The following is a 57671-nucleotide window of genomic DNA, read 5'->3' on the forward strand; positions in this document are numbered from 1 at the left end:
TTTTAATGGACATTTTCCACAATATCCTGTTATGCCAGGTGTTCTCATCATGGAAGCTTTGGCACAAACAGCAGGTGTACTAGAGTTGTCAAAACCTGAAAATAAAGGGAAATTAGTCTTTTATGCAGGGATGGACAAGGTGAAGTTTAAAAAACAAGTCGTTCCAGGAGATCAACTGGTGATGACAGCTACTTTTGTCAAACGTCGTGGAACAATTGCTGTTGTTGAAGCGAAAGCAGAGGTAGACGGTAAGCTTGCAGCTTCAGGAACACTTACTTTTGCAATTGGAAATTAAGAAAGGCCTATCTATGTTTCGTAAGATCTTAATCGCCAATCGTGGTGAGATTGCAGTACGCATTATTCGTGCGGCTCGTGAACTTGGCATCGAGACGGTTGCGGTGTATTCTACTGCTGATAAAGAAGCCTTGCATACCTTACTAGCGGATGAGGCAGTCTGTATTGGACCAGCTAAATCAACAGAATCTTATTTGAATATGAGTGCTGTCTTGTCTGCAGCTGTTTTAACAGGTGCAGAAGCTATTCACCCTGGTTTTGGATTTTTAAGTGAAAACTCAAAATTTGCAACCATGTGTGAGGAAGTTGGTATTAAATTTATCGGCCCTTCTGCTAAAGTCATGGATATGATGGGGGATAAGATTAATGCTCGTAAACAGATGATCAAAGCAGGAGTACCTGTTATTCCTGGATCAGATGGTGAAGTTTATACAGCTGAAGAAGCCCTCGAAATTGCAGAGCGCATTGGTTACCCTGTGATGTTGAAAGCATCTGCAGGAGGCGGTGGTAAAGGAATTCGGAAGGTTGAAAAACCAGAAGATTTGGTTGCTGCTTTTGAATCTGCTTCCTCAGAAGCTCAAGCTGCTTTTGGTAATGGTGCCATGTATATGGAGCGGGTGATTTATCCGGCACGCCACATTGAAGTACAGATTTTAGCGGATCAGCATGGACATGTCATTCACTTAGGTGAACGCGATTGTTCTCTCCAACGGAACAATCAAAAAGTTCTAGAAGAATCCCCTTCAATTGCTATCGGAAAAACTCTTCGTAATCGTATTGGTTCTGCAGCTGTTCGTGCAGCTGAGTCAGTTGGTTACGAGAATGCTGGAACGATTGAATTCTTGTATGATGAAGGCAAGGGTGAGTTCTACTTTATGGAAATGAATACTCGAGTGCAAGTAGAGCATCCTGTCACAGAATTTGTAACAGGAGTTGATATCGTTAAGGAACAGATTAAAATCGCAGCTGGCCAAGAATTATCCGTTACTCAAGAGGATATTGTCATTAAAGGCCATGCGATTGAATGCCGGATTAATGCGGAAAATCCTTCCTTTAACTTTGCACCAAGCCCAGGTAAGATTACTAATCTCTATCTTCCAAGTGGTGGGGTTGGCCTGCGTGTGGATTCTGCTGTGTATCCTGGTTATACGATTCCACCATACTATGATAGTATGATTGCTAAGATCATTGTCCATGGGGAAAATCGCTTTGATGCACTGATGAAAATGCAGCGAGCTCTTTATGAGTTGGAAATCGATGGTGTCACAACCAATAGTAGTTTCCAGTTGGATTTGATCTCAGATTCGCATGTGATCGCTGGTGATTATGACACTGCATTTTTGATGGAACAATTCCTTCCAAATTATAATAAGGAATGATGAAAAGCCTGGACTTGTGAGGGAAGTATGAACATCATCCTCACAGTTTCAGGCTTTTATAGTAATGCTACAGATGCTGTAGCATATTATAAGGAGTTAGTAATGGCATTATTTTCTAAAAAAGATAAATATATTCGGATCAATCCGAATAGGTCAGCCTGGAAAGAACCTCAGCCAAAACCTGAAGTTCCTGATGAGCTATTTTCACAATGTCCAGGTTGTAAACATACCATTTACCAAAAGGATTTAGGTAGTGAACGGGTATGCCCAAACTGTGGCTATACCTTCCGTATTTCTGCTAAAGAACGCTTGGCGCTTACAGTGGATCCAGCTAGCTTTGAAGAAATGTTTACTGGAATCGAAACGACAGATCCCTTGAATTTTCCCAATTATAAGAAGAAACTAGCAGCAGTACGAGAAATGACAGGACTGGATGAAGCTGTACTGACAGGAACTGCATTGATTAAAGGGCAAAAAGTTGCGCTTGGGATCATGGATTCTAACTTTATCATGGCCTCAATGGGTTCTGTAGTAGGTGAAAAAATTACACGATTGTTTGAATTTGCGACAAATGAAAAATTGCCAGTCGTTCTCTTTACTGCTTCTGGTGGTGCTCGGATGCAAGAAGGAATCGTGAGTTTGATGCAAATGGCAAAAATTTCTGCGGCTGTTCAACGTCATTCTAAAGAAAAATTATTCTATTTGACGGTATTGACAGATCCGACAACCGGTGGGGTAACGGCTTCATTTGCTATGGAAGGTGATATTATCATGGCAGAGAGTCAGGCCTTGGTTGGTTTTGCCGGTCGGCGCGTGATCGAATCAACTGTGCGTGAAAAATTGCCAGATGATTTCCAAAAAGCAGAATTTCTGCAAGAACATGGATTTGTAGACTTGATCGTGGAGAGAAGCCAAATCCGAGCAACGGTTGGACAATTATTGGCCCTTCATGGAGGTAAACATGAGTAAAATAACACAGATTATTAAAGAGGCACGTGACCAAGGAAGATTGACTGCGCTTGATTTTGCTCAAGGAATTTTTGATGATTTTATCGAATTACATGGAGATCGAAACTTCCGTGATGATGGTGCTGTGATTGGTGGGATTGGACGCTTAGGCGATCAAACGGTTACAGTCGTTGGAATCCAAAAAGGAAAAAATCTTCAAGATAATCTAAAACGTAATTTTGGGCAACCACATCCAGAAGGCTATCGAAAAGCTTTGCGCCTCATGAAGCAAGCAGAGAAATTTGGTCGTCCAGTTGTGACCTTTATCAATACAGCGGGTGCTTATCCTGGTGTTGGTGCTGAAGAACGAGGACAAGGTGAAGCCATTGCCCGTAACCTCATGGAAATGAGTGATTTAAAAGTTCCAATTATTGCGATGATCATCGGAGAAGGTGGCTCTGGTGGTGCCTTGGCTCTTGCTGTAGCAGATAAGGTCTGGATGCTTGAGAACTCCATCTATGCAGTCTTGAGTCCAGAAGGTTTTGCCTCTATTCTTTGGAAAGATGGAAGTCGTGCCATGGAAGCAGCAGAGTTGATGAAGATTACTTCTCACGAATTGTTAAATATGGAAATTGTCGATAAGGTAATTCCCGAGCATGGATTTTCAAATGGAGAACTACTGGCTCAAGTGAAGAAGGAATTACAGGAAGAGTTAAAGGTTTTACAAGCCTTACCTCTCGAAGAGCTTCTGGAGCAACGCTACCAACGTTTTCGTAAATATTAAAAAACTGAGCTTGCAATTTGCAAGACTCAGTTTTTTTAAACTTTATTTTGGTGCGATGACTTCTGCGCCACCCATGTATGGGCGAAGGACTTCTGGAATGGTCACAGAACCGTCTTCGTTTTGGTAGTTTTCAAGAATAGCAGCGACGGTACGTCCGACTGCCAATCCAGAACCGTTCAAAGTGTGAAGGAGTTTTACCTTGCCATCTGCTTCATCACGGTAGCGGATTTGCGCACGGCGAGCTTGGAAATCTTCTGTATTAGAACAGCTTGAGATTTCACGGTAGGTGTTTTGCGCTGGGATCCATACTTCCAAGTCATAAGTCTTGGCAGCTGAGAAGCCCATGTCTCCAGTTGAGAGAGCTACCACTCGGTATGGAAGGTTCAATTTTTGAAGGATATTTTCAGCATTGACAACCATTTTTTCCAATTCATCATATGATTCTTCTGGTTTGGAAAATTTCACCATTTCAACCTTATGGAATTGGTGCAAACGGATCAATCCACGAGTATCACGACCGGCTGAACCAGCTTCTGAACGGAAAGATGGACTCATAGCAGTGAAGTAGATTGGAAGATCTTTCCCATCAAGAATTTCATCGCGGTAGTAGTTTGTCAAAGGAACTTCGGCTGTTGGAATGAGGACATAATTGGTATCGCTAAGTTCAAAAGTATCTTCCTTGAATTTTGGATACTGACCAGTACCAAACATAGAATCATGGTTGACCATGTAAGGAGGGATGACTTCAGTGTAGCCTTCCTTACCATGTTCGTCCAACATGAAGTTGTAGATGGCACGTTCTAAGCGAGCTCCAAGTCCTTTGTAGAAGAGGAAACGAGCACCAGTAACTTTAGCCCCGCGTTCCCAGTCAAGGATATCAAGGTCTTCGCCTAAATCCCAGTGAGCTTTTGGTTCAAAGCCAAATTCGCGAGGTGTTCCCCAACGGCGAACCTCAACGTTGTCATCCTCATCTGCTCCAACAGGAACACTGTCAGCGGGGATGTTTGGAAGGGTAGTGGTGAATTCAGTCAATTTCGCATCGATTTCAGCTAATTCTGTATCTAATGCTTTGACTTCAGCAGAGAGGGTTTGCATGGCAGCAATCTTATCATCTGCATTTTCCTTGTTACGCTTTGCTTGAGCGATTTCAGCAGATACGGTGTTGCGCTCTGCTTTGAGATTTTCTACTTTGACTAAGATGTCTCGACGTTTGGCATCGATTTCTTTCATTTCATTCAAAATAGCCGCATCTACTCCACGTGTTGCCAATTTTTTAGCAACTGTATCAAATTCTGTACGAATCCGTTTAATATCTAACATAGCTTCTCCTTTAACAAAAAACACACCTGTTACAGTGTTGGAGTGGCAGAGCCACGGTTCCATCCAACTTCACAGGTGTGCACTTGATTCAATATTGTATTTTAACTAAACGGTAGAATTTCAATTAAGATTTCTATCTGCTCGCAGCAACCGCAGACTTTCTGAAAGAGCATCTTAACTTACTTATCCGTTTGCGTCTATTATACAAGAAAAGATCCTATTTTGCAAATAGATTTTTAATTTTAGCCGTGATGGTTTGGATCAATGTAGGAAGTTTGACAATTTTATCATTTCCTAGATGTTCCCGAGCAATCTTTAAAATTTTTCCAGAGTCTTTTGAAGCAAAGAGAAATTTTGATTCTCTGGTATAGATTTCAAAATGGCGGCTAATTTTACGTCCGGATACATTGGCTCCGATTTGGTCGATTTCTTGCCAGGGAATTTGGATGTAGTCTTCAACATTAGCATCCGCATAAAATTCAAAAGCGGCATTCCCAACTAGGATTTTTCCAACCTTTCCCCCCACTCCAAGGTAAGAAACCCCTGTAGTATGGAATTCAACTGTTTTATTCAAAGATTGAGCCATGAGATCCTCCTGTATTGTTATTCATTCTATTATATCATAATAAAAAGAAGGCCGAAACCTTCTTTTCTTGCTCTTTGATTACATCAAGCCCGCAACGTGTGCTAATACACCGATTACAAAGAGGGCGATAATGATAGTGATAGGAGACACTTTTTTCTTCAACAACCACATGCAGGCAAAAGTAAGAAGCAATCCCATCAATCCAGGAATCAATGAATCTAAGTTTTGTTGGAAAGTCGTAACTTTTTCAGGTGTTTGAGATAGGCCTGAACCAACTTGATTAAATGCTGATTGAATACCGTTGTTAACGGATTCTTGGACGTCTTTTAAGTTTCCTGCTTTAGAGAGATCGACTAGTTTATCCCAATGGATAAAGGCTTTGTCGTCTAATTTGACAGAAGAAACATTGAAGACGAATTTAATGGATACCCAACGTTCTACCAAGACAGCAAGGATGAACATCCCGAGGATAGAAGCTCCTTTAGTGATGTCTTGCAAGATCCCACCAGACATATCTTTGGTAATTTCAGAACCTGCTTTGTAGCCAAGTTCTTGCGTGTACCACAAGAAGGCCATACGAATCGCATTCCATGCGATAAAGAAGATGAGTGGACCAAGGATATTACCAGACGCAGCCAGTGATGCACCAAGGGCACCAAGGATAGGACGTACTGTAAACCAGAAGACTGGATCTCCGATACCCGCCAAAGGACCCATCATACCAATTTTAACCCCTTGGATAGCTGCATCATCGATCGCAGCACCGTTTGCTCTTTCTTCTTCAAGAGCAAGTGTTACCCCGATGATAGGAGCAGCAACGTATGGGTGAGTGTTAAAGAATTCCATGTGACGTTCAAGAGCAGCCGCTTGGTCTTCTTTCTTCGTGTAGAGTTTTTTGATAGCTGGGATCAATGAGTAAGCCCAACCCAAGTTTTGCATCCGTTCATAGTTCCAAGAACCTTGCAAGAAGGTTGAACGCCACCAAACTTTTTGACGATCTGATTTAGATAATTGTAATTTTTCAGTCATGATAGTGTCACACCTTTCTTAATAGTCTTCGAGAATGTCGCCGATTGGATCGTTAGAAGTAGCGGCTCCGCCACCTCCATTGCCACCTTTCTTAGAAAGAGTAAGGTAGATCAAGGCAAGGGCAACACCAATCGCTCCAAGAGCGATCAAAGTTAATTGGCTAACAGCTGCAAGTGCAAAACCGATGGCAAAGAATGGCCATACTTCACGGCTAGCCATCATGTTGATAACCATGGCATAACCAACGGCTACAACCATACCACCACCGATTTGCATTCCATCAGCGAGCCATTTAGGCATTGCTTCAAGAGCAGTTTTGACAGTTTCAGCAGGAATCATCAACAAAAGGGCTGCAGGAATAGCGATACGAAGACCTTGAAGAAGAAGAGCCACAAAATGAGCGCGTTCTACACCTTTGATATCACCTTTTTTAGCAGCAGCATCGGCAGTGTGGACCAAACCAACGGAAAGGGTACGGACGATCATTGTCAAGAAAAGACCAGCAACTGCAAGTGGAATAGCGACACCTTGAGCGACAGCGATTCCTTTTGCACTGAAGTCTCCCCCAAGTACCATGATGATGGCAGCAGCGACAGATGCAAGGGCAGCATCGGGTGCAACTGCGGCACCAATGTTTGCCCAGCCAAGTGCAATAAATTGAAGTGAACCACCAAGCATAATGCCAGCAGTCAAATTACCTGTTACCAAACCGATTAAGGTACAAGCAACAAGGGGTTGGTGGAATTGGAATTGGTCAAGGATACCTTCAAGACCTGCTAAGAAGGCAACAACGACCACTAATACCATAGAAATAATAGACATGTTTAAAATCCTTTCGTAAGTAATCGATTATTGAACGTTAGCTTTGTTAATTAAGTCAAACAAATCTTTCTTAGAGTCATTTGGCACTTTACGGACGTCAAATTCTACTCCAAGATCACGCATTTTTTCAAATGTAGCTACGTCATCTTTATCCATTGACAACACATTGTTAACCATGGTTTTACCAGTTGAGTGGGCCATTGAACCAACGTTCAGGGTTTTAATCGGAACACCACCTTCGATGGCGCGAAGAGCATCTTGAGGTGTTTCAAATAAGATCAAAGCATGGGGATTTCCAAAACGTGGATCTTTTGCAACGTCGATCAATTTTTGAATTGGGACAACGTTTGCTTTCACACCATTTGGTGCCGCTTGTTTGATCAATTCCTTACGGAGTTCATCTTTGGCAACAGAATCTGAAGCAACAATGATCCGATCGGCTTTTGAATCAGGTGTCCAAGCAGTTGCAACTTGTCCATGAAGAAGACGTGTATCTAAGCGGGCAAGGTTAATCTTGAGTTTTCCATCTCCGATAACTGTTCCTTCTGGAATAGCAGCTTGGGCTACAGGAGCAGCAGCGGCTGTACTAGCTTCTTCAACAGGATTCAATTCTTCTGGAAGAGCTTTGACACCGTCTTTTGCTTCCTTGATGATGTTTGCAGCGACTTGATCAACGCCGGCATTTGCATCCATCAAACGCTCTGTATAAGCTTGAATCAACATCGGAAGGTTCAATCCTGTGATGATCGCAAATTTACGATCTGGATTTTCTCCCATGACGCGACTTGCTTGGTTAAATGGAGAACCACTCCAAAGGTCAGCCAAAACCAAGACTTCATCTTCTGCATCAAATGCGGCAACAGCTGCATTAAATTTAGCATAGAGATCATCCGGGCCTTCACTTGGCATGAACGTAACCACTTGAACTTTCTCTTGATCCCCAAAGATCATCGAGCCGGATTGGTGGATTCCAGCTGCAAATTCACCGTGGCTAGCAATAATGATACCAATACTCATTATTGACATTCCTCCTTATAAAATTTGTTTGACTTTCAGTTTAAGAAAACTTTAAGCTACTTTATTATAAATCGTTTTCACACTTAAGTCAATTTTTCTATCAAAATCTCGATATAAAAATATTAACTTGTTATATTGAGTTATCGTTAGATAAAAATTGAATGCTATTGAATGGTTCTCGTTTATTAGTTGATGATGGCAGAAGAAATATATGATAGATGGGTTTCATAGGATTTGAATTTCAATAAAAAGATTCCAACAATCGATCTATATCTCCAAAAATAAAAAATAAATATATAATAAATTGTAAAATAGAGTGATTGAGAGCACTCAAAAAAGACTAGCCCAGTTGGGCTAGTCCTGTAGGTTCAGTTGTTTAGTTTGTAAAGTCAAGTACCATACGTCCTTGAATGGTTCCAGCTTCCATTTCATCAAAGACTTTGACAGCATCTTCTACTGGACGTTTTTGAACGACAGGGACTACCAAGCCTTCTGCACCAAATTGGAAAGCTTCTTCCAAGTCTTTACGAGTTCCTACAAGAGAACCAATGACTTGGATACCATCTAATACAGTTTTCACAATGCTGAGGTCCATCATTTCAGAAGGAAGACCAACTGCGACAACGCGGCCACCTGCACGAACAGAATCTACTGCTTGGTTGAAAGCTACTTTAGAAACAGCTGTTACGACAGCAGAGTGAGCTCCACCATTTGTTTTTTCTTTGATCAATCCTGGGACATCTTCAACTTCGCGACCGTTGATGACAAAGTCTGCACCAATTTCTTTCGCCAATTCTAGTTTATCATTGTTGATATCGACAGCGATGACATGTGCGTTGAAGACTTTCTTAGCATATTGAACACCCAAGTTTCCTAGTCCACCAGCTCCATAGATAACGATCCATTGTCCTGGTTCAGCTTTGGCTTCTTTGATGGCTTTGTAAGTTGTAACACCTGCACACGTAATAGAAGAAGCTTGGGCAGGATCTAATCCTTCAGGTACTTTCACTGCATAATCTGCAGTAACGATACATTGTTCAGCCATTCCTCCATCAACAGAGTAACCAGCATTTTTAACAGTCCGACAAAGAGTCTCGCGACCAGTTGTACAGTATTCACAAGTTCCACATCCTTCGAAGAACCAAGCAACACTGACACGGTCACCAACTTTAAGGCTCTTAACATCTGGAGCAACTTCTTTAACAATACCGATTCCTTCGTGTCCAAGAACACGGCCTGGAACTTTACCGAAGTCTCCATGTGCGACGTGCAAGTCAGTGTGGCAGACACCACAGTATTCGATTTGAACAAGAGCTTCCCCTGTTTCAAGTGGTCGCATTTCTTTGTTCGCAACAATTTCAACACCGGTACCTTCTGGATTTACAACAACAGCTTTCATTTTGTTCCTCCTTAAGTGAACGAGAAGCGGTTTAGAATTTTTGAAAGCGCTTCTTTAATAACTATGTTAATAATATCACAAACTTATCTATTGAACAATAAAAAAATGGGAAAAAAGGGAGGTATTGATTAACCGATTAAGGATTTAGGGGACAAAAAGACATGAGGGCGTAACTCATGTCTGTTAATATTATAAGAATAATTGTATTAATTGGCGCGCGACACCATCTTCATTATTCGTGAAATCAGTGATGGAGTCTGCATAGGGGAGAAGGACGGAGCTGGCATTTTTCATAGCGTATCCATGACCGGCTAGAGCTAGCATGTCGGTATCGTTGTGCTCGTCTCCAAAGGCAATCAAATCCTTCTGATCCATATTGAGTTTATCCAGAAGGTAGGTCAGAGCAGAAGCTTTGGTCACATTTTTTGGATTGCATTCCAGAATATTTAAGGGACCACCCCAAGTATTGATAGACAGATTGTAGTCATAATGCCGATTCATTTCATCTGCCAGAGCATATTTGTCTTCCGCTTTCGTTTGAAAGAGAATACAGTTTGGGTCGCTCGTTACCCGTTCGGGGTTGAATTGATTTTCTGGTTGGAAAGATTCAATACCGAATAGTTTAGGGTCTGCAACGTGCTCATTTGGATCGGTAATAAAGAATTTATTGCGGTATTCGCCAGCGATAAAGTCTGCCTGGATGGTATCCCGGTTGGCGACCATATCTAGCAGGTATTTTTTATCTAAAGTCAAGCATTGTTCATCCACCCATTTTTTCTCTGGGAGATGCGTTAGGGAGCCATTAAAATTGATCATCGGGGTATCTAGCTCCAATTGTTTGTAATAGGTATGTGCCATGCGGTAGGGACGACCTGTCGTAATAATGATTTTATGGCCAAGGGAACTAATCTTTTTAATCGTATCAATGGTAAAGTCGCTCAATTTGCTTTCGGAATTCAAGAGAGTTCCGTCTAGATCTAGAGCGATCATTTTTTTGTGCATATTTTGGTTCCTTTCGAGGAGAATGAGACCATTATATCAGAAAAATCGGAAAACCGCTTAAAAATAGAGAAGAGAAGCGGGATTTCTTGAAAGGCGAAAGATCTTTTGGTAGAATAGATATAACGTTCGCAAATTGATTGGGAGCGAGAATGATAAAAAAGGAGTTTATTCTGAAATGGATAAGTTTTTCAAACTTTCAGAACATGGAACCACTGTTCGGACAGAGGTTCTTGCTGGTTTGACAACCTTTTTTGCGATGAGTTATATCCTCTTCGTAAACCCTCAAATGTTGTCACAAACAGGTATGCCAGCTCAAGGGGTCTTCCTTGCAACGATTATTGGATCCGTTGTCGGGACCTTGATGATGGCTTTTTATGCCAATTTACCTTATGCACAAGCACCAGGAATGGGCTTAAACGCTTTCTTTACCTTTACCGTTGTATTTGGTATGGGCTACTCATGGCAGGAAGCTTTGGGAATGGTCTTCATTTGTGGTGTGATTTCATTAATTATCACATTGACAAATGTTCGGAAGATGATCATCGAATCGATTCCGACCGCTCTTCGCTCTGCTATTTCAGCGGGGATCGGGATTTTCTTGGCCTATGTTGGAATTAAGAATGCAGGATTTTTGAAATTCACGATTGACCCTCATACCTATACAGTGGTCGGAGAAGGAGCAGATAAGGGGAATGCAACGATCTCAGCCAATGCATCTGCTGTTCCAGGCTTGGTTGATTTTAACAATCCAGCTGTCCTCTTGGCTCTTGTTGGTCTTGCGATTACCATCTTCTTTGTTGTCAAAGGGATTAAGGGAGGCATTATCCTTTCTATCTTAGTGACGACTGTGCTTGGAATTCTCATCCATGTGGTTGATATCACTAAAATTGACTTTGCAAGTAACCATCTAGGAGCTGCCTTTAATGATTTGGGCACGATCTTTGGTCAAGCTTTGGGTTCGAAAGGATTGGGTTCGTTGATTTCAAATACCTCTCGTTTACCTGAGACCTTAATGGCCATCTTAGCCTTCTCCTTGACTGATATTTTTGATACAATTGGAACTTTAATCGGTACGGGTGAAAAAGTTGGGATTGTTGCGACAAATGGGGAAAACCATCAATCAGCGAAATTAGATAAGGCCCTCTATTCAGACCTAGTAGCGACTTCAGTCGGAGCCATTGCAGGAACTTCAAATGTAACGACTTATGTCGAATCTGCAGCCGGTATTGGAGCTGGTGGACGAACTGGTCTGACAGCCTTGGTTGTAGCGATCTGTTTTGCTATTTCAAGTCTCTTTAGCCCTTTGTTAGCGATTGTACCGACCGCTGCAACAGCACCAATTTTGATTGTTGTTGGGATCATGATGTTGAGTGGCTTGAAAAATATCCATTGGGAAGATATGTCAGAAGCAGTTCCTGCTTTCTTCACCTCTATCTTTATGGGCTTCAGCTACTCGATTACACAAGGGATCGCTGCTGGATTTATCACCTATAGCTTGGTGAAAGTGGTTAAAGGAGAAGCTAAAGAAGTGCACAGCATGATTTGGATTTTAGATGTTCTCTTTATTTTAAACTACGTTAGCATGGCCTTGAATTAGTTTTCAGGGAAATATTCAAAAAGGAATGGGGTGACTCCCATTCTTTTTTGGAAGGATAAACAAAGTGTTCAAACAGGAGTTTATGGGAGAAACTTGCTTTTTTCCCCTAGGATTCCCCATCACAAGAGGTCTTTACTCGAACATTTTTTAAAAGAAAGAGCAGAATTTAAAAAAGTTTGATATAATAGAGGAATGATTAGTCACAATGAAATGGAGCTGATCGCTCTAGGAAAACAGCTAGGAAAACTCTTAGAAAAGCAAGACGTAATCATCTTATCAGGTGATCTAGGGGCAGGGAAAACGACCTTTACAAAGGGAATTGCAAAGGGGTTAGGGATTGATCAGATGATTAAAAGCCCGACCTATACCATTGTTCGTGAATACGAAGGCCGCTTGCCTTTATACCATTTGGATGTTTACCGGATTGGGAATGATCCAGATTCTATTGATTTAGATGATTTTCTATTTGGAGATGGTGCTACCATTATTGAATGGGGAGAGCTGATTGAGCCGAGTCTCTCGGATGCTTATCTAAAAATTTTTATCCGAAAATTGGAAGAGGGGCGAGAGTTAGCTTTTGAAGCTCATGGAGCGCGTGCAGAGACTTTACTAACATCCTTTGAGCAGGTGGGAAAAACGGATGACTAAGGAAAAGGAAGTGACATTAGAAATTCGGCAAGCTGAAAGTGCAGACGCGGCTCTTGTCGTTGATTTCTTAAATCGAGTCGGGAAAGAGTCAGATTACATGACGCTAGATGAAGCGGGGATTGGCATGTCTCCAGCAGATATGGAGCATTTTCTAACGGTGCAAGAGATGGCGGATAACCGGATTTGCCTCTTGCTATTTCTAGATCAGGAACTGGCGGCTTTGTTAAATATCACTGCAGCTTCTCAACGGTCCATTCAGCATATTGGTGATGTCTTTATTGTGGTTCAAAAAGCTTATTGGAATCAAGGACTTGGACAGATCTTACTGGAAGAAGGGCTTGAGTGGGCACACTCGACTGGTCTTCTTCGCAAACTAGTCTTGAATGTCCAAGTACGTAATGAACGGGCGATTCACCTGTATAAAAAATTAGGTTTTGAAATCGAAGGTTGCCAAGCTCGTGGAGCTTGTTCAGCTGAAGGAGAATTCTTAGATGTTTACCTTATGGGGAAACTGATAGATTAGAGAGAGATTCTATATGGTTAAAAAGATTATTTTGATGTTTTTGAGTTTATTGACGGTAACAGTGATTGGGGTTGGAGCGTATGGTCTTACCATCCTTAACCAAACGACTGGAACTCTCAGTAAGACTTATAAGGGCTTTGGAAATGAGACCAATGTCATTGCAGAAAACAAGCCAATGACTATCCTTTTGATGGGGGTTGATACAGGTAGTGGTTCTCGGGAAGATCCTTGGGCCGGAAATAGTGATACCATGATTTTGGTGACTGTCAATCCTCAAACAAAAGAAACAACCATGACAAGCTTGGAAAGAGATATCCTAACCAATATTACTTCAGATGGCGAAACAGTCCAAGCAAAATTGAATTCAGCTTATGCTCAAGGCGGTGCCAAATTAGCCATTAAGACTATTCAAGATCTTTTGAATATCCATATTGACCGCTATGTCATGATCAATATGAAGGGGTTAGTTCAATTAGTGAATAAGGTTGGTGGCATCACGGTTAACAATCCATTTGACTTCGATATCTCGATCGAGGAAAATGAGCCAGAATATACGGCTAAGATCGCACCAGGACGTCAGGAGATTAATGGGGACCAAGCACTCGTTTATTCACGGATGCGCTACCAAGACCCAGAAGGAGACTACGGACGTCAAAAACGCCAGCGTGAAGTGATCAAAAAGATTGTTGAGAAAGTTTTAAGCCTCAATAGTTTGAGTCATTACAAAGGAATCATTGAGTCTGTTAGTGACAATATGCAAACCAACATTTCACTTGATAGCAACAGTCTTCTTCAATTGTTAGGATATAAAGATGCCCTTTCAACGATTCATCAGTACCAGCTGAAAGGAGAAGATGCCACCTTAGCAGATGGCGGAAGTTACCAAATTGTGACTTCAAAACATATCTTAAAAATTCAAAATATTATCCGCAAAGCTTTGGGTATGAAAGAAATAAAAACATTGAAAACCAATGCTTATCTGCTGGATGGGGATGATAGTTTGAAGGAGAACTCTTCTCAAGTTGATAGCCAAGTTCCAGCATCTGAGGAAGCTCCAGTATACCAAGATTTTTATCAACAACCGGTTGTCCCATCGAGCCAGGATACGGGAGTGGTGACACCTCAAAGTTCTGTTGCACCAGTGACACCAGTTGCTCCTGCAGCTACAGAGTCGAGCAGTGTGACACCTGCGGTACCTTCAGAATAAGAAAAAAACGATTGAGTCTTCTCAATCGTTTTTACCTGGTTGCCAGATGTCTTGAATTTCTTTTAGAGAGGCTGTTGCTTGTTGACGAAACAGTTTGGTCTTGTATTGGAAATCCGTTACCAATTCTTGAAGATTGGTCTTTTGGTCTTGGATAATATCCAGATTGCGTTGGATTTTTGCTAGGTTATCTTGAATTCCCTTGACCAATTGGCTGGATTCAGTCACCTCTGTTTTGATTTCTTTGCGGTTTTTTACCAGGTGGTAGCTAATGCTAGCTCCTGTTGCAAACCAAAAGAGATTTTTTAGTTTCATATGGCCTCCTTTTTAACTGTTTTTGATGGTTTCTGCGAGAACTGCTAGTTGTTCAAAATTAGGCTCGTGTTCAGTAAATGAAATGGCAAGCTCATCTTGATCGGAATAGCGAGGGATAATGTGGACATGTGTGTGAAAAACGGTTTGTCCAGAAACTTCTTCCATGTTGCTGATGATATTCATTCCCTTAGCTTGGGTAGCTGTTTCTACTTTTTTTGCAACTTTAGAGACACGTGCAAATAGTTGAGCTGTGGCGGTTTCGTCCATCTCTAAGAGGTTGCGAGCGTGTTTTTTTGGAACCACTAACGTATGACCTGGTGTAACCTGAGAGATGTCCAAAAATGCGAGGACTTCCTCGTCCTCATAGACTTTGGAGGAAGGAATGTCGCCAGCTATAATCTTACAAAAAATACAATCATCAACCATAAATACACCTCATTTAGACTAAATTTTGTTATAATATAAGAACATTATACCAGAAATTGGAGAAAATATGTTAGAAATCAACAAGTTGACAGGGGGCTATGTCAACATCCCTGTCCTGAAAGAGGTGAGTTTTTCAGTTCCGGATGGCCAACTGATTGGTTTGATTGGACTAAATGGAGCTGGGAAGTCAACCACGATTAATGAAATTATTGGTCTCCTGCATCCTTATGCTGGGGAAGTACGGATTGACGGCCTGAGCCTTCCAGAAGCTCCAACTGACTATCGTAAAAAAATCGGCTATATTCCAGAAACCCCTAGTCTATATGAAGAATTAACCTTGAGAGAGCATATCGAGACCGTAGCTATGGCCTATGATTTAGACATGGATCAGGTCATGGGGCGCGTCCAGCCCTTGTTGGAACGATTTCGTTTGGCTGAAAAATTAGATTGGTTCCCGACCCAGTTTTCAAAAGGGATGAAGCAAAAGGTCATGATTATTTGCGCCTATGCAGTGGATCCAAGTCTTTATATTGTCGATGAACCCTTTTTGGGATTGGATCCTGTTGCGATTGCAGATTTGATTCAGTTATTGGCAGATGAGAAAGCAAAAGGAAAATCGATTTTGATGAGTACCCACGTTCTGGATTCGGCTGAAAAGATGTGTGATGGTTTTGTAATCCTCCATAAGGGTCAGATCCGAGCACAAGGGACCTTAGATGAGTTGCGTTCAACTTTTGGAGATGAGAAAGCAAGTCTAAATGATATCTACATGACCTTGACAGAAGAGGAAACAGCATGAAAGAGTTGATGAAAAAACGGCAACAAACGTTTCGAACTCAATGTGTAAAATATAGCCGCTATGTTCTCAATGATCATTTCGTCCTCTTTATGCTGATTTTCATAGGATTTCTGGCGGTTCAATACAGCCAATTCTTGCAAGATCTACCCAAAGATACAAGCCTGATCCGCTGGAGTCTCTTGATTGGTTTGCTCCTCTTGGTTCCGATAGGCTCTATTGCGACCTACTTAGAGAAGCCCGATGCCTTATTCCTTTTAGTAAAGGAAGAGGAAGTGAAACGTTATATCAAAGGGCAGGCCAAGAAGTCTTTTGTGTTTTGGTTTTTGATTCAAAGTTTTGTCCTTCTATTATTTGTTCCTCTTCTTCTTGCAACGGGGCTGGATAAACTTGCTATTGTAGCTTATATCCTTGTCTTAGGGGTGGCTAAAGGGGCTGTTTTTAGCTGGAAGGAAGCGCGTTTCTACCAGGATGGAAATTTGAATTGGACCTTAGCCATTGCTCGTGAGAATGCAAGGAAACAATTGATCCTTCGTTTCTTTGCCTTGTTTACAACGGTGAAGGGCATTACCAACAGTGTCAAAAGAAGAGCTTACTTGGATGGTTTCTTAGGGCTTCTTCCCAAAACACATGGGAATACTTGGATTTACTTATATATGCGCTCTTTCTTACGGAATGGAGATCTTTTCTCTATGACTCTACGACTCTTAGCTCTTTCCATTCTCGCTATCATCTTTATTCCCCAGCCTCTCGTAGTGATTGCCCTTGTAGCCTTGCTCAATTACTTGGTTATTTTTCAATTACTGGGACTTTACAGTGCTTTTGATTACCAAGCGTTGACTCTCCTTTTCCCAATGAAAAAGGGCAGTAAAAAGGCAGGGTTGAACAAAACGATTCAGCTGGTCATGAGCATGATAACGGTGATAGAAGGGGGGATCGGCCTAGTCTTTATTTCAGATAAAGTCCTGTTGTTGGGCTTATTGGCTTATACAGTTGCTTTAACCCTGCTTTATCTTCCATTTAAGATGACGCGCTTGGTTGACGAAAATCGTTAAAATTAGTAAAATAGATTGGAAACTTTTTACGGAGGAAAAGATGGACTCGAATGAAAAAGAGCTGAGCCTCACCCCGATTCCTGGGAAGAGTGGGAAGGCCTACATGGGGACCTACCCAGATGGTGGGCGCGTTTTTGTAAAAATGAATACGACCCCAATCCTTGCGGGTCTAGCAAAAGAACAGATTGCTCCTCAATTGTTATGGAGTCGCCGCTTGCCGGATGGAAATGTGATGAGTGCCCAAGAATGGTTGAATGGGGAAATTCTAACTCCAAATGGAATGTCGAAAAAGCAAGTGGTCAATATTTTAACGAGATTGCACCGATCTAGACCTTTGATGACCCAATTAAAGAAACTTGGGTATCCTGTGGAATCTCCGTTAGAGTTGCTCAATTCTTGGAGCAACCGTTTGCCAATTGCCCTACGTCAGAACCACTATATCCAATCAGTCGTAAAGAATTTACGTAAGACAGTGCCTGCCTTTCGAGAGGATTATGCGACGATCGTCCATGGAGATGTTCGTCATAGCAACTGGATTGAGACAGAGAGTGGCTTGATTTATCTAGTCGATTGGGACTCTGTTCGTTTGACAGACCGAATGTTGGATGTGGCGCATATATTGAGTCACTATATCCCAGATTCTAATTGGCGCGATTGGTTAGGCTATTATGGTTACAAATACAATCAAAAAGTATTTGATAAACTCTATTGGTTTGGTCAATACTCTTTCTTGTGCCAAATTGCTAAATACTATGAAAATAATGATTTAGAAAATGTCAATCGCGAGATCTATGCTCTGCGCAATTTCCGGTTGAAATATGGAAAGGAAATATGAGAGTTAGAAATCGCAAAGGAGCGACTGAATTATTAGAAGCGAATCCGCAATATGTGGTCCTAAATCCAGAAGATGCCAAGGGAAAGTGGCAGGAGATTTTCGGGAATGATCATCCTATTCATGTCGAAGTGGGTAGCGGAAAAGGGGCCTTTATTACTGGGATGGCCAAGGCCAATCCAGAGATCAACTACATCGGAATTGATATTCAAAAATCGGTCTTGAGTTATGCCTTAGATAAGGTCTTAGAGGCTGATGTTCCTAACATTAAATTACTTTGGGTAGACGGGGATAGCTTGACCAACTATTTTGAAGATGGAGAAATTGATCAACTCTATCTGAATTTTTCAGATCCCTGGCCTAAGAAACGTCATGAGAAGCGTCGTTTGACTTACAAGACCTTCCTAGATACCTTCAAGCAAATTCTTCCAGAACATGGTGAGATTCACTTTAAGACAGATAATCGTGGATTGTTTGAATATAGCTTGGTGAGTTTTTCGCAATACGGTATGATCTTGAAAGGGGTTTGGTTAGACCTTCATGCCAGTGATTTTGAGGGCAATGTCATGACGGAATATGAGAAGAAGTTCTCAAGTAAAGGCCAGGTCATTTACCGTGTAGAAGCACAGTTTTAGCATATTCCTTGCAATCATTGTGGAATCGTGTTATAATAACTTAAATGAATAGAAAAGGAGAGGCGGGGAAATATCTTCGCCTCTTATCTATGAGGAGGTGGCAACCATCGCAACAATTGTTGACTTAGTAACAGAAGTGATTCAGCCAGCTATAAAGGAACCATTTGAATTGGTCGATGTTGAATATGGCAAAATGGGTGGTGACTACGTCTTAAGCATTTTCGTAGACAAACCAGAAGGAATCACACTGAATGATACAGCGGATTTGACAGAAATCATTAGCCCGCTATTGGATCAAATCAAACCAGACCCATTTCCAGAACAGTACTTCTTAGAGGTTACTAGTCCTGGCCTGGAGAGACCATTGAAAACCAAGGAAGCACTCGAGGGAGCTGTTGGCAAGTACGTCAATATCAGCTTGTACAAGGCTGTTGAAAAGCAAAAGGTCTTTGAGGGGAATTTGGTAGGTTTTGAAGAGGATGTTTTGACCATTGAGTATATGGATAAAACACGGAAGAAAACAGTGGATATTCCTTATAACCTTGTGTCCAAAGCAAGGTTGGCTGTAAAATTGTAACAGAATGAAAGAAAGGATGCCTTTATAGAAGAGGCAAGAAAAACATGAGTAAAGAAATGCTAGAAGCCTTCCGCATTTTGGAAGAAGACAAAGGGATCAAAAAAGAAGATATCATTGAAGCAGTCACAGAATCATTGCGTTCAGCTTATCGCCGTCGTTATGGACAATCAGAAAGTGCAGCGATTGAATTCAATGAAAAAACTGGAGATTTCCGTGTTTATACGGTTCGTGAAGTGGTGGATGAAGTCTTTGATAGCCGTTTAGAAATCAGCTTGAAGGATGCCTTGGCCATTAGCTCTGCTTATGAGTTGGGGGACAAGATCAAGTTTGAAGAAGCACCAGCTGAATTTGGTCGCGTAGCAGCTCAATCTGCCAAACAAACGATCATGGAAAAAATGCGTAAGCAAACGCGCACCATCACCTATAACACTTATAAAGAACATGAAAATGAAATCATGAGTGGAACGGTGGAGCGCTTTGACAATCGTTTTATCTATGTCAATCTTGGCTCAATCGAAGCACAATTGTCTAAGCAAGACCAGATTCCAGGAGAAGTGTTCCAATCTCATGATCGAATTGAAGTATTTGTCTACAAGGTAGAAGATAATCCACGTGGTGTCAATGTCTTTGTTAGCCGGAGCCACCCTGAAATGATCAAACGTTTGATGGAACAAGAAATTCCTGAAGTATATGATGGAACTGTTGAGATTATGAGTGTAGCTCGTGAAGCTGGAGATCGTACAAAAGTTGCGGTTCGTAGCCATAATCCAAACGTAGATGCGATTGGGACTATCGTTGGTCGTGGTGGATCGAACATTAAAAAGATTACCAGCAAATTCCACCCAGCTCGATACGATCAAAAATTAGAACGTATGGTTCCGACGGAAGAAAACATCGATGTCATCGAATGGGTTCCAGATCCAGCTGAATTCATCTATAATGCGATCGCTCCTGCAGAAGTGGACCAAGTTATTTTTGATGATGAAGATAGCAAACATGCTCTCGTTGTGGTTCCAGATAATAAACTATCTCTTGCCATCGGTCGTCGTGGTCAAAACGTTCGTTTGGCGGCTCATTTGACTGGTTACCGCATCGATATCAAATCTGCTAGTGAGTTTGAAGAAATGGAAGCAGCTCAAGAAACTTTTGAAGACCAAGTAGAAAGTGGCGAAGAGCAAGTCGATTAAGAGAGGGAGGGAAAATGGTAAAAACAAGAAAAATCCCTTTAAGAAAATCTGTCGTTTCAAATGAAATTATTGATAAGCGCGATTTGCTCCGCATTGTCAAAAATAAAGAAGGACAAGTCTTTATCGATCCAACTGGCAAAGCCAATGGTCGAGGTGCTTACATCAAGTTAGACAATGAAGAAGCGGCACTTGCTAAGAAAAAGAAAGTTTTTAATCGTAGCTTTAATATGGAAGTGGAAGAAGCTTTCTATGATGAATTGATCGCTTATGTAGATCATAAGGTGAAGAGAAGAGAGTTAGGCCTTGAATAAGCAAAAGATAAGTAATCTGTTAGGCTTGGCGCAAAGAGCAGGAAAACTCATTTCTGGAGAAGAACTCGTGATCAAAGCCATCCAGGAAGAAAAAGCAAAATTAGTTTTTCTGGCAAATGATGCAGCTAGTAACCTGACAAAAAAGGTGACAGATAAGGGTCACTATTATGAGGTTCAAGTATCTACCGTGTTTTCAACACTAGAATTAAGCACTGCAATTGGACGTGCTCGTAAGGTCGTCGCTGTTGTAGATGCTGGATTTTCAAAGAAAATGAGGTCTCTTATGGAATAGAAGAGGAGGACAGCAATTGTCTAAGAAAAGATTATACGAAATTGCCAAAGAATTGGGCAAGGAAAGTAAGGAAGTCGTCACTCGTGCGAAAGAATTAGGTTTTGACGTCAAGAGTCATGCATCTAGTGTCGATACTGATGTTGCTGAAAAGTTGATCAAGAGCTTTTCAGCGAAAAAAGAAACAGTCGAAAAGAAAGTAGCAGAAGTGGTTGCCAAGACAACGGCTGTCGCAGAGAAAAAAGAAGCAGCGCCCGTAAAAAAAGAAGGGACAACTGAGACAAAATCAGTAACACCAGCTGCTAAACCAAAGAGTCGTAACTTTAAAGCGGAACGAGAAGCGCGCGCAAAAGAGCAGGCAGAACGTAGAAAACAACAAGACAATCGTCCAAAACGTGATCGCAAGGACAATCAGCGTCATGGTGACAACCGAAATCAACGACCACAAGATCGAAATGAACACCGAAATCAAGGTTTTGATCGTCGCAATAACAAACCAGATCAAAGACGTAGTGCTCAAACCCAAGTGGCACCAAAAATTGATTTCAAAGCGCGTGCAGCAGCATTGAAAGCAGAACAAAATGCTGAGTATGCGCGTGGAAGTGAAGATCGCTACAAACAACAAGCCACAAAAGCAGAACAAGAACGTCAACAGCGCCGGAAACGGGTAGAAGTACCTGAAGTGAAAACACCTGTACAGGAGCCGACTGTTGAAAGCCATACGAAGCCAGCTGTTGTAGCTACTCCAGCTCAAGTAGATACACGCCGTAAGAAACAAGCGCGACCAGATAAGAAACGCGATGATTTTGATCGTGAGGAAGATGGTCCAAGAAAACAACAAAGGAATCGAAGTAGTCAAAATCAAGTGAGAAATCAAAAAAATAGTAACTGGAATAACAATAAGAAGAATAAAAAGGGAAAGAACAACCGCACAGAAGCTCCAAAACCAGTAACAGAGCGTAAATTCCATGAATTACCAAGTGAATTTGAGTATACGGATGGAATGACGGTTGCAGAAATCGCAAAACGGATCAAGAGAGAGCCAGCTGAAATCGTCAAGAAGCTCTTCATGATGGGAGTTATGGCAACTCAAAATCAATCGCTGGATGGGGATACCATTGAACTTTTGATGGTCGATTATGGAATTGAAGCCAAGAAAAAGGTAGAAGTGGATAATGCCGATATTGAACGTTTCTTCGTGGAAGATGGTTATCTCAACGAAGATGAGTTAGTGGAACGTCCACCAGTTGTAACTATCATGGGACACGTTGACCATGGTAAAACAACCCTTTTGGATACCCTTCGTAATTCTCGTGTGGCGACAGGTGAAGCAGGTGGGATCACCCAGCACATCGGTGCCTACCAAATCGTTGAAAATGGCAAGAAGATTACCTTCTTGGATACACCTGGACACGCGGCCTTCACCTCTATGCGGGCACGTGGTGCATCTGTTACCGATATTACCATCTTGGTCGTAGCGGCAGATGACGGGGTTATGCCTCAGACTATTGAAGCCATCAACCACTCAAAAGCAGCCAATGTTCCAATCATTGTGGCTATTAACAAGATTGATAAACCAGGCGCTAATCCAGAGCGTGTGATCGGCGAATTAGCTGAACACGGTGTGATGTCAACTGCTTGGGGTGGGGATTCTGAATTTGTAGAAATCTCAGCCAAGTTCAACCAAAACATTGATGAGTTGTTGGAAACTGTCCTTCTTGTGGCTGAAATCCAAGAACTCAAGGCAGACCCAACCGTTCGTGCGATCGGTACCGTTATCGAAGCGCGCTTGGATAAAGGAAAAGGTGCGGTGGCAACCCTCCTTGTTCAACAAGGTACCTTGAATGTTCAAGACCCAATCGTTGTCGGAAATACCTTTGGACGTGTCCGTGCCATGACCAATGACCTTGGACGTCGTGTGAAGGTGGCAGGGCCATCTACTCCAGTTTCTATCACTGGTTTGAACGAAGCTCCAATGGCGGGTGACCACTTCGCAGTTTATGAAGATGAAAAATCTGCGCGTGCAGCTGGTGAAGAACGTGCCAAACGTGCTCTTATGAAACAACGTCAAGCAACGAACCGCGTCAGCCTTGAAAATCTCTTTGATACCTTGAAGGCTGGAGAAGTGAAATCTGTTAATGTCATTATCAAGGCCGACGTCCAAGGTTCGGTTGAAGCCCTTGCTGCTTCCCTTCAAAAGATTGAAGTGGAAGGTGTGAAAGTGACCATCGTTCACTCAGCGGTTGGTGCCATCAACGAATCAGACGTTACCCTTGCGGAAGCATCTAATGCCTTTATCGTTGGATTTAACGTCCGCCCTACGCCACAAGCTCGTCAACAAGCTGAAGCTGATGAGGTGGAAATCCGTCTTCACTCAATCATCTACAAAGTGATTGAAGAAATGGAAGATGCGATGAAGGGAATGTTGGATCCTGAATTTGAAGAGAAGGTTATCGGGGAAGCGGTTATTCGTGAAACCTTTAAAGTCTCTAAAGTGGGTACCATCGGTGGATTTATGGTCCTCAGTGGTAAGGTCACTCGTGATTCCAAGGTTCGTGTCATTCGTGACGGTGTCGTGATCTATGACGGTGCTCTTGCAAGCTTGAAACACTTCAAAGATGATGTCAAAGAAGTGACAAATGGTCGTGAAGGTGGATTGATGATTGAAGGCTACAATGATATCAAGACAGATGATACCATCGAAGCCTACATCATGGAAGAAATTAAAAAATAAGAGGCTGACTAGGAAAAAAGAGGACTTTTCTCTGATTTCCTAGTTTTTAAACACAAAGCAGAAAGGAGTTCCTATGGCAAGTCATTTTCGGACAGATCGAGTAGGGATGGAAATCAAGCGCGAAGTCAACGAAATTTTGCAAAAGAAAGTTCGTGATCCGCGTGTTCAAGGCGTGACCATCACGGATGTTCAAATGCTAGGCGATTTGTCTATGGCAAAGGTCTATTATTCGATTATGAGTGACCTGGCTTCTGACAATCAAAAAGCTCAAACAGGGCTTGAAAAAGCAACAGGAACCATCAAACGTGAATTAGGGCGGAATCTAAAATTGTATAAGATTCCGGATCTCACTTTTGTGAAAGATGAATCCATCGAGTATGGAAATAAAATTGATGCCATGTTGCGCAATTTGAATAAAGACTAGAGGGGTTGGGACAAAAGTCCTAGCCTCTTAATTGTTTTTGGATTGTCGAGCAAGACGCAGTGGTTGAGTGGGCTCTACTACGCTGATTTCATCAGCTTTTACAGTCCTACTCAACTGTGCAGAGGTGGGACGACGAAATCGAATTCTAACGAATGACCGATTTCTGTCCTACTCTCTCTTTTTTTGTCTCTCCATACAGAAAAATAGAGCCAAAAGGAAAAACGGTTTCAAAAAATTGTAGAAATTTACAGAAATCTCTTGTGTGATTGGAAATTATCCTTTACAATAGGAGAGGAGTTTTATTTCTGATCTCAAATTTGGAGGAATGAACATGTCGATTAACTGGCAGGAAATTGTATTTAACTTTTTGGGAGGCCTGGGTCTCTTTCTCTATAGTATTAAAACCATGGGAGAAGGCTTGCAACAGGCTGCAGGTGACCGTCTCCGCTACTATATTGATAAATATACGAGTAATCCCTTTTTAGGGGTTCTAGTAGGGATTGGGATGACTGCCTTGATTCAGTCAAGTTCAGGTGTTACAGTGATTACGGTCGGTCTGGTGAGTGCAGGACTTCTAACTCTCCGCCAAGCAGTTGGTATTGTTATGGGAGCCAATATTGGAACGACTATTACCTCCTTTATCATTGGTTTTAAATTAGGAGACTACGCTCTTCCCATGCTCTTTATCGGAGCGGTTTGTCTCTTCTTTACCAAAAATCGTTTGGTTAATAATGTCGGACGAATCGTTTTTGGTGTCGGTGGTATCTTCTTTGCCCTCAACTTGATGAGTGGGGCTATGGAACCTCTTAAAGATTTGCAAATCTTTCGTGATTATATGGTGCAGTTAAGTAAAAGTCCTATCTTAGGTGTCTTTGTCGGATCAGGATTAACACTTTTGATTCAGGCCTCTTCTGCAACCATTGGTATCTTGCAAAATCTCTATGCTAGTCATTTGATTGACCTGAAAGGGGCCCTCCCAGTTCTCTTTGGTGATAATATCGGAACGACCATTACAGCTATCATTGCTTCCTTGGGAGCGAATATTGCGGCCAAACGTGTGGCGGGTGCCCATGTAGCCTTTAATGTTATCGGAACCATTATCTGTCTTGTCTTCCTTGTTCCGTTTACATCTTTGATTCAATGGTTTGAAACGACTCTTCATTTGTCTCCAGAAATGACCATAGCCTTTGCTCACGGAACCTTTAATATAACCAATACCATCATCCAGTTCCCATTCATTGGAGCTTTGGCATACTTTGTAACCAAACTGATTCCTGGTGAGGATGAGGTGGTCAAATATGAACCGCTCTATTTGGATGAAAACTTGATCAGTCAAGCGCCTTCGATTGCTCTAGGAAATGCGAAAAAAGAGTTGCTTCATTTAGGTGGATATGCAGACAAAGCTTTTAATCTCTCTTATGATTATATTGTTCATCAAAATGAAAAAACAGCTGAAAAGGGACACAAGACAGAAGAAGCCATCAATACCATTGATGATGATTTGACTCGCTACTTGATTCGTTTGTCGAGTGAAGCCTTGAGTCCGAGAGAAAGTGAAGTTCTCACCAATATCTTAGATTCTTCACGGGATTTGGAGCGGATTGGAGATCACGCGGAAGCCTTGATTAATCTAACCGATTATTTAATTCGTAAGAAAGTGGTCTTTTCAGAAGCGGCCTTGGTTGAATTGGAAGATATTTACAACCAAACCCATCAATTTGTAGAGGATGCCTTAAAAGCTGTTGAGAACAACGATGTGAGTCTTGCAAATCAACTGGTAGCACGTCACGAGGCAATTGAAAAATTGGAGAAAAGACTTCGGAAAACCCATATTCGTCGTTTGAACCAAGGTGAATGTACGCCACAAGCCGGAGTGAACTTTATTGATATCATTTCTCACTATACACGTGTTGCAGACCATGCCATGAATCTAGCTGAAAAAGTACAAATCGAGCAAATTTAATGAATCTCAAACAGAGTAAGTAGGAAGCTTGCTCTGTTTTTATATGATTCTATCTAAAAATAGGTCTAGACCATTTACAAATGGAAGTGAAAGCGTTATAATATGTATGAATATAAATGGAACACAGTTCCTACAATGGAAAGGACGATTTTATGTCTACATATATTAAAGCAGATCAATTTTATTACCCACATGGGGTTCGCCGTGGAGGCTATTTGGAGCTGGTAAATGGTAAATTTGGGAAACATGTGGAAAGCTTACCAGAAGGTGCGGATGTGCTAGATTATTCAGGGTACAGTATTGCGCCTGGTCTGGTGGATACCCATATTCATGGTTTTGGTGGGGTAGATGTTATGGATAACAATATCGAAGGTACTCTCCATACCATGAGTGAAGGTCTCTTGAGTACAGGGGTCACAAGCTTTTTGCCTACGACCTTGACTTCCTCTTACGAACAACTTTTGGCAGTAACTGAAAATATCGGTGCACGATACAAAGAAGCAACAGGAGCCAAGATTCGCGGTATTTATTTTGAAGGACCTTATTTCACAGAAAAATACAAGGGAGCACAAAATCCAGCTTATATGAAGGATCCAAGTATGGAAGAATTCCGGGCCTGGCAAAAAGCGGCTAATGGTCTGTTAAATAAGATTGCCCTTGCTCCTGAGCGTGAAGGGGTAGAAGACTTTGTTCGGACCATTACAGGAGAAGGAGTGACAGTCGCCCTGGGACACTCCAATGCTACTTTTGAAGAAGCTAAAAAAGCGGTTGATGCAGGTGCGAGTGTCTGGGTGCATGCCTATAATGGTATGCGTGGTTTGACGCACCGTGAACTCGGTATGGTTGGAGCTATGTATGAGTTGCCTCATACTACAGCAGAGTTGATCTGTGATGGCCATCACGTTGATCCGCTAGCTTGTGATATCCTGATGAAACAAAAAGGGAAAGAAAATGTTGCCTTGATTACGGACTGTATGACAGCTGGGGGATTAGAAGACGGGGACTACATGCTAGGGGAATTCCCAGTTGTGGTCGCTGAAGGGACGGCTCGCTTGAAATCAACTGGTAATCTAGCTGGCTCAATTTTGAAATTGAAAGATGGATTAAAAAATGTTGTAGAGTGGGGGATTGCTAACCCTCACGAAGCAGTGATGATGGCTAGTCTCAATCCGGCAAAATCAGTCCATATTGATGATGTTTGTGGTCAAATTCGAGAAGGTTATGATGCGGACTTCATTGTGCTTGATCAAAATTTGGATCTGGTGGCGACCTATCTCGATGGTGTCAAACGTTACCAGGCGACTAACTAGATTCAAGAATCGAAGATAGAATACTTCCTCTCTAGGTCATACCTAGAGAGGTTTTTGTGAAGTATTCATGGGGGTTAAACAGTCTGTAGGGGCTTTTTATTTGTCAATGGTAGTGTAATTTTGTGAATGCTGTCTTTTCATGCTATAATGGGAATTGAAATGTGAGGTAGCTTATGAAAGCAATTGATATACGTTTTTTATTGATGGGGATTTTTTTCTTGCTCTATGGGATTGTAAGAAAAAATATCTTTATTGTGATCGTTGGTGGGGCATTTTTACTCTATAGTTTTTATAGCAAGAAGATGGAGCCAACCAAGAAGAATATTTTTAAGCCAGAGCTCAAGCTTCGAGGGCCTAAGAAACCGAAATCGAAGAAAGGAAAGAAAAAATGAATCATTATCGTTTGAATAATGGGGTGAAGATTCCTGTATTGGGATTTGGGACGTGGAAAGCAGCGGATGGAGAAGAAGCCTATCAAGCTGTGTTAGCTGCTTTAAAAGCAGGTTATCGCCATATCGATACAGCAGCGATCTATCAAAATGAAGAGAGTGTGGGGCGTGCTATTAAAGACAGTGGTCTTGCGCGCGAAGACCTGTTTATTACCACCAAACTTTGGAATACTCATCACACTTATGAAGATGCTCAAGCTGCTTTGAAAGAGTCTCTTGATAAATTGGGCTTGGACTATATAGATCTTTATTTGATTCATTGGCCAAACCCAAAGCCTCTTCGAGACAATGATGCTTGGAAAAAACGGAATGCTGAGGTTTGGCGAGCAATGGAAGATATGCTAGCTGCTGGCAAAGTTCGGGCTATTGGCGTTAGCAATTTTCTGCCTCATCATTTGGAAGCCCTCCTTGAAACAGCTCGGGTCATCCCAGCTGTGAACCAAATTCGTCTAGCACCTGGGGTTTATCAAAGTGAAGCCATTGCTGCAAGTCGCAAGCATGGCATTTTACTAGAGGCTTGGGGACCTTTTGGCCAAGGAGAATTGTTCCAAAATGAACAAGTAAAAGAAGTGGCTACTAAATATGGGAAAACCGTCGCTCAACTAGCCCTAGCTTGGAGTTTACAAGAAGGTTTCCTTCCACTGCCAAAATCTGTTACGCCTGAGCGGATTGAGAGCAATCTGGATTGCTTTGATTTTGAATTGACGGCAGATGATGTGGAACTCCTGCGCTATCTTCCGGTTGAAGCGGGTGCACCAGATCCAGACACCAAAGAATTTTAAAAAATGATATCTAATAATAAAAACCGAGGACAGTTTTGTTCTCTGTTTTTTTATCTTTTCAGTCGTGAAAAAGTTTTCAAATAAAAAAAACAGACGTACTATAATACTTAGTTACTATTGCTCGGAATATAACGAATAAAAATAAATTAATAGTTAGTAATGTATGTAAATATTACAATTGTGTTACAATTCATTTTTGAATGAATTTTCAGATAATTTTGCGTTATAATAGTTACTATTAAAATAAAAGGGGAGTTTCTATGAATAGACAAGAGCGTTTTTCATTAAGGAAATACAAATTTGGTGTAGCCTCAGTTTTATTAGGGGCTGTTTTGGTATTTGGATCTGCACAAGCGAGTGCAGAAGAACAAACAGCGGGTCAAACGAGCGCTGGGACACAGCTTGTAGCAAACAGTCAACAGGCACCGACTGAGGTAGAACATTCACAAGGTGCAGAGGTTCCTAAAGAGGCAACGGTTGCTCTACAAACAAAACCGGAAGAAGCATCAAAACCAGTAGAAAAAGCTACAGAAGTGGCTACTCCGACAAGTTCGGAAACAACTGAGCGCCATGATGTAACTGAAAAACCTCAAAGCACCGAAAGTGATGAAATTATTACTGTTCCACAAACCTGGAGGCAAGGATATAAAGGTGAAGGAATGGTTGTGGCCGTGATCGACTCGGGCTTGGATGTGAACCACGAGGTTCTTCGTATTACAGATCCTTCAAAAGCCAAGTTTAAAAATCAAGAAGAAATAGAAGCTGCTAAGAAAGCGGCAGGAATTGATTATGGTAAATGGTATAACGACAAAGTCGTATATGCCTATGATTACTTTGACGGTACTGACAATATCAAAGAGGCTGAAAGAGATTCTCACGGGATGCACGTTACAGGGATCGCAACCGGGAATCCTGATAAAGAAGCAGGAAACGGTGAAAAGATCTATGGTGTGGCACCAGAAGCGCAAGTTATGTTTATGCGTGTCTTTTCGGATCGTCAAAAAACAACTGGTTCTGCTCTTTATGTGAAAGCGATTGATGATGCTGTAGCCCTTGGTGCAGATGCCATCAATATGAGTCTTGGATCCTCTACTGGTTCTATGGTCAATGCAGGTTCGGATATCATTGATGCGATTAAACGAGCTCGTGCTAAAGGTGTATCTGTCTTGATCTCTGCGGGGAATAGTAATACTTTTGGGAATGGATATTCAAGACCGTCTGCAGAAAATCCTGATTACGGTTTGGTAGGAAATCCTTCAACAGTAGAGGACTCTATCTCTGTTGCTTCTATCAATAACAAAATTATTACGACAGAAGTTTTTGAAGTCAAAGGGTTGGAAGGTAATGCGGATGTAGATAACGGTAAGTTTGACTACAGTAAGTCTGCAACAGATACTGATTTTGAAAAAGGTAAAGAATATGAATATGTAGCTGTTGGACTTGGGAAAGAAGAAGATTTCAAAGATCTAGATCTTACTGGTAAATTAGCACTGATCCAACGTGGAGAAATCCCATTTACAGAAAAAATTGCGAATGCCCTCCATCATGGTGCAGTAGGTGCCCTGGTTTACAATAATGTAGAAGGTTCTAATCTTGGTATGTCGATTGATGGAGATGCTAAGAAAATTCCATCTGTCTTCATTTCAAAACGCTATGGGGAAGCTCTTAAAGCTGGATCTTACAAAGTTGTCTTTAACAATACCATGGCCAATCGTCCATCTCCCGAGGCAGATCAATTGTCTGATTTCTCAAGCTGGGGAGTAACAACAGATGGTCAGTTGAAACCAGATGTCACAGCACCTGGTGGGAACATCTTCTCTTCTTTGAATGACAATACCTACGGAGATATGAGTGGTACTAGTATGGCCTCTCCTCACGTGGCGGGTGTTGCAGCCTTGGTAAAAGAATACCTTGTGAAGAACCATCCAGAATTGACTCCAGAACAAGTTTCTGCAACTGTCAAGGCCTTGATTATGTCTACGGCTAAACCACATATTAACAAAGAAACCGGTGTCTATACGTCTCCACGCCAACAAGGAGCAGGGGTTGTCGACACAGCAGCTGCCGTTTCAACAGACTTGTATGTTACTGGTGAAAACAACTACCCAAGTGTTACTCTTGGAAATGTCGGAGATAGCTTTACCTTTGATGTCACTGTCCACAATATTTCAGATACCGATCGTACCTTGAAAATGTTGGTTAATACTGACACAGATGAAGTGAAAGATGGTAAATTTACCCTCCGTCCACGTAAATTAACAGAAACTGCTTGGCCTGAAGTAACTGTGAAAGCGCATAGTTCTGAAACGGTTACGGTTAAAGTTGATACAAGTAAATTCACAGAAGAATTGAGCAAAGAAATGCCAAATGGCTATTTCCTTGAAGGATTTGTTCGTTTTGTCGATCCAGCAGATGACGGGGATGTGGTCAGCTTGCCATTTATGGGATTCAAGGGAGAATTCCAAAACCTTCCAGCTGTCGAAAAACCAGTCTATGATTTGGTACGCGAAGGAAAAGATGGTTTCTACTACCATATTCCAAAAGATTTGAACATTTCCTATAATGCTAATGTTTCAGCTCTATTAACACTTCAAAATGACCTCCTTCTTACACAAGGGAAACGAGATGGTCGTCGTATTACAGTCCTTGGTATTGAAGAAAATGCAGAAGGAACTCATGCTCTTCAAGTGGATGAAAACGGAAATGTTCGCATTGCCATTTCACCAAATGAAGATGGGAATAAAGACCTCGTTGAATACAAGACGGTCGCTCTTCGAAACATTGAAAACCTTCATGCAACTGTCTACGCAGCAAGCGATACGGAACATAAAAATCCACTGTGGGAAGGAACTCCATCTGATCATCGTAAGAACTTCTTTGATGGCAATGAAAAGAACCCACGTAGCTACACGCTAGATAATACTGCTTGGAATGGTACGGATGCAAATGGAAATGCAGTGGCAGATGGTGTATATGATTATGTCATTCGTTACACACCAATGGTTCCGGGAGCTGAAGAGCAATCAACGACCTTCAAGGTTCAAGTTGATACCCAAAAACCAGTGATCACATCTGGATATATTCGTTTCAAAGATGGTGCTCAACAGTTTGTAGCACGTAAAGCCAAAGATGTTGGTGAAGGTGGTATTTTAACTGAAAAACTCGTTTACGTGACTCCATTTGATGATAAGGGGACAATGATCCAAACGAGTGAAGATAAGACTGGTACACGTGCGCTTGAAAATTACCAAGTGATCAAGGCCAATGCAGATGGCAGCTTCGATCTTCCTGAAAACATCGATAAGAAAAATATCTACTACTATGTAGAAGACTTTGCGGGGAACGTAGACTATATTTCACTAGCTGATTTGGTACGAGATCAAAATAGTGGTCGTATTCAAATTGCAGTGCGTGATGCTAAGACAAACAAAGATATAGATACCATGTATGTGTATCGTATCAAGGACAGCAATGGTCAATATGTAACGGTTGATAAAACAAAAGATATTAACTTCTTGAACTTTGGTCATTATACTGCAGAAATCTTTACGTATGATCGTACAGAAGTGAAATTTGTCAGCAGCTTGACGCAAGAATTTGATTTGACAGAAGATAATAGTTTCCAAACAATCGCTTTCCTTGCTAATACTTTGGAATACGCACCAGTTAGCATTAGCTTTGATCAACCGGTTTCAAAAGCGGCTACGATCGTATTAAAAGGTGCTGAAGGTGAAAACTTTGTATTGCCAGCTGAAAAATATGGTAAAAACGGCTTTGGTAAAACTGTAGCAACTGGTCAATATACCTTGGTCGCAACCCTTCCTACTGGCTATGAATTGGCTGAGGAAGCTCCTGTAATCACAGTTGTTGCTGGACGTAATAATAACTATCGTATCGGAGTGATTTCAAAAGTGGATCTCTTGACTGCTTTGAACAATCAGGCAGATATAACGAAGACAGCTCACTACTTCAATGCGAGTGCTGATAAGAAGGAAGCTTATGATCAAGCCTTGCAAGCTGCTCAAGCAGCCTTGATGAATAAGGTCAGTCAAGAGCAAGTCAACCAAGCAGTAGCTAGTCTTGAAGCTGCCAGCCAAGCTTTGGATGGGAAAGATTCAAACGTTGCAGCCTTGAAAGAAGCGATGCAGGCATACGATGCTACAACTAAAACGGGTCGTTATGCTAATGCCAAAGAAAAAGTACGTCGTGACTACGATCGTGCTTTCCAAACAGTAGCCTTGCTTGCGGTTGATCCAACTGTGAAACAAGAACAAATCAATCAAGCACTTGCTGAACTTAGCCGTGCAGAAGGAAAATTGAATGGGAAAGCAACTGATTTTTCAAGCCTGAAAAAATATATCAAGGATGAATTGAAATTCCAAGAAAAGGATGCTAAATTTATCTATGCTGGAAATAAAGAAAAAGAAGCTTATCTCGCAGTTTTCAAGAATGCTCAAGCCATTCTTACAAATCCAGGAGCAAGCCAACAAGATGTGAAAGATGCTTTGACAGCCTTGAAGAATGCCAAGAAAAAACTTCATGGTAAAAAACCAAAAGCTGCAAGACGTCCATAAGAAAAACAAAATTGTTTGTTAGCCTAAAATCCGTATGAAACGATTGTTTCATGCGGATTTTAATTTACAAGTCACTAAAATTCTGCTATAATACTAGTCAAGAAAGAAGAGCTTACGGCGTTTTTCTAGCGAGCTTGGGATAGTGAGAGCCAAGTAGAGCAAAGTAAGCAAGTGGCGCTTTCTCTCAGTAAAAAGCTGAGTAAAGTAAAATAAAATGAAGTAATAAATTAGGGTGGAACCGCGTTTCTGACGCCCCTAGGTCAAAGGACTTAGGAGCGAAGACACGGTTCTTTTTGTATCCTGAGTCACAAGAAACTTTATGAATAAGGAGTAAACCATGTCCAAAAAATTGACTCTCCACTGCGTCAGTGACAGAGACCTCCTTACAGTCGGACTGCCCCATGCTCAGCACTAGGGTGCCTGAGCTAAACGCAGTACTAACTCGTCTTGCCTCGTACGATCGACGAGGCAGACTCGTGTCACAAGAAATTATAGAAAAAGGAGTAAAACATGTCTAAAAAATTGACTTTCCAGGAAATCATCCTTACTTTGCAACAATACTGGAATGACCAGGGTTGTATGCTCATGCAGGCTTACGATAATGAAAAAGGTGCGGGAACAATGAGTCCATACACCTTCCTTCGTGCCATTGGTCCTGAGCCATGGAATGCAGCTTATGTAGAGCCATCACGTCGTCCAGCAGATGGACGTTACGGGGAAAACCCAAACCGCCTTTACCAGCACCACCAATTCCAAGTGGTGATGAAACCATCACCATCAAACATCCAAGAACTCTACCTTGAGTCATTGGAAAAATTGGGTATCAATCCTTTGGAACACGATATTCGTTTCGTTGAAGATAACTGGGAAAACCCATCAACTGGTTCAGCTGGTCTAGGTTGGGAAGTTTGGTTGGACGGTATGGAAATCACTCAGTTCACCTACTTCCAACAAGTTGGTGGATTGGCAACTGGTCCGGTAACTTCTGAGGTCACTTACGGATTGGAACGTTTGGCTTCTTACATCCAAGAAGTAGACTCAGTTTATGATATCGAGTGGGCTCCAGGCGTTAAATACGGAGAAATCTTCCTTCAACCAGAATATGAACACTCAAAATATAGCTTTGAAGTTTCTGACCAAGATATGCTTCTTGAAAACTTCGAAAAATTTGAAAAAGAAGCAGGGCGTGCTTTGGAATTGGGCCTTGTTCACCCTGCCTATGACTACGTTTTGAAATGTTCACACACCTTCAATTTGCTTGACGCTCGTGGTGCTGTATCAGTTACAGAACGTGCCGGCTACATTGCCCGTATCCGTAACTTGGCCCGTGTCGTAGCCAAAACTTTCGTAGCAGAACGTAAAAAACTTGGTTACCCACTTCTCGACGAAGCCACACGCGCAAAACTCCTAGCAGAAGAGGAAGAGTAAAGAGAGCGTATTAGATGGGATTGGATGATAGAGCAATCCTACAGAACCAGTCGCCGCAGTGATAAAGGTATCGTTAGAGAAACTAACGATACCAGGCAAAATTGGAGACCTTAGGCTCCAATTTTAGCAATGAAACGACGAAGTCGGTTGCTTGCGTGCCAATCACATAAGGCAAACTGGAAAGAAAGATATTTTTCGGAGAAAAAACATGACAAAAAACTTATTAGTAGAACTTGGACTTGAAGAGTTGCCAGCCTACGTTGTCACACCAAGTGAAAAACAACTCGGTGAGAAAATGGCAGCCTTCTTGGATGACAACCGTCTTTCATACGAAAGCATTCAAACTTTTTCAACACCACGCCGTTTGGCCGTCCGTGTGATTGGTTTAGCGGATCAACAATCGGATTTGACCGAAGATTTTAAAGGACCTTCTAAGAAAATCGCCTTGGATGCAGATGGAAACTTCTCAAAAGCGGCTCAAGGATTCGTCCGTGGAAAAGGCTTGACTGTTGATGATATCGAATTCCGTGAAGTCAAAGGGGAAGAGTACGTTTATGTTACGAAACACGAAGCTGGAAAACCTGCCAAAGAAGTCTTGGCTAGCGTTCCAGAATTGCTTGCTTCATTGACCTTCCCTGTCAGCATGCACTGGGCTAACAACACATTTGAATACATTCGCCCAGTTCACACCTTGACAGTTCTTTTGGGCAACGAAGCGCTCGACCTTGATTTCTTGGATATCCAGTCAGGGCGTGTGAGCCGTGGACACCGTTTTCTTGGACACGAAGTGGAAATTACCAATGCGGATTCTTATGAAGAAGACCTTCGTACCGTTTACGTAATTGCGGATAGCAAAGAACGTGAAAATATGATTCGTGAGCAAATCAAAGCCATCGAAGCAGAACAAGGTGTTCAAGTTCAAATCGAAGAAGGGCTTTTGAATGAAGTCTTGAACTTGGTCGAATACCCAACTGCCTTTATGGGAAGTTTTGACACTAAATATTTGGACGTTCCAGAAGAAGTCTTGGTGACCTCAATGGAAACGCACCAACGTTACTTTGTCGTGCGTGACCTTGATGGTCAGCTGAAACCAAACTTCATCTCAGTTCGTAATGGGAATGCTGAGCACTTGGAAAATGTTATTCGAGGAAATGAAAAAGTATTAGTTGCACGTCTTGAAGATGGTGAATTCTTCTGGCGTGAAGACCAAAAACTTAAGATTGAAGATCTCGTTGCTAAATTGGCGAACGTAACCTTCCATGAAAAAATTGGTTCTCTTTCAGAACACATGGCGCGTGCTGGTGTTATTGCAGCGTCACTAGCTGAGCAAGCTGGTTTGACTGCTGAAGAAACGGCAGCCGTTTCTCGTGCAGCTGAAATCTACAAATTTGACCTCTTGACGGGTATGGTTGGAGAGTTCGATGAATTGCAAGGAATCATGGGTGAAAAATACGCCCTTCTCGCTGGTGAGGATGCTGCGGTTGCGACAGCTATCCGTGAGCACTACCTTCCTGATTCAGCAGACGGAGCCCTTCCAGAGACTAAGGTTGGTGCTATCCTTGCCCTTGCAGATAAATTGGATACCCTCCTTTCCTTCTTCTCAGTAGGCTTGATTCCATCAGGTTCCAATGACCCTTATGCGCTTCGTCGTGCAACACAAGGGATTGTTCGTATCTTGGATGCCTTTGGTTGGCATATCCCTATGGATGAGTTGATTGACAGCCTTTACGGACTTTCATTTGATAGCCTTTCCTATGACAATCAAGCAGAAGTGCTCAACTTCATCAAAGCGCGTGTGGACAAGATGATGGGACGCACACCAAAAGACATCAAAGATGCTGTTCTTGCTGGTTCAAACTTTGTCGTGGCTGATATGCTGGAAGCAGCTGAAGCTCTCTCAGAAGCTTCGAAGACCGATGGTTACAAGGCAGCTGTTGAATCCCTCTCACGTGCTTTCAACTTGGCAGAAAAAGCAGATGCTTCAGTAGCAGTCGATGCCAGTCTCTTTGAAAACGATCAAGAAAAAGCCCTTGCTAAAGCAATTGAAGATCTTGAATTGACTGGTTCAGCTAGCGACAAATTGGCTCAACTCTTTGCTCTTAGCCCAGTCATCGATGCTTTCTTTGACAATACCATGGTGATGGCAGAAGATGAGGCTGTTAAAAACAACCGTTTGGCCCTTCTTGCAGGTCTGGTTGCGAAAGCTAACGCTGTTGCAGCTTTCAACCAATTGAACACAAAATAAGTACCTGATGACAGGTAGAAAGTAGGTCTGATGATGACACCTGAAAAAATCGCTCGGATCAATGAGCTTGCAAAAAAGAAAAAACAGAAGGTTTGACTCCAGAAGAAGCAGTGGAACAAGCAAAACTTCGTGAAGAATACATTGAAGGTTATCGTCGTTCGGTTCGTCACCACATCGAAGGTATTAAAATTGTGGATGAAGAAGGAAATGATGTGACGCCTGAGAAACTACGCCAAGTACAACGAGAAAAAGGTTTGCATGGCCGTAGTCTCGATGACCCTAATTCATAATCAAAAGAGTGCTGGAAGAGACTCCAGCACTCTTTTGTATCTTCAAAATTCAGAATATTCTGGACTAGATTGACCAATTTTTAAAAACATGGTATAGTAGATTGTGTGAAAATTTGAAGTATACTTTTCTGAAAATGTACAGAAAAAGAATTGGAGTAATCATATGTCAAAAAAACATCATCCTAGTCAAGAAACCGAAAATGGGATGGTTCGTGGTCTGCAAAATCGACATGTTCAGTTGATCGCTATTGCAGGAACCATCGGGACAGGACTCTTTCTTGGAGCCGGTCGTTCCCTTTCTTTGACAGGTCCCTCTATTATTTTAGTCTATATGCTGACTGGCGCCTTCATGTACCTGATGATGCGGGCGATCGGAGAAATGCTCTATATGGACCCTGATCAACACACCTTTATCAACTTTATCACCAAGTATCTAGGAAAAGGTTGGGGTTATTTTTCAGGATGGTCCTATTGGGTCTCCTTGGTATTTTTGGGAATGGCAGAGATCACGGCTGTTTCCAACTATGTCCAGCTTTGGTTTCCAAATTGGCCAGCCTGGCAGATTCAAATTGTCTTTTTAGCGCTTTTAAGTTGTGTAAACTTGATCGCTGTGAAAGTTTTTGGAGAGGTTGAATTCTGGTTTGGAATGATCAAGATTGTCACTATTTTAGCCTTGATCGTAACAGGGATCTTTATGGTGACGACTAACTTTGAAACACCAGCTGGACACGCTAGCTTAACCAATATTACCAATGGTTTTCAAATGTTTCCAAATGGTTGGGTCAAGTTTGTCATGGCCTTCCAAATGGTCTTCTTTGCTTATCAAGCGATCGAGTTTGTTGGAATCACTACTTCTGAAACAGCTAATCCCCGCCAGGTATTGCCAAAAGCCATTAAAGAAATTCCAATCCGAATTGTGATTTTTTATGTAGGGGCTTTGTTGGCAATTATGGCAATTTTCCCTTGGCAACAGCTTCCCGTCAATAAGTCTCCGTTTGTAACGGTCTTTCAGATGGTAGGAATCAAGTGGGCAGCAGGGTTGATTAATTTTGTTGTACTGACAGCTGCTGCATCCTCCTTGAATTCCACACTCTATTCAACAGGGCGTCACTTGTACCAGATTGCAAAAGAAACACCAAACAGCAAAGTGATGAATCGTTTGAAACTGAATAGCTTATCTCGTATGGGGATTCCAAGTCGCGCGATTATTGTTTCTGCTATTGTGGTTGCTGTGTCAGCCTTTATCAATATCTTGCCAGGTGTCTCAGATGCCTTTGCCTTGATTACGGCATCTTCTTCTGGTGTCTACATTGCTATTTACATTTTGACCATGCTTGCCCATCTTAAGTACCGTAAATCGAAAGAATTTATGCCAGATGGTTTTGTCATGCCAGCCTATAAAGTGTTGAATCCATTGACCATTGTTTTCTTCCTCTTTGTATTCATTTGTCTCTTCTTGCAAGAATCAACATACATTGGAGCGATTGGAGCAACCATCTGGATCATTCTTTTTGGGATTTACAGCAATTGGAAACATAATCAATAAACCGCAAGAGAGTGGGACAGAAATCGGTAATTCGTTAGAATTCGATTTCGTTGTCCCACCTCCGCACAGTTGAGTAGGGCTGTAAAAGCTGATGAAATCAGCGTAGTAGAGCCCACTCAACCACTGCGTCTTGCTCGACAATCCAAAAATAATTGAGAGGCTAGGACTTTTGTCCCAGCCTCTTTATTATTTCAGAGCTAATTTGCTTTCTTTTAAGGAATTTCTTGGAGTGAATAAAAGAAAAACAGAGGTGGAAGAAATTATTTTTCTTCCATCTCTGTTTTTTGTCCTTGAATGGCTTTTTTGAGCCACCAAAGTGAGCCGACTAGGATCAGGGCAGCAAGCCAAAAAATCCAAGCCTCAATAGTGGTTAGAAAAAAGTAGAGAGCGATAGCATCGACCAATAAAAGTGGGATGAGAATCTGTTTTCTTATTTTCATAAGAATATTGTATCATAAATCCTAGAGGAAACAAGTGAAATCAAGCCTTTCTAGGTATTTTGTAGGATCTGAAAAGGTCAGATAGGGTTAGTTAGTGAATTTTCTTTCAGGAGTGCATCTTGGTCCCATTTGTGGTAAAATAGTAAAGATATGAGTAAAGAATTTCATCATGTAACGGTTTTGCTTCATGAAACGATCGATATGCTGGATGTTAAGCCAGATGGGATCTATGTTGACGCCACATTGGGTGGGGCAGGCCACAGCGAATATTTGTTAACAAAATTAAATGAATCAGGCCATCTCTATGCCTTTGACCAAGATCAGCATGCGATTGAAAATGCTAAGATTCGTTTGGCACCTTTCATTGAGAAAGGTATGGTGACCTTTATCAAGGATAACTTTCGTCATTTAAAGGAACGTCTAAATGACATAGGTGTGACTGAAATCAATGGGATTTGTTATGACTTAGGTGTGTCTAGTCCTCAGTTAGATGAACGGGAACGTGGATTTTCTTACAAGAAAGATGCGCCTTTAGATATGCGTATGAATCAAGAAGCTTCCTTAACGGCTTATGAGGTCGTTAATACCTATGATTACCATGATCTAGTCCGCATCTTTTTCAAATATGGAGAGGATAAATTTTCCAAGCAAATTGCGCGGAAAATTGAGCAAGCGCGAGCAATTAAACCGATTGAAACGACGACTGAATTAGCAGAGATTATTAAATCTGCTAAACCAGCTAAGGAGCTCAAGAAAAAGGGCCATCCGGCTAAACAGATTTTCCAAGCCATTCGTATCGAAGTCAATGATGAACTGGGAGCAGCAGATGAATCGATTCAGCAAGCCATGGATTTGTTGGCCCTCGATGGTCGTATTTCTGTGATTACCTTTCATTCGTTGGAGGATCGATTGACCAAACAATTGTTTAAAGAAGCTTCGACGGTTGAGGTTCCAAAGGGACTTCCCTTTATTCCGGATGATTTGAAACCAAAGATGGAGTTGATCAACCGGAAGCCTATTTTGCCAAGCGAAGAGGAGCTTGAGGAAAATAATCGATCCCATTCAGCAAAATTACGGGTTGCTCGAAAAATACACAAGTAAGAGGAATTGATATGGCAGCAAGAGATGAGAGAACAAGAACACAGGTATTGCAAGACCGCTTTCGCCGTTTCTCTAGAGTAGAAAAGGCTTTTTACGGATCGATTGTCCTAACAGCTGTGATTTTAGCCATTAGTATCGTCTTTATGCAGACACGGATTTTACAAGTACAGAGTGAGTTGACAGATTTAAATACCGAACTGGAGGCTAAAAAGACAGAATTGGCGGATGTTCGTCAAGAGGTCAATGAATTAACACGTTATGATCGTTTGTCGCAGTTGGCTAGTTCCCAGGGAATGAAGTTGCAAAAAGAAAATCGAAAAACAGTGAGTGCAAGTAGTGATGAATAAAATCAAAAAAGTTTTGATTGGGTATTCGATAAAAAAACGTCGCTTACCAGATCAGAATCGAAAACAAGTTGGGAAAAATCTCAGTGTATTGGCGATTTTCCTCTTTTTTCTCTTCCTAATAAACTTTGCCCTAATTATTGGAACCGATAAAAAATTTGGTGTGACTTTGTCGGAACAAGCAAAGAAGGTCCATCAGCAGACAGTCATTGTGCCGGCAAAACGAGGTACCATCTATGACCGAAATGGGGCGGTGATTGCTGAAGATGCCACAACCTACAATGTTTATGCTATCATCGATAAGAAGTATAAATCAGCTACAGGGAAGGTTCTCTATGTAGAAGAGAGTCAATTTAAGAAAGTAGCAGAAATCTTTAAGCAGTACCTAGGTATGGATGAGGATTACGTCATTAAGCAATTGTCGCAAAAGAAATTGAAACAAGTTTCTTTTGGATCGAACGGAAACGGCATTACTTATAGTAATATGACGGCTATCCGTGAGGCCATGGAAGCGGCGAAGATTGAAGGGATTGCCTTTACAACTAGTCCAAATCGAAGCTATAAAAATGGAGTTTTTGCCTCTCAATTTATAGGTCAGGCCTCTCTTCAAGAAGATAAAGAGGGGAATAAAACCTTGAAGGGGCAATCAGGGATGGAGAAATCCCTCGATCGTATTCTCGCTGGTCAAAATGGAGTCATCACCTATGACAAAGACCGAAACGGGAATATCGTTCCTGGTTCAGATAAGGTTTCTGTCAAAACAGAAGATGGAAAAGATGTTTATACGACCATTTCAGCAGAATTGCAGACCTATCTTGAGACACGTATGGATGTTTTCCAAGAAAAAGTAAAAGGAAAGTATGTTAGTGCGACTCTTGTGAGTGCAAAAACAGGGGAAATCCTTGCGACGACACAACGCCCATCCTATAATGCAGATACCAAACAAGGATTGGATCTGAAAAACTTGAAAACTTGGAATACGATTCTTTATCAGGATCAGTATGAACCAGGATCGACCATGAAAGTCATGTTGTTGGCTTCAGCGATTGACCATGGAACTTTTCCAGCATTTAATGAAGTTTACTATAATAATGAATTTCAGGTTAAAGATGCGACAATCCGTGACTGGGATGTCAATATGGGACTTTCTGAAGGTCGTTATATGAATATCGCACAAGGTTTTGCATATTCTAGTAACGTCGGAATGACTCGTCTGGAGCAAAAAATGGGAAATGCTGTCTGGATGGACTATCTAAACCGCTTTAAATTTGGCCTTCCAACTCGTTTTGGAATGGGGGATGAATCCTATGGAGGGCTTCCAGGTGACAACTATGTCAGTCAAGTTCAGTCCGCTTTTGGCCAAGGGATTTCAGTTAGTCAAACTCAAATGCTTCGTGCTTTTAGTGCGATTGCTAATAGTGGGCAAATGTTGGAGCCTAAGTTTATCAGCGCTATTTACGACAGAAAGTCAGACACTGCTCGCAAATCAAAAACGGAAGTTGTCGGAAAACCAGTTTCAGAATCGGCAGCACAACAGACCCGAAATTACATGATTACAGTTGGAACAGATCCAGAGTTTGGAACCCTATACAGCAATGGGCCAATTATTCAGGTTCCTGGTCAAAATGTTGCGGTAAAATCTGGGACCGCACAAATTGCGACGGATCAAGGGTATTTGCAAGGAGAAAATGACTATATCAACTCAGTCGTAGCCATGACGCCTGCGGAGGATCCAGAGTTTATTATGTATGTAACGGTCCAACAACCAGAAGTGACATTCTCAGCCAATAGTTGGGAAGAATTGGTTAATCCGATTTTAGAAGATGCTGTTGCTTTGAAAAATGAATTGCATCTTACATCGGAGGCACCAACTTTGGATGATGTGACAAAAGAAACGACTTACAAAATCCCTTCAGTGGAAAATCTCTCTAAAGAGTTGAATTTGAAACAAAATCTGAGCCCAGGTGCTTATTCAGAGGAATTGCGTCGCAATTTGGTACAACCAATTGTACTAGGAACCGGGAAAAATATCCGCAAGATGTCTGTGGATGTAGGCTCTAAAGTCAAAGCGAATCAACAAGTATTGTTATTGACAGAAGATTTTGATACTGTTCCAGATATGTATGGTTGGACAAAGAAAAATGCTGACATCTTTGGAGAATGGACTGGAATTAAGATTGCCTATAAAGGTAGTGGAAAGAAAGTAACCAAACAAAGTGTCAAAATGAACACCTCACTCAATAAAACCAAAAAGATTACGTTAACATTAGGAGACTAAGATGTATATTGCTACGATCCTTGTATCGTTTCTATTAACAGTGGCTGCTATTCCAGCCTTTATTCGATTTTACCACCGTGCTCATATTTCCGGGCAACAAATGCACGAAGATGTGAAACAACACAAAGCGAAAGCTGGCACTCCGACAATGGGTGGAGTTGTGTTTCTCATTACAGCAGTTCTAGTCAGTTTTGTCTTTACCGTATTGACTGGTAATTTTACTCGTCCTGTTCAACTCGTTCTATTTATCTTGATTCTATACGGAATTGTTGGATTTTTAGATGACTTTTTAAAGGTATTTCGTAAGATTAATGAAGGTCTCAATCCGAAGCAAAAATTAGCTCTTCAACTTATCGGGGGAATCATCTTTTATGTTTTCTCTGAACGCCATGGAGCTGGAAGCCTTTTAAATGTCTTTGGTTACGATCTTTACTTAGGGCATTTCTACATTCTCTTTGCTTTATTTTGGTTGATTGGCTTCTCAAATGCTGTCAATTTGACAGATGGGATCGATGGATTAGCCAGCATCTCCGTTGCCATTAGCCTGAGTGCCTATTCCTTTATTGCCTATATGCAAGGAAAATGGGATATTCTCTTTGTAACCTTAAGTATGATTGGGGCCTTGCTTGGATTCTTTGTCTTCAACCACAAGCCGGCTAAAATCTTTATGGGAGATGTCGGTAGTTTAGCTCTTGGAGGGATGCTTGCAGCCTTGTCAATGGCTCTGCATGTAGAGTGGACCCTCCTCCTGATTGGTTTGGTTTATGTCATTGAAACAGGTTCAGTGATGCTACAAGTGACCTATTTCAAATGGACCAAGAAACGCTACGGGGAAGGACGTCGGATTTTCCGAATGACTCCTTTCCACCATCATTTAGAATTGGGTGGCCTTTCTGGAAATGGCCAAAACTGGTCAGAATGGAAAGTGGATGCTTTTATGTGGACCATTGCCTTGGTGACAAGCGGTATCACTCTTGTCCTTCTCTATCTATAAAACGACGGTGGGCTTGCCCATCGTTTTTTAATCGGCACAAGGGAGAGACTTGACATGAGGAAAAACAACTAAAAGAGAAGCGCGAAGACAGCTTTTCTGATATAATAATAGAGATCATGAAAGGAACTGAGAAAATGAAATTTACAGAGTTTAATTTTAAGCCCTATATTCAAGAGGCATTGAAAGAAATCAATTTTAGAGAAGCAACCGAAGTACAGGAAAAACTAATTCCGATTGTCCTAGCTGGAAATGATTTGGTAGGAGAGTCAAAGACTGGTTCTGGGAAAACCCATACGTTCCTCTTGCCAATTTTTCAAACTTTAAATGAAGAAAGCGAACAAGTTGAAGCGGTCATCACGGCTCCTAGTCGAGAGTTGGCAACGCAAATTTACCAAGCTGCCCGTCAAATTGCTAGTCATTCTGAAAAAGAGATTCGGATTGTAAATTATGTTGGAGGAACGGATAAAAGCCGTCAGATTGAAAAACTGCAGGTCAAACAACCGCATATCGTGATTGGGACTCCAGGCCGGATCTATGATCTGGTTGCATCTGGTGATCTGGCTATTCATAAGGCTCATACCTTTGTGGTAGACGAGGCAGATATGACACTGGACATGGGATTTCTGTCTACTGTGGATAAGATTGCTTCGAGACTTCCGCAACAACTGCAATTTTTAGTTTTTTCAGCCACCATTCCGCAAAAATTACAACCTTTTTTGAAAAAATATCTCTCAAACCCAGTCATGGAGCAAATTAAGACTAAGACGGTGATTTCAGAGACCATCGATAATTGGCTGGTTTCGACCAAGGGTCGGGATAAAAATGAGCAAATTTACCAATTGACCAAGACTTTGCAACCTTATTTAGCCATGATTTTCGTCAATACAAAAACGAGAGCAGATGACCTTCATGCCTATTTGGTGGCTCAGGGATTGAAAGTGGCGAAGATTCACGGAGATATTCCACCACGTGAACGGAAACGGATCATGAATCAGGTTAAAAATCTTGATTTTGAGTATATTGTGGCCACCGATTTGGCGGCTCGTGGAATTGATATCGAAGGGGTGAGTCATGTCATCAACGATGCTATTCCACAAGATCTTTCCTTCTTCGTTCACCGTGTTGGCCGGACAGGCCGCAATGGTCTACCAGGTGTCGCTATTACTCTTTATCAACCGAGTGATGATTCAGATATCCGTGAACTAGAAAAAATGGGAATTCGTTTCGTACCGAAAGTGTTGAAAAATGGGGTTATTGAAGATACTTATGATCGGGACAGACGGGCGAATCGTGAGAAAAAGCAAGAGAAACTTGACATCGAGATGATTGGTCTGGTGAAAAAGAAAAAGAAAAAAATCAAACCAGGCTACAAGAAAAAAATCAAATGGGCAGTTGATGAAAAGCGGAGAAAGGCTAAGCGAGCTGAAAATCGTGCGCGTGGCCGGGCGGAACGAAAGGCCAAACGACAAACTTTCTAACCCTTGTTGCAAATATTCAGGAGAAAACATAGATTTTTTTTATGAACTCCATAAAGAAAAACTATTGGGAACTTATCTAAAATTATGATAGACTAAATTTGAGTAGTCTATCATTTTTCTATTTCTGTAGCAATTTTTGGAATTCCGATAGTGAATGTGATAGAATGTTTATGTTCGAGAAAGGAAGTAACAAAAATGTTTACAACTGATTTTTTAACAGCCAACTGGTATGCTGACTTTTTAAAACACATTCCAGATAGCAAGCTGTTTAGTTTGAGAGCTGTGTTTGATGCATTCCCGTCGGTCATAGGGAAATTGCCTGTGACGATTTTACTTGCTCTAGGAGGCGCATTTTTTGGGATTATTTTTGCCATGGTTTTTGCTCTGGTCAAAATTAATCGTGTACGAATTCTTTACCCGATTCAAGCTGTTTTTGTCAGTTTTTTACGGGGTACTCCTTTGTTGGTCCAGTTGATGTTGACCTATTATGGGATTCCTCTTATTTTAAAAGCGATCAATCAGTCTTATGGAACAGCTTTTAATATTAATGCCATTCCAGCTGAGTTATTTGCAATTGTGGCTCTTGCCTTTAATGAGGCGGCTTATGCGAGTGAGACCATCCGGGCAGCAATTTTATCGGTTGATCCTGGTGAAATTGAGGCGGCGCGTAGTCTTGGGATGACAAATCGTCAAGTTTATCACCGGATTATTATTCCCAATGCAGCAGTCGTTGCAACCCCGACCTTAATCAACTCTCTCATTGGCTTGACCAAGGGGACATCGCTAGCCTTTAGTGCCAGTGTGGTTGAAATTTTTGCCCAAGCACGGATTATTGGGGGGAGCGATTTGAAGTACTTTGAACGCTTTATCACGGTATCGATTGTTTACTGGATTGTGAATATTCTCATTGAAATACTAGGACGTCACATTGAACGTCGACTGGATATTGAGACTCCCGTAGCAATTGATTTACCAGATCAGGAGGTCCGGATCTAATGATTTATATTTCAGAATTATCAAAGACATTTTCAGGTCAAAAGGTTTTAAATAATCTAAGTTTGGAAATTCAAAAAGGGGAAGTCGTGGCCCTAATCGGGTCTTCAGGAGCTGGTAAATCAACCTTCTTACGCAGTTTAAACTATTTGGAAGCTCCAGACAGTGGTAGAATTAAGATTGATGATTTCGAGGTTGATTTTGAACACATTAGCCAAGATCAAATCCTAACCTTAAGAAGAAAATTGGCCATGGTGTTCCAACAGTTTAATTTGTTTGGTAGAAAAACAGCTCTTGAAAATGTGAAAGAAGGGCTCATTGTTGTGAAGGGCTTATCCGATCAAGAAGCAACGAAAATTGCTCGAGAAGAACTGGCAAAAGTCGGCTTATCGGATCGGGAAAATCACTATCCTCGTCACCTCTCAGGTGGACAAAAACAACGGGTGGCTTTGGCCCGTGCCTTGGCCATGAAACCAGAGGTTCTTTTGCTGGATGAACCGACTTCAGCCTTGGATCCAGAATTGGTTGGAGAAGTTGAAAAATCCATTGCCAATGCGGCAAAATCGGGACAAACCATGGTACTGGTCAGCCATGATATGTCTTTTGTAGCGCAAGTAGCAGATAAGGTCCTATTTTTGGATAAAGGACGGATTATTGAATCTGGAACACCAGAGGAAATCATGCAACATCCAAAAGAAGAACGGACAAAAGAATTCTTTGCTAGTTACAAACGGACCTATGTTTGATATAATAGAGGAGAGGTAAGACTCAGCTGGCGATGCTAGCTGGGTTTGTTTTCTGAAAATGTAAAAATATTTGGAGTCGTGATGTTAAATAAATTATTGTCCTTATATTTACAAAGTTTAGTGACGACAACGATTTTAGTTGGGATCGCTTCTTGTATTTGGATTGGCTACCGTGCCCTTAAGAAGAAAGATAAAACAGCCAAGCAACGACAAGCCCATTTGTATGATATCCTCTTAATTGATATCATGACGATTCCTATTTTAACCTTTGCGGTCATAGGGATTTTGTTTATCTTTCAAGCACGATAATTGCAAAAATATCGTGTGAGAATTATAATGGTTACAACAAAACAGAAAGAGGTTGAGTATGTTTGATACAGTGATTGTTGGAGCAGGCCCTGCAGGGATGACTGCTGCCCTTTATGCAGCACGAAGTAATTTAAAAGTCGCATTAATTGAGAGAGGAATTCCAGGCGGTCAAATGAACAATACGTCTGACATTGAAAACTATCCTGGCTATGCGAATATTAGTGGCCCAGACTTGGCTGAAAAAATGTTTGAGCCTTTAGAAAATCTTGGTGTGGAGCATTTATTTGGTCAGGTAGAGCGCATCGAAGACCTCGGAGTAACCAAAAAGATTGTCACAGATGATGGGGAATATGAAGCTAAAACCGTGGTGATTGCAACAGGGTCTAACCACCGTTCATTGAATGTCCCTGGTGAAGAGGAGCTGAATAGTAGAGGGGTTTCCTACTGTGCTGTTTGTGATGGAGCTTTCTTTAGAGACGAGGATCTCTTGGTCGTTGGTGGTGGCGATTCTGCGGTAGAAGAAGCTGTCTTTTTGACTCAGTTTGCAAAAACAGTGACCATTGCCCATCGTCGTGATCAATTGCGTGCCCAAAAAGTTCTTCAAGATCGTGCCTTTGCCAATGATAAAATTCACTTTGCTTGGAATACGGTTGTTGAAGAAATTAAGGGTGAACAAAAAGTAACTTCTGTCCTTTTAAAAGATGTGAAGACAGGAGAGGTTAGAGAGCAAGCCTTCGGTGGTGTCTTTATCTATGTTGGTTTAGATCCTGTCAGTGATTTTGCGACAGAACTTGGTATTTTAGATGAAAATGGCTGGGTGATCACGGATGATCATATGAGAACCACAGTCCCAGGTATTTTTGCGGTTGGCGATGTTCGTCAAAAAGATCTACGTCAAGTGACGACAGCCGTCGGAGACGGTGCGATTGCTGGCCAAGAAGTTTATAAATATATCACAGAAAACTTTTAATCCAAAAAAATCTGAGCTTCCTGTCTCAGATTTTTTTCATGCTTTCCTTTCAGTATTCAATAGGGCTGAAATATGCTATAATGGTACTAATTTTATGGTAGGAATTCATAGAACAAATCTATAAAAAAGAGGTATACATATGTATCCAGATGACAGTTTAACTTTGCATACTGATTTATACCAAATCAATATGATGCAGGTCTATTTTGATCAAGGTATCCACAATAAACATGCCGTATTTGAAGTGTATTTTCGTCAACAGCCTTTTAAAAACGGCTACGCAGTATTTGCTGGCTTAGAGAGAATTGTGAAATACTTGGAAAACTTGAGTTTTTCTGAGAGCGATATTGCCTATTTAGAGTCACTCGGTTATCATGGGGCCTTCTTGGAATATCTCCGTGATCTCAAGTTGGAATTGACGGTACGCTCGGCTCAAGAAGGAGACTTAGTTTTTGCGAATGAACCAATTGTTCAGGTAGAGGGCCCTCTAGCTCAGTGCCAATTGGTGGAAACAGCCCTTTTGAATATTGTCAACTTTCAAACCTTAATAGCCACAAAAGCTGCTCGTATTCGTTCAGTCATTGAAGATGAGCCTTTGATGGAATTTGGAACCCGTCGTGCGCAAGAAATGGATGCTGCAATTTGGGGAACTCGTGCAGCAGTCATCGGAGGTGCCAATGGAACTAGTAATGTTCGTGCAGGAAAACTCTTTGGAATCCCAGTTTTAGGAACTCATGCCCATTCTCTTGTACAGGTTTATGGAAATGACTACCAGGCCTTTAGGGCTTATGCGGAAACCCATAAAGATTGTGTCTTCCTCGTCGATACCTATGATACCCTGCGTATTGGGGTCCCTGCTGCTATTCAGGTAGCGCGTGAAATGGGAGATAAAATCAATTTCCTAGGCGTCCGGATTGACTCAGGAGATATTGCCTATATTTCTAAAAAGGTTCGCCAGCAATTAGATGAGGCTGGTTTTACAAATGCTAAAATCTACGCTTCTAATGACTTGGATGAAAATACCATCCTCAACTTAAAAATGCAAAAAGCAAAAATTGATGTTTGGGGTGTAGGAACCAAGTTAATTACAGCTTACGATCAACCAGCGCTTGGAGCGGTATACAAAATTGTCTCTGTTGAAAACGAAGCAGCAGAGATGATCAATACCATCAAGCTTTCCAATAATGCAGAGAAAGTTTCTACTCCAGGTAAAAAGCAAGTATGGCGGATTACGAGCCGTGAAAAAGGTAAATCAGAAGGTGACTACATCACTTATGATGGAGTAGATGTTTCACAACTGACTGAACTTAAAATGTTCCATCCGACTTATACCTACATTAATAAAACGGTCCGAAACTTTGAGGCGATTCCTCTTTTAGTGGATATTTTTAAAGAGGGTCAATTGGTTTATCAACTACCAACATTATCAGAAATTCAAGAATATGCTCGTAAAAATTACGATCAATTATGGGATGAATACAAGCGCGTCCTCAATCCACAGCATTACCCAGTTGACTTGGCCAAAGATATTTGGCAGGATAAGATGGATCTGATCGAGGAAATGCGTAACAAGGCCAATGGAGAAGGAGAAGCAAAATGAGTTTGCAAGAAGAGATTATCCAACAATTGGGTGTCAAGCCAAGTATTGATCCTCAGGAAGAGATTCGCCGCTCGGTTGATTTCTTAAAAAGATATCTAAAAAAACATCCCTTCTTGAAAACATTTGTATTAGGGATCTCAGGAGGACAAGATTCAACTCTTGCTGGACGATTAGCTCAATTAGCAATGGAAGAAATGCGCGCAGAAACAGGAGATGCCTCCTATCAATTTATTGCCGTTCGTCTTCCTTATGGGGTACAGGCAGATGAAGCAGATGCACAAAAAGCTTTGACCTTTATCCAGCCGGATGTTAGCCTGGTTGTGAATATCAAGGAGTCTGCTGACGAAATGGTACGAGCAGTAGAAGCGACTGGAACAGAGGTTTCTGATTTTAACAAAGGCAATATGAAGGCTCGCAGTCGCATGATTGCTCAGTATGCTCTAGCTGGAGCACGTAGCGGAGCTGTGATTGGGACGGATCATGCTGCAGAAAATATTACTGGTTTCTTTACAAAATTTGGAGATGGTGGTGCAGATATTTTACCCCTTTTCCGTTTGAATAAACGCCAAGGAAAACAATTGCTTAAGGCCTTAGGAGCCGATCCTGCTCTTTATGAGAAAATCCCAACAGCAGATTTGGAAGAAGAAAAACCAGGAATAGCAGATGAAGTAGCGCTGGGTGTCACCTATAATGAAATTGATGATTACCTAGAAGGCAAACAAGTGAGTCCAGAAGCTCAAGCCACTATTGAAAAATGGTGGTACAAAGGCCAACACAAACGCCACTTGCCAATCACAGTATTTGATCATTTTTGGGAGTGAGACAGAAATCGGTAACTCGTAGAGTTCGATTTCGTAGTCTCACCATACAATATTGTGAAAAGTATCAAAAAGAAGGGCGGTTTCATCCGTCCTTTTCTTCTAGATTAAAGTAAAAAACTTGCAAAGTTCAAGTTGCATGAAAAAATGAAGGGAGACAATCTATGAAGCATCTTGGAAGTCTTGTCATAGAGACGGAGCATTTATACATGAGGCCTTTCGTTTTGGAAGATGCACCAGCGATGTTTGAAAATTGGGCTTCTGATCCTGAAACCCTGAACTATGTCACCTGGGATGCCCATGCATCTTCTGAGAGAACTAGAGAATCGATCAAAAGATGGATCGAACAGTATCTTAAACCAGATACTTATAAATGGGCGATCTGTTTGAAAACATCACCGGATCAGGTAATTGGAGATATTAGTGTGGTTTCTCAAGACCAAGAAAGTCAATCATGCGAGCTTGGTTATATCCTTGGTAAGAAATTCTGGGGGCAGGGTCTCATGACAGAAGCGCTCATAGCTGTTTTGAATTTCTTATTGAACGAAGTCGGATTTAAAGAAATCAAAGCCACTTATGTCAGTTTAAATCCTGCTTCAGGGAAAGTCATGGAAAAGGCAGGAATGCAGTATGTAGAAACCATCCCTCATGCCATTCAACGCAAAGGATATTGCGGGGATAAAATCATCTATTCTATACAGAATCCCTCTCTATAGGGTGATTTTTACTTGAAGATTCTGCTCAAAGGATTATAATAGTAGATAACGAAAAAAGGAGATTGCCATGTCAGAATTAACGAAAGAATTTACAGACCAGCTCTATGCTAATTATGAAGCAAATGTGAAATATGCGGCTCTTGAAAATGCTGTTACCCACAATGGGATCCATGCATCGCTTGAAACGCGCAAGAGTGCAGTAGAAAATACACCAGTTTTTTCACTTGATTTGACCAAGGATAAGGTGACAAACCAAAAAGCATCTGGACGTTGTTGGATGTTTGCGGCTTTAAATACCTTCCGTCACAAGATGATCTCAAGCTTCCAATTGGAGGATTTTGAATTGTCTCAAGCACATACTTTCTTTTGGGATAAGTATGAAAAATCAAACTGGTTTTTGGAGCAAGTGATTGCTACAGCAGACCAAGAATTGACCAGCCGTAAGGTGGCTTTTCTCCTACAAACCCCACAACAAGATGGCGGTCAATGGGATATGGTGGTATCCCTCTTTGAGAAATACGGAGTGGTTCCAAAATCAGTTTATCCAGAATCGATTTCTTCAAGCAATAGCCGGGAATTGAACACCTACCTCAATAAACTCTTGCGTCAAGATGCGCAAATCTTGCGTGATTTGATTCATTCAGGAGCAGATAGTGAGGTAGTTGCGAGCAAGAAACAAGCGCTGTTGCAAGAAATTTTTAACTTCTTGGCCATTTCCTTAGGATTGCCTCCACGTGAATTTGACTTTGCATACCGCGATAAGGACAACCAATTCCATAGCGAAAGTGGCTTAACTCCACAAAGCTTCTACAAAAAATATGTAGACCTTCAATTAGACGATTACGTCTCCATTATCAATGCCCCAACTACAGATAAGCCATATGGAAAATCTTACACCGTAGATATGCTGGGCAATGTTGTAGGTAGCCGTCCAGTTCGCTACCTAAATGTTCCAATGGATCGATTGAAAGAATTAGCCATTGCTCAAATGAAAGCCGGAGAAACTGTCTGGTTTGGTTCAGATGTAGGCCAAGTCAGCAACCGTAAAGCCGGAATCCTAGCAACAGATGTCTACGATTTTGAAGCAGGCATGGACATTCATTTGACACAAGACAAGGCGGGTCGCTTAGACTATGCAGAAAGTCTTATGACACACGCTATGGTCTTGACAGGGGTTGATTTAGACGAAGCAGGTCAGTCTCGTAAATGGAAAGTTGAAAATTCATGGGGGGACAAGGTCGGTACAGATGGATACTTTGTGGCTTCTGATGCTTGGATGGATGAATATACCTACCAAATTGTGGTTCGTAAAGAATTCCTAACACCAGATGAATTAGCAGCCTATGAAGCAGAACCAATTGTTCTAGCACCGTGGGATCCAATGGGAGCTTTAGCAAAATAATCAATCCAAAAGAGCCCTTGGGCTCTTTTTTGTCCTCTAAAAAACAAAAAAGTTCACAGGAAGGATGGTCCTTGCTGTGAACTAGAATATATTATTCGTTATGATTGTTAGAGTCTTGTGAAGAAGGCTCAGTTGGCTTAGATGGATTTTCTTCGCTAGAAGAGCTTGAAGAAGATTCTTCAGTAGAGGATTCTTCAGTTGAATAACTTGGTTCATAGTAGTAGTTATTGTAATTATTCTTACCATTGTTTAAATAGAGGTAAGAACCATTTCGATAAAGACCACTAGGTTGTGTCCAGTCCGTATGACCAGAATTATTATTATTTGCAAGATAGAGCATCATTTGACGATAAACATCAGTTGCAACCTGCATTCCATTATCCAATACTGGTGTTAATCGATTTGAATAACCAGTCCAGACAGCCATAGAATACTCCGGAGTATAGCCGACAAATAATTCATCTGGCGCTACAATACTTGAATAACTTGAATTCTTTGTTAATTTGTTTAATTCATTGTCAGAATAATTTGAAGTACCGGTCTTCCCAGCTTGGTAAACTCCTGAAATAGCCGCATTTGTACCAGTACCAGACATGAGGACTGTCTTCATCATATCAGTCATCATGTAGGCCGTCGTCGCTTTCATAGCGCGGGTTCCTTCAGAATCAAACTCTTTAGTCGTTCCATCACTAAAGACGACTCGGTTAACGTAGCTTGGTTTATAATAGGTACCACCATTTGCAAAAGCCGCATAGGCAGCAGCCATTTTTTCACTGCTGGCTCCGTATTTGTTGCTCGAATCACTAGTGTTACTTGAGATGGCATTCGCGTAAACCATTTCGGGATAGTCGATTCCTAACCCATTTAGGAATTTCTTAGCTTTTTTAAGGCCAACTTTTTCAAGTGCTTTGACCGCAGGAACGTTACGAGATTGTTGGATCGCATAGGTCATGGTAATGCTACCATAGTAAGAACGGTCCCAGTTGTAAACCGGTGTTGATGAATGAGGGAAATTGTATGGCGCATCTGTGATCGTAGCGGCAGTAGAAGTGTATTCCTCATGCTCGAGAGCAGGTGCATAGTCTGAAATCGGCTTCATAGTTGATCCCCAATCGCGATTAGTTTCAACCGCTTGGTTGGTACCAAAGGAAACATTGCTAGATTGGTGGCGAGAACCGAGTTGGGCAACAACTTTACCAGTATTGACATCGATAACTGTTGAAGCTACTTGTAATTCATCATCCGGGTAGTTGACATATTCATCTGTGTTGTAGATATCCCAAAGTTTCTTTTGCGCTTCGGTGTCAACATTTGTATAAACATCCATCCCAGTTGTGAGCAAATTGTAACCTGTTTCTTCTTCAACTTGCTCAATAACTTCTTTCAGATAGTTATCCATATAGGCTGGGTAACTGCTTGAAGAACTAAGACTTTGCAGACCATCTGTAACAGGTGTATTGACTGCCGCTTCGTATTGTTTGTTAGAAATGGTCTTCATCTCAAGCATTTCTTTTAATACTAAGTTTCGGCGTTGTTGTGCTGCTTCAGGGTGGGAGTATGGATCGTATTGATTTGGTGCTTGGGGCATCCCCGCAAGGAGTGCCAATTGAGGGAGCGAAAGATCTTTTAGATCTTTCCCGTAGTAACTTTTTGCAGCGGTCTGCATTCCGTAGTTCCCATTCGCCATAAATACTTTATTGACGTAATAGGTCAAGATTTCTTGTTTGGTTGCTTTCTTTTCCAGTTGAGTTGCCAACCAAGCTTCTTGGATCTTACGAGAGAGGGTACGGTCAGAGGCCGAGGTGGAGAAATAAGTTAATTTAATCAATTGTTGCGTCAAGGTTGAACCACCTTGACTTCCTCCTCGCAAGTTGTGAAGGAAGGAACCGCCGATCCGAATAATATCGACCCCACGGTGATTGAAGAAACGGTGGTCTTCAATCGCTACGATAGCATTGACCAAATCAGTAGGGATTTCATTAGTGGAAACATTGATTCGTTTCTCAGCTCCCAAGTCTGCAATTAAGTTATTTTGGTTGTCATAGATCTTACTTGATGTTGTTGCAACCAAATCCTTTTCAGATAAGGTTGGGGCCTTCATTGCATAATATCCAAATATCAGCCCACCGAGGACGAATAAAAGTAAAAAGAATGAAATGGCTGCGATGGCAACATATTTCAACCACTGAATGACTGTTTGTTTATTCATTTAAATACCGCCTAGAAGTTTCTGTTCGATAATATCAAGATAAGGAACGCTTGGTAGTCGATTCTTATCCACTAGAAAGCCATGCTCCTGAATATAGGAGAGGGGCATAGACTTACTGCCGTGATCAATGTTGTAAAAGCGAATTAATGCAGGAGCAGGGAGTAAGTAGGTATCGTTAAGTTTTGCAAAATGTAATAGAACGAAACAGATACCGCCTTGCAGGACAACCGCTTCCATATGATCGATCTGATGTTGATGGAAATTTTTCATCGGCATAGACTGCTTTTGCTGTGTCTCCTTAGCTTCAAAATCGATATAGCGTCCCTTGTATACTCCAGAATAGTCCGTCGTTGAGGCTTGTCTAAAGTATGCTTCAACAATCTTTGCACGACTGCGTCGTGGATAATCCACTTTCACGATTTGAATTGGAGTTGGTTTCTTGTGAATGACCGCCAGGCCTCGAGAAAGATAATATTGATTACTTTCGTTGATCATTTTTTCAAATGTCATACCACGATTCGCAAAATCGATCGGATGCTTCCTTTGAGTAGAGACCGTGTTTTTGGGGGCTACTTTATGTGGATAGTTGACCATAGTTCTCCTTATTGGTACAATTACATCACTCTATTATATCATAAATTAGAATAATGAGGAAAAAATGAATACCATACTTGTTGCAGGTTATAAAAATTTTGATGTGGGAGTCTTTTCTAACAAAGACCCTCGGTTGACCATTATTAAAAAAGCCATTGAAAGGGACCTTCGACGTTTGTTTGAAGAAGGAGTGAAATGGCTGGTTTTTTCTGGTAATTTGGGATTTGAGGCTTGGGTACTAGAAGTTGCCTTTCAATTAAAAAAGGATTACGATTTTCAAATGGCGACGATCTTCTTGTTTGAGAATGTTGGTGAAAATTGGAATGAAGCCAATCAGGAAATTTTAGCACGTTTCAAACAGGTAGATTTTGTGAAATATGCCTATCCTCATTATGTTAGTCCTGGACAATTGAAGGAGTACAATCAATTTTTGTTGGGGAATGTAGAAGGAGCTTATATTTTTTATGATCCTGAAAATGAAACAAAATTAAACTATCTTTATAGAATGATGTTAGAGAAAGAAACATTTTATGTCAAAAGATTGAGTTTTGATGACTTGAATGATTTTGCTGAAAATTTTTACGAAAACTAAGTGTTATACCTTGATTTTTCTCACCATTTTTTTATATAATTGAATTGATAAACTAGATTGGAGAGAGTGATGGCAAGTATTATTTTTACCGCGAAAGATATTTTTGATCAAGATTTTAAAAGAGAAGTCCGCGGATACAGTAAAGATGAAGTAAATGAATTTTTAGATGATGTCATAAAAGACTACGAGACTTATGCGGCACTAGTGAAGGAATTACGTGAAGAAAATACTCGCCTTCGTGAAGAAATTGCTAAGAAATCACAGGCTACACCACAAGAGACTCCAATTGCTAGCACAGCAACACAAGAATTTCCACAGGTGACAACAGCTACAAACTTTGATATTTTGAAACGACTAAATCGTTTAGAAAAAGAAGTTTTTGGGAAACAAATCGTAGATCGAGATTTCTAATTTTTGAAATCATGCAATTTTTGGATAATCGCGTGAGAGATTCTTCCCTCATGAGGAAAGTCCATGCTAGCACAGGCTGTGATGCCTGTAGTGTTTGTGCTAGGTGAATTCATAAGCCTAGGGACTTGATGTTCAAGTTACGGCGGGTGAAAGAGCTAAGTCTTTGGATAGGTTCTAGTAACTCTGAAAGTGCCACAGTGACGTAGTTTTTAGGGAAACCTAAAAAGTGGAACGCGGTAAACCCCTCAAGCTAGCAACCCAAACTTTGGTCGGGGCATGGAATACGTGGAAACGAACATAGTATTCTGACTGGAAACAGTAGACAGATGATTATCGAAGGAAATGGTACCTAGTCATTTCTGGAACAAAACATGGCTTATAGAAAATTGCATATAGGTTGGTGAGGTGGAGAGAGATCTCAACCTCCTTTTTTAAAGTGATAGGAATAATATGAAAAAACATTTTGAATTGATCGCAACAGCAGCTGCTGGTTTAGAAGCAGTAGTAGGACGGGAATTAAGAAATCTTGGTTACGATTGCCAGGTTGAAAATGGACGGGTACGGTTTCAAGGTGATTCTCGGACAATCATTGAGACGAATCTCTGGTTGCGTGCGGCTGATAGAGTAAAGATAGTTGTTGGTAGTTTTCCAGCTAAAACTTTTGAAGAACTCTTTCAAGGTGTCTTTGCTTTGGATTGGGAAAATTATTTGCCTTTGGGTGCACGTTTTCCTATTTCAAAGGCTAAATGTGTTAAATCAAAACTTCATAATGAACCTAGCGTTCAGGCAATCTCGAAAAAAGCAGTTGTTAAAAAGTTACAAAGACATTATGCTCGACCAGAAGGGGTTCCCTTGATAGAAAATGGGGCAGAGTTCAAGATCGAAGTGTCGATTCTCAAAGATCAAGCTACCGTTTTGATTGATACTACAGGCAGTAGCCTCTTCAAGCGTGGTTA

At 41.4% G+C, this 57671-nt stretch carries 53 protein-coding genes, 1 other RNA gene and 3 pseudogenes (2 of these 57 only partly in view); 45 read left to right on the plus strand and 12 right to left on the minus strand.

Annotated elements, in window-relative coordinates; genetic code table 11:
• The 4 genes from fabZ to HMPREF0833_RS09805 form a co-directional block, all read left to right on the plus strand.
• Nucleotides 1-295, plus strand: partial view of a 3-hydroxyacyl-ACP dehydratase FabZ gene (fabZ, locus tag HMPREF0833_RS09790; RefSeq protein ID WP_003004019.1) — the 3' portion only. 131 nt of this gene lie to the left of the window's left edge; 295 of the gene's 426 nt are visible here — the last part of the coding sequence; its start codon lies beyond the left edge, outside the window; the stop codon is at nt 293-295.
• A gap of 13 nt (nt 296-308) precedes the next feature.
• Entirely contained in the window at nt 309-1673 is a 1365-nt protein-coding gene (locus HMPREF0833_RS09795) for an acetyl-CoA carboxylase biotin carboxylase subunit (RefSeq protein ID WP_003018446.1), read from the plus strand.
• 102 nt (nt 1674-1775) lie between these two features.
• A complete protein-coding gene (gene accD / locus HMPREF0833_RS09800; protein ID WP_003018484.1) occupies nt 1776-2642 on the plus strand; it encodes an acetyl-CoA carboxylase, carboxyltransferase subunit beta in 867 nt (288 codons plus the stop codon).
• On the plus strand, nt 2635-3405 hold the full coding sequence (locus HMPREF0833_RS09805; RefSeq protein WP_041818456.1) for an acetyl-CoA carboxylase carboxyl transferase subunit alpha: 771 nt from the start codon (nt 2635-2637) through the stop codon (nt 3403-3405). Before accD ends, HMPREF0833_RS09805 begins: the two co-directional genes overlap by 8 nt.
• Nucleotides 3406-3447: 42 nt before the next feature.
• Here the strand turns inward: HMPREF0833_RS09805 and serS are convergent, their stop codons facing one another.
• The 7 genes from serS to HMPREF0833_RS09840 form a co-directional block, all read right to left on the minus strand.
• Nucleotides 3448-4725: a serine--tRNA ligase gene (gene serS, locus HMPREF0833_RS09810; protein WP_041818457.1), complete on the minus strand. Its 1278-nt coding sequence runs from the start codon at nt 4723-4725 to the stop codon at nt 3448-3450.
• A 217-nt stretch (nt 4726-4942) separates the two neighbouring features.
• Nucleotides 4943-5311, minus strand: coding sequence for a DUF956 family protein (locus HMPREF0833_RS09815; RefSeq protein WP_013904724.1), 369 nt, complete (start codon nt 5309-5311; stop codon nt 4943-4945).
• Between the two features lie 78 nt (nt 5312-5389).
• Nucleotides 5390-6340 carry a PTS system mannose/fructose/sorbose family transporter subunit IID gene (locus HMPREF0833_RS09820; RefSeq protein ID WP_013904725.1) on the minus strand — a complete coding sequence of 317 codons (951 nt, stop codon included), beginning with the start codon at nt 6338-6340 and terminating at the stop codon, nt 5390-5392.
• Nucleotides 6341-6358: 18 nt separating this feature from the next.
• Nucleotides 6359-7162: a PTS mannose/fructose/sorbose transporter subunit IIC gene (locus HMPREF0833_RS09825; protein ID WP_013904726.1), complete on the minus strand. Its 804-nt coding sequence runs from the start codon at nt 7160-7162 to the stop codon at nt 6359-6361.
• A 27-nt stretch (nt 7163-7189) separates the two neighbouring features.
• Nucleotides 7190-8179, minus strand: a complete 990-nt coding sequence (locus HMPREF0833_RS09830) for a PTS sugar transporter subunit IIB (RefSeq protein ID WP_013904727.1) — start codon at nt 8177-8179, stop codon at nt 7190-7192.
• Nucleotides 8180-8555: 376 nt separating this feature from the next.
• A complete protein-coding gene (gene adhP / locus HMPREF0833_RS09835; RefSeq protein WP_013904728.1) occupies nt 8556-9578 on the minus strand; it encodes an alcohol dehydrogenase AdhP in 1023 nt (340 codons plus the stop codon).
• 189 nt (nt 9579-9767) lie between these two features.
• The gene (locus HMPREF0833_RS09840; RefSeq protein ID WP_003018455.1) at nt 9768-10580 is read right to left on the minus strand and encodes a Cof-type HAD-IIB family hydrolase; all 813 of its coding nucleotides are present in this window, start codon (nt 10578-10580) and stop codon (nt 9768-9770) included.
• Between the two features lie 175 nt (nt 10581-10755).
• Here HMPREF0833_RS09840 and HMPREF0833_RS09845 point away from each other — a divergent pair, with 175 nt between their 5' ends.
• From HMPREF0833_RS09845 to lytR, 4 genes are all read left to right on the plus strand, one after another.
• Nucleotides 10756-12177: an NCS2 family permease gene (locus HMPREF0833_RS09845; RefSeq protein WP_003018462.1), complete on the plus strand. Its 1422-nt coding sequence runs from the start codon at nt 10756-10758 to the stop codon at nt 12175-12177.
• Between the two features lie 192 nt (nt 12178-12369).
• On the plus strand, nt 12370-12825 hold the full coding sequence (gene tsaE / locus HMPREF0833_RS09850; protein WP_003018467.1) for a tRNA (adenosine(37)-N6)-threonylcarbamoyltransferase complex ATPase subunit type 1 TsaE: 456 nt from the start codon (nt 12370-12372) through the stop codon (nt 12823-12825).
• Complete coding sequence (locus tag HMPREF0833_RS09855; RefSeq protein WP_013904730.1) at nt 12818-13348, plus strand: GNAT family N-acetyltransferase; 531 nt, start codon at nt 12818-12820, stop codon at nt 13346-13348. The genes tsaE and HMPREF0833_RS09855 overlap by 8 nt, the downstream gene beginning before the upstream one ends.
• Nucleotides 13349-13361: 13 nt before the next feature.
• On the plus strand, nt 13362-14555 hold the full coding sequence (gene lytR, locus HMPREF0833_RS09860; RefSeq protein WP_013904731.1) for a glycopolymer--peptidoglycan transferase LytR: 1194 nt from the start codon (nt 13362-13364) through the stop codon (nt 14553-14555).
• 21 nt (nt 14556-14576) lie between these two features.
• Here the strand turns inward: lytR and HMPREF0833_RS09865 are convergent, their stop codons facing one another.
• Together HMPREF0833_RS09865 and HMPREF0833_RS09870 are read right to left on the minus strand one after the other, a co-directional pair.
• Nucleotides 14577-14867 (minus strand): hypothetical protein, encoded by a 291-nt coding sequence (locus tag HMPREF0833_RS09865; RefSeq protein ID WP_003018523.1) that lies wholly within the window; start codon nt 14865-14867, stop codon nt 14577-14579.
• 12 nt (nt 14868-14879) lie between these two features.
• Nucleotides 14880-15293 carry an HIT family protein gene (locus tag HMPREF0833_RS09870; protein ID WP_003018459.1) on the minus strand — a complete coding sequence of 138 codons (414 nt, stop codon included), beginning with the start codon at nt 15291-15293 and terminating at the stop codon, nt 14880-14882.
• A gap of 67 nt (nt 15294-15360) precedes the next feature.
• On the opposite strand from HMPREF0833_RS09870, the gene HMPREF0833_RS09875 reads away from it, so the two are divergent.
• The 20 genes and pseudogenes from HMPREF0833_RS09875 to HMPREF0833_RS09965 all read left to right on the plus strand — a co-directional run bounded on the left by HMPREF0833_RS09875 (nt 15361) and on the right by HMPREF0833_RS09965 (nt 38720).
• Nucleotides 15361-16092 carry an ABC transporter ATP-binding protein gene (locus HMPREF0833_RS09875; RefSeq protein ID WP_013904732.1) on the plus strand — a complete coding sequence of 244 codons (732 nt, stop codon included), beginning with the start codon at nt 15361-15363 and terminating at the stop codon, nt 16090-16092.
• Complete coding sequence (locus HMPREF0833_RS09880; RefSeq protein ID WP_013904733.1) at nt 16089-17144, plus strand: ABC transporter permease; 1056 nt, start codon at nt 16089-16091, stop codon at nt 17142-17144. Before HMPREF0833_RS09875 ends, HMPREF0833_RS09880 begins: the two co-directional genes overlap by 4 nt.
• A gap of 40 nt (nt 17145-17184) precedes the next feature.
• Nucleotides 17185-17979 (plus strand): cell cycle regulator CcrZ, encoded by a 795-nt coding sequence (gene ccrZ, locus HMPREF0833_RS09885; protein ID WP_003003852.1) that lies wholly within the window; start codon nt 17185-17187, stop codon nt 17977-17979.
• Nucleotides 17976-18611: a tRNA (guanosine(46)-N7)-methyltransferase TrmB gene (trmB, locus tag HMPREF0833_RS09890; RefSeq protein WP_013904735.1), complete on the plus strand. Its 636-nt coding sequence runs from the start codon at nt 17976-17978 to the stop codon at nt 18609-18611. The genes ccrZ and trmB overlap by 4 nt, the downstream gene beginning before the upstream one ends.
• A gap of 97 nt (nt 18612-18708) precedes the next feature.
• A complete protein-coding gene (gene rimP / locus HMPREF0833_RS09895) occupies nt 18709-19188 on the plus strand; it encodes a ribosome maturation factor RimP (RefSeq protein WP_003003953.1) in 480 nt (159 codons plus the stop codon).
• A gap of 44 nt (nt 19189-19232) precedes the next feature.
• Entirely contained in the window at nt 19233-20375 is a 1143-nt protein-coding gene (nusA, locus tag HMPREF0833_RS09900) for a transcription termination factor NusA (protein ID WP_013904736.1), read from the plus strand.
• Nucleotides 20376-20389: 14 nt separating this feature from the next.
• Complete coding sequence (gene rnpM, locus HMPREF0833_RS09905) at nt 20390-20686, plus strand: RNase P modulator RnpM (protein WP_003010401.1); 297 nt, start codon at nt 20390-20392, stop codon at nt 20684-20686.
• Complete coding sequence (locus tag HMPREF0833_RS09910) at nt 20679-20978, plus strand: YlxQ-related RNA-binding protein (protein ID WP_003010399.1); 300 nt, start codon at nt 20679-20681, stop codon at nt 20976-20978. Before rnpM ends, HMPREF0833_RS09910 begins: the two co-directional genes overlap by 8 nt.
• A 16-nt stretch (nt 20979-20994) precedes the next feature.
• Nucleotides 20995-21579: pseudogene (locus HMPREF0833_RS11170) on the plus strand (translation initiation factor IF-2 N-terminal domain-containing protein); the annotation flags it as partial.
• 141 nt (nt 21580-21720) lie between these two features.
• Nucleotides 21721-23709, plus strand: a pseudogene (gene infB / locus HMPREF0833_RS09915) (translation initiation factor IF-2); the annotation flags it as partial.
• Nucleotides 23710-23782: 73 nt separating this feature from the next.
• Entirely contained in the window at nt 23783-24133 is a 351-nt protein-coding gene (gene rbfA, locus HMPREF0833_RS09920) for a 30S ribosome-binding factor RbfA (protein ID WP_009732309.1), read from the plus strand.
• A 331-nt stretch (nt 24134-24464) separates the two neighbouring features.
• Complete coding sequence (locus tag HMPREF0833_RS09925; RefSeq protein WP_041818459.1) at nt 24465-26096, plus strand: Na/Pi cotransporter family protein; 1632 nt, start codon at nt 24465-24467, stop codon at nt 26094-26096.
• Nucleotides 26097-26248: 152 nt separating this feature from the next.
• Nucleotides 26249-27406 (plus strand): N-acetylglucosamine-6-phosphate deacetylase, encoded by a 1158-nt coding sequence (gene nagA, locus HMPREF0833_RS09930; RefSeq protein WP_041818523.1) that lies wholly within the window; start codon nt 26249-26251, stop codon nt 27404-27406.
• Nucleotides 27407-27579: 173 nt separating this feature from the next.
• A complete protein-coding gene (locus HMPREF0833_RS09935) occupies nt 27580-27798 on the plus strand; it encodes a hypothetical protein (protein ID WP_003018530.1) in 219 nt (72 codons plus the stop codon).
• Nucleotides 27795-28637, plus strand: a complete 843-nt coding sequence (locus HMPREF0833_RS09940; protein WP_003018453.1) for an aldo/keto reductase — start codon at nt 27795-27797, stop codon at nt 28635-28637. The genes HMPREF0833_RS09935 and HMPREF0833_RS09940 overlap by 4 nt, the downstream gene beginning before the upstream one ends.
• Nucleotides 28638-28897: 260 nt before the next feature.
• Complete coding sequence (locus HMPREF0833_RS09945) at nt 28898-33211, plus strand: S8 family serine peptidase (RefSeq protein WP_013904740.1); 4314 nt, start codon at nt 28898-28900, stop codon at nt 33209-33211.
• 510 nt (nt 33212-33721) lie between these two features.
• Nucleotides 33722-34639, plus strand: a complete 918-nt coding sequence (gene glyQ / locus HMPREF0833_RS09950) for a glycine--tRNA ligase subunit alpha (protein WP_002886077.1) — start codon at nt 33722-33724, stop codon at nt 34637-34639.
• 208 nt (nt 34640-34847) lie between these two features.
• On the plus strand, nt 34848-36884 hold the full coding sequence (glyS, locus tag HMPREF0833_RS09955) for a glycine--tRNA ligase subunit beta (RefSeq protein WP_013904741.1): 2037 nt from the start codon (nt 34848-34850) through the stop codon (nt 36882-36884).
• A 33-nt stretch (nt 36885-36917) separates the two neighbouring features.
• Nucleotides 36918-37174, plus strand: a pseudogene (locus tag HMPREF0833_RS09960) (DUF896 family protein).
• A 163-nt stretch (nt 37175-37337) separates the two neighbouring features.
• A complete protein-coding gene (locus tag HMPREF0833_RS09965) occupies nt 37338-38720 on the plus strand; it encodes an amino acid permease (RefSeq protein ID WP_013904742.1) in 1383 nt (460 codons plus the stop codon).
• Between the two features lie 260 nt (nt 38721-38980).
• Here HMPREF0833_RS09965 and HMPREF0833_RS09970 read toward each other — a convergent pair whose 3' ends face one another.
• Nucleotides 38981-39160 (minus strand): hypothetical protein, encoded by a 180-nt coding sequence (locus HMPREF0833_RS09970; RefSeq protein ID WP_003014929.1) that lies wholly within the window; start codon nt 39158-39160, stop codon nt 38981-38983.
• Between the two features lie 150 nt (nt 39161-39310).
• On the opposite strand from HMPREF0833_RS09970, the gene rsmH reads away from it, so the two are divergent.
• The 13 genes from rsmH to pepC all read left to right on the plus strand — a co-directional run bounded on the left by rsmH (nt 39311) and on the right by pepC (nt 52909).
• The gene (rsmH, locus tag HMPREF0833_RS09975; protein ID WP_013904743.1) at nt 39311-40261 is read left to right on the plus strand and encodes a 16S rRNA (cytosine(1402)-N(4))-methyltransferase RsmH; all 951 of its coding nucleotides are present in this window, start codon (nt 39311-39313) and stop codon (nt 40259-40261) included.
• A gap of 11 nt (nt 40262-40272) precedes the next feature.
• Nucleotides 40273-40608, plus strand: coding sequence for a cell division protein FtsL (gene ftsL, locus HMPREF0833_RS09980; protein ID WP_003003929.1), 336 nt, complete (start codon nt 40273-40275; stop codon nt 40606-40608).
• On the plus strand, nt 40601-42883 hold the full coding sequence (gene pbp2x, locus HMPREF0833_RS09985) for a penicillin-binding protein PBP2X (protein ID WP_013904744.1): 2283 nt from the start codon (nt 40601-40603) through the stop codon (nt 42881-42883). The genes ftsL and pbp2x overlap by 8 nt, the downstream gene beginning before the upstream one ends.
• A gap of 1 nt (nt 42884) precedes the next feature.
• Complete coding sequence (gene mraY / locus HMPREF0833_RS09990) at nt 42885-43877, plus strand: phospho-N-acetylmuramoyl-pentapeptide-transferase (protein WP_013904745.1); 993 nt, start codon at nt 42885-42887, stop codon at nt 43875-43877.
• A 134-nt stretch (nt 43878-44011) separates the two neighbouring features.
• Nucleotides 44012-45355 (plus strand): DEAD/DEAH box helicase, encoded by a 1344-nt coding sequence (locus HMPREF0833_RS09995; RefSeq protein WP_041818460.1) that lies wholly within the window; start codon nt 44012-44014, stop codon nt 45353-45355.
• A gap of 195 nt (nt 45356-45550) precedes the next feature.
• Nucleotides 45551-46351 (plus strand): amino acid ABC transporter permease, encoded by an 801-nt coding sequence (locus tag HMPREF0833_RS10000; RefSeq protein WP_013904747.1) that lies wholly within the window; start codon nt 45551-45553, stop codon nt 46349-46351.
• A complete protein-coding gene (locus tag HMPREF0833_RS10005) occupies nt 46351-47094 on the plus strand; it encodes an amino acid ABC transporter ATP-binding protein (protein ID WP_003014934.1) in 744 nt (247 codons plus the stop codon). Before HMPREF0833_RS10000 ends, HMPREF0833_RS10005 begins: the two co-directional genes overlap by 1 nt.
• A gap of 81 nt (nt 47095-47175) precedes the next feature.
• A complete protein-coding gene (locus HMPREF0833_RS10010) occupies nt 47176-47403 on the plus strand; it encodes a DUF4059 family protein (RefSeq protein WP_003003995.1) in 228 nt (75 codons plus the stop codon).
• Between the two features lie 58 nt (nt 47404-47461).
• Entirely contained in the window at nt 47462-48373 is a 912-nt protein-coding gene (gene trxB, locus HMPREF0833_RS10015; protein WP_013904748.1) for a thioredoxin-disulfide reductase, read from the plus strand.
• Nucleotides 48374-48512: 139 nt separating this feature from the next.
• A complete protein-coding gene (locus HMPREF0833_RS10020; protein ID WP_013904749.1) occupies nt 48513-49973 on the plus strand; it encodes a nicotinate phosphoribosyltransferase in 1461 nt (486 codons plus the stop codon).
• The gene (nadE, locus tag HMPREF0833_RS10025) at nt 49970-50794 is read left to right on the plus strand and encodes an ammonia-dependent NAD(+) synthetase (protein ID WP_013904750.1); all 825 of its coding nucleotides are present in this window, start codon (nt 49970-49972) and stop codon (nt 50792-50794) included. The genes HMPREF0833_RS10020 and nadE overlap by 4 nt, the downstream gene beginning before the upstream one ends.
• Before the next feature lie 161 nt (nt 50795-50955).
• Nucleotides 50956-51507 (plus strand): GNAT family N-acetyltransferase, encoded by a 552-nt coding sequence (locus tag HMPREF0833_RS10030; RefSeq protein WP_013904751.1) that lies wholly within the window; start codon nt 50956-50958, stop codon nt 51505-51507.
• Between the two features lie 67 nt (nt 51508-51574).
• Complete coding sequence (pepC, locus tag HMPREF0833_RS10035) at nt 51575-52909, plus strand: aminopeptidase C (RefSeq protein ID WP_013904752.1); 1335 nt, start codon at nt 51575-51577, stop codon at nt 52907-52909.
• A 91-nt stretch (nt 52910-53000) separates the two neighbouring features.
• On the opposite strand, the gene pbp1a is transcribed toward pepC, so the two are convergent.
• Both pbp1a and recU read right to left on the minus strand, forming a co-directional pair.
• Nucleotides 53001-55118: a penicillin-binding protein PBP1A gene (gene pbp1a, locus HMPREF0833_RS10040; RefSeq protein ID WP_013904753.1), complete on the minus strand. Its 2118-nt coding sequence runs from the start codon at nt 55116-55118 to the stop codon at nt 53001-53003.
• A complete protein-coding gene (gene recU, locus HMPREF0833_RS10045; protein ID WP_013904754.1) occupies nt 55119-55712 on the minus strand; it encodes a Holliday junction resolvase RecU in 594 nt (197 codons plus the stop codon). It lies immediately after the preceding gene.
• A 64-nt stretch (nt 55713-55776) separates the two neighbouring features.
• On the opposite strand from recU, the gene HMPREF0833_RS10050 reads away from it, so the two are divergent.
• The 4 genes from HMPREF0833_RS10050 to HMPREF0833_RS10060 form a co-directional block, all read left to right on the plus strand.
• A complete protein-coding gene (locus tag HMPREF0833_RS10050; protein ID WP_003018163.1) occupies nt 55777-56304 on the plus strand; it encodes a DUF1273 domain-containing protein in 528 nt (175 codons plus the stop codon).
• Between the two features lie 69 nt (nt 56305-56373).
• Nucleotides 56374-56715, plus strand: a complete 342-nt coding sequence (gene gpsB, locus HMPREF0833_RS10055; RefSeq protein WP_013904755.1) for a cell division regulator GpsB — start codon at nt 56374-56376, stop codon at nt 56713-56715.
• 16 nt (nt 56716-56731) lie between these two features.
• An RNA gene (gene rnpB, locus HMPREF0833_RS10515) (RNase P RNA component class B) lies at nt 56732-57099 on the plus strand.
• A 66-nt stretch (nt 57100-57165) separates the two neighbouring features.
• Nucleotides 57166-57671, plus strand: partial view of a THUMP domain-containing class I SAM-dependent RNA methyltransferase gene (locus tag HMPREF0833_RS10060; RefSeq protein ID WP_013904756.1) — the beginning only. Its footprint extends 652 nt past the window's final position; only the first 506 of its 1158 coding nucleotides appear in the window; its start codon is at nt 57166-57168; its stop codon lies beyond the right edge, outside the window.

This window comes from Streptococcus parasanguinis ATCC 15912 (assembly GCF_000164675.2).
Taxonomy (GTDB): Bacteria; Bacillota; Bacilli; order Lactobacillales; family Streptococcaceae; genus Streptococcus; species Streptococcus parasanguinis.

Bases quoted from the DNA above. Each gene is read 5' to 3' on its own strand.
- pbp2x (WP_013904744.1), top strand. From the start codon at position 40,601: ATGAATAAAATCAAAAAAGTTTTGATTGGGTATTCGATAAAAAAACGT.
- accD (WP_003018484.1), top strand. From the start codon at position 1,776: ATGGCATTATTTTCTAAAAAAGATAAATATATTCGGATCAATCCGAAT.
- HMPREF0833_RS09935 (WP_003018530.1), top strand. From the start codon at position 27,580: ATGAAAGCAATTGATATACGTTTTTTATTGATGGGGATTTTTTTCTTG.
- HMPREF0833_RS09820 (WP_013904725.1), bottom strand. From the start codon at position 6,340: ATGACTGAAAAATTACAATTATCTAAATCAGATCGTCAAAAAGTTTGG.
- HMPREF0833_RS10030 (WP_013904751.1), top strand. From the start codon at position 50,956: ATGAAGCATCTTGGAAGTCTTGTCATAGAGACGGAGCATTTATACATG.
- adhP (WP_013904728.1), bottom strand. From the start codon at position 9,578: ATGAAAGCTGTTGTTGTAAATCCAGAAGGTACCGGTGTTGAAATTGTT.
- HMPREF0833_RS09925 (WP_041818459.1), top strand. From the start codon at position 24,465: ATGTCGATTAACTGGCAGGAAATTGTATTTAACTTTTTGGGAGGCCTG.
- trxB (WP_013904748.1), top strand. From the start codon at position 47,462: ATGTTTGATACAGTGATTGTTGGAGCAGGCCCTGCAGGGATGACTGCT.
- HMPREF0833_RS09805 (WP_041818456.1), top strand. From the start codon at position 2,635: ATGAGTAAAATAACACAGATTATTAAAGAGGCACGTGACCAAGGAAGA.
- glyS (WP_013904741.1), top strand. From the start codon at position 34,848: ATGACAAAAAACTTATTAGTAGAACTTGGACTTGAAGAGTTGCCAGCC.
- gpsB (WP_013904755.1), top strand. From the start codon at position 56,374: ATGGCAAGTATTATTTTTACCGCGAAAGATATTTTTGATCAAGATTTT.
- trmB (WP_013904735.1), top strand. From the start codon at position 17,976: ATGAGAGTTAGAAATCGCAAAGGAGCGACTGAATTATTAGAAGCGAAT.
- HMPREF0833_RS09940 (WP_003018453.1), top strand. From the start codon at position 27,795: ATGAATCATTATCGTTTGAATAATGGGGTGAAGATTCCTGTATTGGGA.
- pepC (WP_013904752.1), top strand. From the start codon at position 51,575: ATGTCAGAATTAACGAAAGAATTTACAGACCAGCTCTATGCTAATTAT.
- mraY (WP_013904745.1), top strand. From the start codon at position 42,885: ATGTATATTGCTACGATCCTTGTATCGTTTCTATTAACAGTGGCTGCT.
- pbp1a (WP_013904753.1), bottom strand. From the start codon at position 55,118: ATGAATAAACAAACAGTCATTCAGTGGTTGAAATATGTTGCCATCGCA.
- nusA (WP_013904736.1), top strand. From the start codon at position 19,233: ATGAGTAAAGAAATGCTAGAAGCCTTCCGCATTTTGGAAGAAGACAAA.
- ccrZ (WP_003003852.1), top strand. From the start codon at position 17,185: ATGGACTCGAATGAAAAAGAGCTGAGCCTCACCCCGATTCCTGGGAAG.
- HMPREF0833_RS09995 (WP_041818460.1), top strand. From the start codon at position 44,012: ATGAAATTTACAGAGTTTAATTTTAAGCCCTATATTCAAGAGGCATTG.
- HMPREF0833_RS10020 (WP_013904749.1), top strand. From the start codon at position 48,513: ATGTATCCAGATGACAGTTTAACTTTGCATACTGATTTATACCAAATC.
- recU (WP_013904754.1), bottom strand. From the start codon at position 55,712: ATGGTCAACTATCCACATAAAGTAGCCCCCAAAAACACGGTCTCTACT.
- serS (WP_041818457.1), bottom strand. From the start codon at position 4,725: ATGTTAGATATTAAACGGATTCGTACAGAATTTGATACAGTTGCTAAA.
- HMPREF0833_RS09815 (WP_013904724.1), bottom strand. From the start codon at position 5,311: ATGGCTCAATCTTTGAATAAAACAGTTGAATTCCATACTACAGGGGTT.
- HMPREF0833_RS09880 (WP_013904733.1), top strand. From the start codon at position 16,089: ATGAAAGAGTTGATGAAAAAACGGCAACAAACGTTTCGAACTCAATGT.
- glyQ (WP_002886077.1), top strand. From the start codon at position 33,722: ATGTCTAAAAAATTGACTTTCCAGGAAATCATCCTTACTTTGCAACAA.
- tsaE (WP_003018467.1), top strand. From the start codon at position 12,370: ATGATTAGTCACAATGAAATGGAGCTGATCGCTCTAGGAAAACAGCTA.
- rbfA (WP_009732309.1), top strand. From the start codon at position 23,783: ATGGCAAGTCATTTTCGGACAGATCGAGTAGGGATGGAAATCAAGCGC.
- HMPREF0833_RS09845 (WP_003018462.1), top strand. From the start codon at position 10,756: ATGGATAAGTTTTTCAAACTTTCAGAACATGGAACCACTGTTCGGACA.
- HMPREF0833_RS10010 (WP_003003995.1), top strand. From the start codon at position 47,176: ATGTTAAATAAATTATTGTCCTTATATTTACAAAGTTTAGTGACGACA.
- HMPREF0833_RS09825 (WP_013904726.1), bottom strand. From the start codon at position 7,162: ATGTCTATTATTTCTATGGTATTAGTGGTCGTTGTTGCCTTCTTAGCA.
- HMPREF0833_RS09865 (WP_003018523.1), bottom strand. From the start codon at position 14,867: ATGAAACTAAAAAATCTCTTTTGGTTTGCAACAGGAGCTAGCATTAGC.
- ftsL (WP_003003929.1), top strand. From the start codon at position 40,273: ATGGCAGCAAGAGATGAGAGAACAAGAACACAGGTATTGCAAGACCGC.
- HMPREF0833_RS09830 (WP_013904727.1), bottom strand. From the start codon at position 8,179: ATGAGTATTGGTATCATTATTGCTAGCCACGGTGAATTTGCAGCTGGA.
- lytR (WP_013904731.1), top strand. From the start codon at position 13,362: ATGGTTAAAAAGATTATTTTGATGTTTTTGAGTTTATTGACGGTAACA.
- rsmH (WP_013904743.1), top strand. From the start codon at position 39,311: ATGAGTAAAGAATTTCATCATGTAACGGTTTTGCTTCATGAAACGATC.
- HMPREF0833_RS09875 (WP_013904732.1), top strand. From the start codon at position 15,361: ATGTTAGAAATCAACAAGTTGACAGGGGGCTATGTCAACATCCCTGTC.
- HMPREF0833_RS09970 (WP_003014929.1), bottom strand. From the start codon at position 39,160: ATGAAAATAAGAAAACAGATTCTCATCCCACTTTTATTGGTCGATGCT.
- HMPREF0833_RS10050 (WP_003018163.1), top strand. From the start codon at position 55,777: ATGAATACCATACTTGTTGCAGGTTATAAAAATTTTGATGTGGGAGTC.
- rnpM (WP_003010401.1), top strand. From the start codon at position 20,390: ATGGTAAAAACAAGAAAAATCCCTTTAAGAAAATCTGTCGTTTCAAAT.
- HMPREF0833_RS09855 (WP_013904730.1), top strand. From the start codon at position 12,818: ATGACTAAGGAAAAGGAAGTGACATTAGAAATTCGGCAAGCTGAAAGT.
- HMPREF0833_RS09965 (WP_013904742.1), top strand. From the start codon at position 37,338: ATGTCAAAAAAACATCATCCTAGTCAAGAAACCGAAAATGGGATGGTT.
- HMPREF0833_RS10000 (WP_013904747.1), top strand. From the start codon at position 45,551: ATGTTTACAACTGATTTTTTAACAGCCAACTGGTATGCTGACTTTTTA.
- HMPREF0833_RS09840 (WP_003018455.1), bottom strand. From the start codon at position 10,580: ATGCACAAAAAAATGATCGCTCTAGATCTAGACGGAACTCTCTTGAAT.
- HMPREF0833_RS09795 (WP_003018446.1), top strand. From the start codon at position 309: ATGTTTCGTAAGATCTTAATCGCCAATCGTGGTGAGATTGCAGTACGC.
- nadE (WP_013904750.1), top strand. From the start codon at position 49,970: ATGAGTTTGCAAGAAGAGATTATCCAACAATTGGGTGTCAAGCCAAGT.
- HMPREF0833_RS09945 (WP_013904740.1), top strand. From the start codon at position 28,898: ATGAATAGACAAGAGCGTTTTTCATTAAGGAAATACAAATTTGGTGTA.
- HMPREF0833_RS09870 (WP_003018459.1), bottom strand. From the start codon at position 15,293: ATGGTTGATGATTGTATTTTTTGTAAGATTATAGCTGGCGACATTCCT.
- HMPREF0833_RS10005 (WP_003014934.1), top strand. From the start codon at position 46,351: ATGATTTATATTTCAGAATTATCAAAGACATTTTCAGGTCAAAAGGTT.
- nagA (WP_041818523.1), top strand. From the start codon at position 26,249: ATGTCTACATATATTAAAGCAGATCAATTTTATTACCCACATGGGGTT.